The sequence below is a fragment of the Sulfolobales archaeon genome (genome assembly GCA_038881635.1).
Lineage (GTDB): Archaea > Thermoproteota > Thermoprotei_A > Sulfolobales > AG1 > WYEN01.
Window position 1 is genome coordinate 1 of record JAVZPJ010000011.1, and the last position, 41814, is coordinate 41814.

Below are 41814 nucleotides of genomic sequence, written 5' to 3' on the forward strand. Positions count from 1 at the left end.
CACAAAATAACAAAGAACTAGAAGCCCGGGTTGTGGTGTGGTGTGTGGTGCGGCGGCCGGGATTTGAACCCGGGATCGCCGGCTTGGGAGGCCGGCGTCCTAGACCAGGCTAGACGACCGCCGCCGTTTCTATTTTTCTATATCTGTCTAATAATTTTATTTTTGGGGGTTTTCTCTGTTGTGTTTTTATATTCTTGCTTTTCATAAGATGCTTATGGGTTGGATGTGGGGGTGTTTTGATTGGTTGGGAAGGCTAGGATTTTGATTATTGGTGGAGATGCTGTGGAGGCTTTAGAGATCTTCTACCCCTACTTCAGATTGAAGGAGGAGGGCTGGGATGTGGATGTGGCGGCACCTACTAGAAAGCCTCTTAGAACTGTTGTACATGATTTTGAAGAGGGTTGGGAGACTTATACTGAGAAGCCTGGCTATAGATTTCCGTGGGTTGTAAAATCTCTTTCAGAGATCAAGCCAGAAGAATATGACGGCCTTGTAATACCCGGCGGCAGAATGCCGGAGTATGTGAGAGTAGCAGCCTCTCAACATCTCGAGAAGATCCTGAAACACTTCTTCGAAAGCGGAAAACCAGTTGCCGTAATATGCCACGGCCCACAGATACTCGCCGCATTCGGACTCGTAAAAGGAAGGAGAATGACAAGCTACATAGCTGTAAAACCTGAGGTTGTGAACGGAGGAGCTGTCTGGGTTGACGAAGAAGTTGTCGTAGACGGTAATCTAGTAAGCTCGAGAGCATGGCCTGACAACCCTGCTTGGATGAGAGAATTTATAAAGCTTGTTAGAAAAAGAATCGAAGCCCAACCAAAGTGAAACATCTACACCCTAAAAATTTTTTAGAGAAACCACCATATTCTTATAACTCCACCTACCACTCATATACTCTGGGCATCAATTGAACACCAGCGAAAACCTAGTAGGCTTGTATCACAGAGACTTCACAAGACTAGCTCTACTGAGAGAACACATGGGATTCTGGCACTACTTCTTCGCATCCGCAGTCGAGAAGATCGGAGGAGGCATTGTAGATCTAATCCTCTCCAGCGAGAGAAGACTAGTAGGTCAAGGAGTATTCTACAAGATAGCAACACCAGAAATAATCCTAGGAGTCATATACTACCTGGTCATCGGAAGAGAATTCAGAGGAAAAGGCTTTGGAAGAATCCTGCTAGCAACTCTAGAAGAGATCTTATCATGGGAAGATGCCGAGATCTTCATCGCATCAACCACTCTAGATAACGAAGCTTCAAGAAGACTCTTCAGATCTCTAGACTACAAAGAATTCTCCTGGAAGGATCTATACAAACTACTAGGATCCGAAGAAACCGAGATACTTAGAAAAGCTTTATGCAGCTATGAAGATGATCTTATCATGATCAGATTTGAAAAAAGAGATATAAAAGATCTGAAGAAAGCTCTCAACAAGGAGAACACCTCCAGAAAAACCATAGAGAGAATCTGGAGAGAAATATGCTACACACCATGGCTCAGACTAAGAAGATCCTAGACACCCTAGAAAAACAAAACACACCAACCCAGGATCCAGCCTAGAAACCTCGACCTCTACCCCCTCCAAACCTCTTCAAAACCTGATCTGGGAAGAAGAGAGGAAGCAATATAAATGCCACCGAATAGAGCATGCTCGTGAAGATAAGCGGTGCCTCCAGATACACCTCCATCAGAACACCTCCAACAACTCTACCCACTCCAGCAGGAATCTGCCACGCAACACTAATCAGAGAAGCCCCCCTACCTCTATACCTGCTAGGTATCACACTCATCTCAAAAGCCTGATAGAGCGGATTTGCAACATTCATTAGAACTGTTCTCACAATATACAGTAGAGATGCTTCTAAATAACTTCTTGAGAAAGTCATCGCAAGCATCAATAGAATACTTGGCGATGCTATAATCATATAAGCTCTCAGAGGACCTCCAACCGCGATACTAAACCTAGGTGTTAAAAGCATTAGAAATCCCATTATAAGATTCTGTACCCCGAATACAAGCCCTAGATCTCCACTTGATGCATTGAATTTGAGAACAAAATAATAATCTATAATATGTATAGACATGCCAGCTCCAAAACTCACCACAGCATTCACAATCACAAGCTTAAAAAGCAATCCCAAAAGCATTCTCAAAGTAGCAGGCTTCTCCACAATACTCTCAGGATCATCAGAATACTTCCACCCTCCACCACCAGCAGATCTCTCTCTAATCATATAGAGAAGAGGTATAGAAGAAACCGGAAGAACCACTCCTAGAAATGCTATGACAATTCTATAAGCCTCCACAAGTCTGAACCCGTAGATCTCCTCCATAAGCAGAGGTATCCATCCTCCAAAAGATCCAAGACCTACTCCTACAGATGATACCGCTGAAATATATGGAAAAACCTGATCAAAACTTCTACCTCCAGCCACTCTAGTGACAAGCACAAGACCTGAAACATTTGAAAGCCCTAGAGCTAGCCCTCCCAGAAGAAAATAAGCATAGACCATGAAAATCTCTCCCAAAGACAGGAGAATAAGACTAAAACCCCATAGAAATAGAGAGAACATTAGAACCTTTCTAGCCTCAATAAAATCACTAAGCCATCCAGAAACCACTGTAGCAAGCAGAGAGAGCAGCAAACTCAAACCACTTAAAAACCCATAAGCTGAAGCTTGAACACCCAGCTGCCTGAGATACGGAGCATTAACACTCCACAGAAAACCAGATACCACGGAAGATATCAGACTCACAACTATTACAAGCCTCAGATCTCTGGAGACCGCCAATACACACTCAAACCTTTAGAATAAAATCTTCTAAGACTAATATCTTAAGACTAGCAAGAGAAGATCTCAATCCCTAGTGAAGAAAGAGATCACAAGAAAATCTGAAACCCGCCGGCAATACAATCTAGAATAATTTAAATTCCTCCACCACACCCCCAAACCCAGCTCCAAACCCTACTTCTAATCCTCTCATAAGAAGTCTAATAATGAGATAAGATCTGCACATATAATGCCGTGTATAATCCTGCTGCTAACTGGATCTTAACAAGTTTACTGATATCTATAACACTATATCTTCTCTCTTTCTCGAGGAATTCAAGAATCTCTTTAAACCTCATATCAACCTCCTCACCCACTCTCCTCAGCTCTCCTACTCCACTCTCCTCCTCAAGTATTCTCAGCAGTCTTCGCATCATTCCTACTAGGAGAAGCGAATAGAATCTTCTTATGTATAGGCTGTCGAAAACCTCAGCTATTGTCGCTCTCCTAGAAAGACCTGGATCTTTTAAAGCCCATCTTCTCTCAGCTTCAATAGCTTTAGGAGCTGTCTCTATAAAGTATTCTATTGATTCTATCAGCAGTCCTGCTTCTGAACATATATCCACACCTCTCTTTAACTCTTGAATTCTACTCCAGATATCTCTAATAAAACTGTAGATCTCTTCCCTCCATTTTATAGACTCGAGAACAGCATCTCTTCTTATAATATCCGACTCACTTACATCCTCGATCCTAGGATCGTATAGATATGGTACTTCTGTCACAAGCTCTACAACAGATGGATTCAACTCTCTAGCATAATCATAGCTACTACCACCATGTCTTATAACTTCAGCAGGATTCAATCCCTGGGATTCTAGAAAGTCGTAGTAGTCTTTCACAGAAACCATCATATATACAGCTCTCGAGAGAGTACGAGCCCATGGAACCTCAGGTTCTCCAAGACTTAATGGTATTCCAAGAGTTCTAGGGTAGAGCTGAAATATAGGATATAGCAGTGGTGCCTCAGCTGATATATAGTAGTATACTCCTCCAAAACCTGCGTTATGAAGACTATATATAAAATCAGGTCTATACCGATCTATTAGATTCATTAGAGCTCTAGTCCCCGGAGTAGGATTCTCAAATGAATACATCTTATACCTTATAGGAAAACTCCACTCAATCTGAACATTACCAGCAGGTCTGTAGTAGTTCTCAGCATAAGTCTCTATCGTAAAAGGCTTCTTAAACCAGCCTTCATTCATCCTCAGCCCATCAACATCTACAGCTTTAACAACAACCCATGTATAGTTATAAAGCTTTCTAAGCTCCTCATCAGATGCCAGAACCCTTGCTAAGTACTCGAGAGTAAGAGTTCCAATAGGCTCATTAGGATGTGGTGCTCCGAAGAGAAGCGCGGTTTTAGAACCTCTACCTATGATCAGAGCTCTAATCCTCTCACCACATCTACTACTTCCAGCATCTACCACTCTAACAACATCTCTATACTCTCTAGCTAGCATATCCGTGGAATCCTCAAGCTCTTTAAACGTCATAAAACCTCTGAAATCAGGCACACCCTCTAGAACTCTACCTATCACATCTAGAGCCTCATGAGACATGAGAATATCATCTAGATACTACTAAGCATCAGAGTTAAAAACCGATAACAGAGATCTTGAGAAGTAATGAATCAAGATCTTATAGTTATCTCTATAACAACCGATATATGTAGAAGACAGTTCCAGACCTGAAAGTTCTGAGATCTCGAGATATATTGCTTCTAGAGATAGAGAACATAACAAGATCTATAGATCTATAGGAGCTGATGAAGGTCATAGCCGGAGTTTAAGATATGAGACTTATATCAGAGCTGAACCCTTGTTTTTAACTGATCTATAGATAAAAACCTAGAACCTATACATATCACAATACCAGACTCTTAGCTCAAGAACTTTAATATCGTCAAGCACTAGCTACACACATGAAAGCTCTTTAATCTCCATACCAAGATCACAGGTGCTTCACAATACTCGATACAATCTTACTATGAATATCCTTATACAAGCTGGTTTGTTTTAGCAGTGAGATACTGCCATAAGCTTTTTCCAATGAAGTATCAAGTCTGAGTATACCTAGAACTCTAATATTTTCGTTTCTCAGCTCACTTAATAATCTCTCCTCAAGATCTTTATCACCAATGCTCATATTAAATATCAAACCTATAGGTTCTATCGAGAGTTCTCTGAGAACCTTTACCAAGTTTCGTGTAGGCTGAATTGAGAGAATACTTGTATTTGAAATAATTAACGGTCTGGTCAAATCCTTCATAAATTTGATGATATTTAGGTTAACATCTGTGAATGTTGGTGGAGGATCTACTATTAAGATATCAGTGTCTCTCCATATAGTTATTGATAGTATTTCTTTGAAAACTTCATCTAACTCTCTACCTCTGAGAGGTGTTGGGTTACCTTTAGTATAATACGCTAATGTAATAAGTCTTAAGCTGTCTATACGTGGAGGTATAATACCTTTCTCCTCAACAGGTTTAATAATCTCAATATCTACACCTAGTACTATGTGTAGTGTTGGATTTGTAAAATCCATATCTATTAATCCAACTCTATAACCATGCTCGCTTAGAGAGAGAGCTAGGAGAGATGCTATAGTAGTTTTACCAACACCTCCCTTAAAACCTAGAACAGGTATTATAGTTCTAATACTACTTAATCTCTCTCTAATCACATGTATTCTAGGATCTATCATGTTGCTCATGTCTCTATAACCTCAACAATCTCCTCTATATAAACACCTCTCCCACTAACTATTTCAAAATCTCTAGAATTACATTTAGGACACTTAACATAGGCGTGTATAGACTCAGGTATGAAGTGTATCATTTCAGAGATATCTTCACCTAGGTCTTCAGGATTTACACTCCACTCATAATTACAAAATCTACACCTAAGACTTATACCTATATCTCTTACCTTGACCTCAACTTCTCTAAAACCCTCAATCCTCAGCAATTCTTTCACATTAAATACTAGAATATCTTTATCTATATTCTGAAGTCTTCCTACAGCGATTGTCACCCCTACGATGGTTCTACCTCTATAATTGTTAACAATATATCTCACTATAGACTCTGCAATAGCCCATTCATGCATTGCTATAACATCCTCTCAGATTTTCTACTGCTATTTGATGTATATATAGAGTCTATTATCTTGATCACATCACTACATATCTCTGAGATCTTATTTTTAAGCGTATCCGAAAGCTCTTCTGAGAGAGTCTGAGTATCACTTATACCGATACCTATAACATATATCTTCTCGGGAGGCTCTAGATTATATACTTCAAGGATTCTTAGTACATCTGCAAGGCTTAAGGAGTGAGGAGCTTTTACATGACTTCCATAGAAATCTTTAGGATCTATAAGATGTACTCTACCAATATCATCTGGATTGTCAACGATAATACTATCTACTATGATCAACTCCTTAACACCACTAATAATATCTAGTAGAGATATCCAGGATCTCTCTAGTATCTCTACTTCAAAGCCTCTCTTCTCTAGATCTCCTCTTAGCAGTGATCCTATTACTAACCCTATTTTATCTTCAAGAAAAATACTATTACCTAGAAAAAGAATTTTTCTATCTCCTCTAGTTTTCATATTTGATGCCATCTAATCTCTAAGATACTTCTTTCCTAAGAGCTCTCCTCTCTCATTATAGAGTTCTACCACGATCTTTAACTCACCTGGTAATGCATGAGTTCCACATGCATGACATGGATCGTAGGCTCTGAAAGCCATCTCAACCATATTGAGGAGGCCTTCTCTAACATCTCCACCCTTAATTAATGCTCTCGCAGCTTTATCTATAGACATGTTTATTCTCGCAGCATTAAACTGTGTAGCTACTAGTAGATTAGCTTTTCTCAGAATACCTCTCTCATCACTCTCATAATGGTGTATGAGAACTCCTCTAGGAGCCTCAACAACACCAATACCTGTAGGACCTGGAGTCTTAGTCGGTATGTTAAGCACCTCTCTACTCTCAATATCCGGGTCTTCAGCAAGTTCTTTAATCCTCTCAGCAGCATATATAATCTCTACCACTCTAGCCCAGTGCATTGCCAGAGTGTAATGCGCTGGTTTCTCACCTAGAGTCTCATACATCTCCTCGAAAGCTTGCTGAGCCATTGGAGTTGCCATAGAATCTGAGACATTTAATCTCGCTAGAGGTGCTACACATAGTATTCCACTATCAGGTCCTTCGACGAAACCTTTCCATCCAATCGGCTTCAAGTATGGGAATTTTATATATGTCCACGGCTCTATATGCTCAGCTATGTAGTTGAGGTATTCGTGGACATCGAATTTAGCGTATTCTCTCCCCCTAGGATCTATTATTCTAAGCTTGCCGTCGTAGAAGTTTAATCTATTCTTATCATCTACCAAGCCCATATAGTAAGTCTCATGTCTATAAACATCGCTTGTTACAAGCTTATATATGCTTGGATCACCTAAGACAATACTCTTAAAGATCTTATGCGTTGTTATTGCAATTTCTATTGCTTCATTAACAGATTCTCTCAGCTCTTTAACCACCTCCGGCTCTAAAGGTTTCGATATACCACCAGGTCTACCAAAAGGTGGGTGGATTGTTTTACCCATAATCTTCTCATTTAACTTTCTAAACTTCCTCCTAACACTCACTATCTTATATCCTAGAGCTCCAACTTTCTTTAAAACACCAACTATATTCCTCTCTTCTTTAGGAGCTTCTGGACCTACTATGAAATCCGGTCCTGCAAGCACGTAGAAGTGCAAAGCATGGTCTTCAAGCATGAAGATATTATATGCAAGTTCTCTGATCTTCTTCGCTGCAATCGGAGGATCTACATGGAATAAATCATCTAACGCCTTAGTAGAAGCCATATGATGTGCTGTAGGACATACACCACATATTCTAGGAGTTATCACTGGCGCATCCTCAGCAGGTCTACCTTCTAAGAACTTCTCAAATCCTCTCAACTCTGGTACCTGTAGATAAGCTCTTATACAATCTCCTTTTTCATCAAGGATAGCTATAATTCTCCCATGACCTTCAAGTCTTGTTATAGGATCTATTACAATCTTCCTCATCCTAAAACTAGACACTCCTACCACCCCACTTCATTAAATTAAGTCTAAGTCTTGAAGCTGGTAGTGTGAATTTATAGACTAAACCCGCAGGATCTGGCAAACCTTCCTCAATTATTCTAGCTATCTCTCTCTCATCCTTAGAATCTATTATACTAGCAAGGAATGATATAACCTTACCACCGTAATCTATATGTGTCTCTAGAGGACCGTAGCATCCTATACATGGCATAGCAGCTTTAGGACATAAAGCAGTACATCCTCCTCTAGTAGAAGGCCCTAGACATGGGATACCTTGAGCAAGTAAGCATTTCCCAGGATCTATTCTCGTATTATATATTCTAGATATCTTCTTAACTAGAATCTTCTCTGGCTTAGTTGCATTTAGCGGACACTCATCGCAGAGAGCTCTCTGAGAAGCTCCTATAACCGAACCTTTTGGAGGTATCTTTCCACTGAGTAGCATCTTTAAAGCATTGAGAGTAGTCTCCGGTGTTGGAGGACAACCTGGTATATAATAGTCTACTTCAATAACAGCGTTCAAGGGTAAGAGTATTGGTAGAAACTCTGGAAGCTCTAGTTCTACACCTTCCTCAGCAACATATTTAACCATAGGCTTCCTATCTCTCTCATATACTGTTGGCACTTCAGAATAAACTCTCGATAATATCTCCTCACGAGAGTAAAGATTAGCTAAACCAGGTACTCCACCCCATGAAGCACATGCTCCATAAGCTATAACAATCTTCGCTTTTCTTCTAAGAAGTCTGGCCATCTCTACATGCTCGGATAGTCTTACACCACCATTTATTAAAGCTACATCCACTGATTTATCTGGAAGCTTCTCAACATCTTCCTTCTTAAAATCTACAGCTACAGGCCAGAATACTATATCTAAGATGTTAATCAGCGACGGCTCATCACTTACAGCATCAACCTGAGCCTCCTCACATCCACCACAGCTAGCCATCCAGTAGAAAGCTATACGTATCTTACCCTCACTCAATCTTTCCCACCTCTCTCACCACCTTAAGAGGTCCTAGTTTTCTAATCTTCTCAACCATATCCTGAGCTACTTCAATAAGTTTCTTAGCATCTGAAGCCGCTATCCACTCCAGCCTAAACCTCTCAGATTCCACACCCAACTGTTCTAAAAGTTTTCTCAGTAGAATTGCTCTTCTAAGAGCTTTATAGTTGCCCTCTATATAGTGGCAGTCTCCAGGTCTACAACCAGCAATAATAACACCATCAGCTCCATTAGCGAAAGCTTCTAATACAAGTTGAGGATCTACTCTACCAGAACACATAACTCTTATAATTCTTATATTAGGTGGATACTTCATCCTGCTAGTCCCAGCTAGGTCTGCCGCTGCATAAGCGCACCAATTACATGCAAACATCAAGATTTTAGGCTCGAATCTCTCACCCATACTCTCACCCTTTGAATGCTCTTACTTGAGCAATAAGCTGTACATCTTTAAATCCTCTCTGCTGCATAGCTCCAGAGGGGCATGCCGCAGCACAAGTACCACATCCAGCACATAGAAGGGGGTTGACTGAGGCTATAGTCCTACTATCTACTTGCTTAAGTGATATAGCGTTATAAGGACACATGCCTATGCATACTCTACATCCGCTACATAGATCCTCATTAACAGCTGCTATCTGAGCCTCGCCAGCTATTATATCTTTACTAAGAATCGATAACGCTCTTGAAGCTGCAGCACTTCCATGAATTATACTCTCAATAACACTCTTAGGACCAGTCACAGCTCCAGCTAAGAATATTCCTCTACTCGCAGCCTCTACCGGTCTGAGCTTTAGATGTGCTTCATTTACAAATCCTTCTTCTCCACAGCCTACCCTGATAACATCTAATACTTGTCTCAAATACTTTCCTGGAGCCATACCTACAACTAGCACGACTAAGTCTGAGGGTATCTCTAAGTACTCGTTAATAGTTATATCACGTACATAGACTCTAATATCTCCATCTTGAACTCTAACCTCTGGAGTCTCCCTATATCTAACAAATCTAACACCTTTCTCTAAAGCCTTCCAATAAATATCTTCATCATAGCCGTAGGTTCTTATATCCTTGTGAAGAATATATATTGAAGCATCTGGCATCTGCTCTAAGATCTTAATAGCAGCTGATAACATAGCTGAGCAACACATTCTAGAGCAGAATTCATAAGATCTAGGTGTAGTCTTTAGAGACCCGACACATGATATGAAAGTTATTCTCTTAGGCATGCTACCATCTACTACAAGCCTCCCCCTAGTAACCCCCTTCTCATCGAGAAGTCTATGTAGCTGGAATAATGTAATAACCTTACTACTTAACCCATAACCTAGCTCACCCTTCTCAGGATCATAAGGATCATATCCTGTAGCTAGGATTATAACTCCAACCTCAACCTCCTCGACACGCTCCTGTTCTGATAAATCTATGGCTTTAGCAGGGCATACTTTAACACACTCACCACAGAGAGTACATGCTTCTAGGTCGATCGCGTATATAGGTGGGTATGCTCCCTCAAAGGGTATGTAGATCGCTCTCCTCTTCATGATACCATACTCATACTCATTAGGTACTTCAACAGGACACACCTTAACACACTCACCACAGAGAGTACATTTTGAATTAACACGTCTCGGTTTAATCCTAATCCTAACCTTAAAACTCCCAGCTGAACCTTCAACAGATTCTATCTCAGAATTCACATAAACCCTTACACTTGGAGTCTTAGCCAGTTCATTAATAGCTGATTTTACGAGTTCATCACCTCTAACCCCTAGATATCTTATTAAGGGGATCCTAGCCGTGTGACCTCCTAGCGCATGTTTCCTCTCAACTAAGTACACATTAAATCCTGCTCTAGCTAGTTCAAGAGCGCTCCTAATTCCAGCAGCACCTCCTCCGATTACTAGTGCATTTCTAACTACACCGACCTTAGCCTCTTCCAAAGGCTCTAGTAAGGCTGCCTTAGCTACAGCCATTCTAATTAAATCCTTAGCTTTTTCTGTAGCCTCTCTCCTATCAGTATGAGCCCATGAACAATGCTCTCTAATATTAACCATCTCGAATAGATACGGATTTAATCCACCTCTCATAACTGCATTCCTAAATGTTACCTCGTGAAGAGCTGGAGAACATGCTGCGACAACCACTCTATTCAAATTATACTCTTTAATATCATTTACAATGAGCTCCTGCCCTGGTTCTGAGCACATGAACATGTAGTCTCTAGCTATAACAACATTTGGTAGTGTTGTAGAGTATTTAACAACTTCTTTAACATCAACAAGCCCAGCTATATTAGTCCCACAATGACATACATACACTCCTATTCTAGGCTCATCGGGCATAAGCCGCCACCTCCCTCCTGCTGATAGCATATGTAGCCGCTCTAACAGCTGCCGCACTACCCTGAGCTACAGAATCCGGGATATCTTTAGGTCCTGTAATCGTTCCAGCCATGTATATCCCTTCAATAGGGGTAGCTATAGGATCCTGAGGATCTAATGTTTTAGGTCTTCCACCCTCTACAAGTCCTAGATCAGCTAGGAATGCTGGAGTATTGGGTACTATTCCTAGAGCTAGAACTACCATGTCAGCTTCTATCTTCTCTATAGTACCTTTTAGAGTATCTTCGTAGGCTATTATTAGATTCTTAGTCTTCTCATCTTCAATAATTTTAGCAGGTCTCCCTCTAATGAATTTGATCTTAAATTCTTCAATAGCTCTCTCATAGAACTCCTGAAATCTTTTACCAAAAGCTCTTATATCCATATACAGAATTGCTATATCAACATCTGGTTCATGCTCTTTAGCTAGGATAGCCTGCTTTATCGACGCCATACAACAATATGCTGAGCAGTATGGGTTAATCCTATAATCTCTAGAGCCTACACACTGGATAAATACTATCCTCTTAGGATGCTTTTTATCAGATCTCCTTAATAACACACCTCCAGTAGGTCCTCTAGCATCTAGTAATCTCTCAAACTCGATATTAGTATAAACATTAGGATACCTACCGTAACCATAGAGTGAGAGTGCTGGATGCTTAGGATCTACAAATCTATATCCTGTAGCTACTATTACAGCATTAACATATAATTGTATAATCTTCTCTGTATCATTAAAGTTTACTGCTCCACTAGGGCATACCTTCTCGCAGAGTCTACATGATTTAAGCTTAAAATACAGACATATGCTGGGATCTATTATAGCTTTTAATGGGACAGCCTGGGGGAAGGGTATGTAGATAGCTTTCCTCATTGATAGACCTTCATTAAACTCGTCTGGAGCTCCTAGTTTATCCTTAGCAGGGCATTTCTCAACACAAGTACTACACCCAGTGCACTTAGTTTCATCAACATATCTGGGATACTTCTTAATGATAGCTTTAAACACTCCATTTTTCTCTCTTGTTAGACTAATAACCTCGGCATTAGATATAATCTTTATATTAGGATTCCTAGCAACCTCAGCCATTTTAGGAGTTAGAATACATGAAGCACAGTCTAGAGTTGGAAATGTCTTATCCAGCTGAGCCATCCTACCTCCTATGCTAGGCTTCCTCTCAACAAGATAGACCTTAAATCCCATCTCTGCAAGATCTATGGCAGCCTGGATTCCAGCTATACCTCCGCCAACAACTAAAATCTCACCACTACTCATCGAACAAACCCCCTCTCCTTAAGCATTTTAAGTCTTGCAAAGTATATGGCGAAGGGTCTATAAGCTAGATGCGACCATTTACCGAAAGGTACCATTAATACTAGAAAGCATGCAGCAAATATTATATGTAGTGCAAACATTACATAGGTTAGGAGCGGGTAATCTAGAGTTCTAAATATTCCAGTTAATACCCCGGATGCTACAGTTAAAGCTAGCAACCACGTGTAAATCCAGTCGCTAGTATGAGAGTACTTCCATACATGATACTTCTTCTCAAATCTCCCCTTAATTATATAGAATAACCCGATCAATAGTAAGATTATAGATATAATGCCTAGAATACTGAGAGGATGTTTAAATAGGAATGGCTCGTTAGTAAGAGTAAATCTTAGAAGAACAACGAATAATAGAAATGATAGAGCGTAGCCATAGAATATCATTAAATGAATGAAGTGATACTTTCTGAAAGAGCATTTTGAAAGTTTAACCTGGGTAAAGAAATGCTTTGGAATCTCAACCAGCTCCCTAAGCGCCATACTTAGAGGTATACCTTTAAGGCTTCCAACAGTAAACCTATACATTCTATAAATGTTTAATAGAAGGAATAAAGCTAGCAATGCAAATACTATTAATCCTGCAGTATCAACAACTACTACAGGAGCAAATGTTTCAAGCATTGTACGATCAGTAATAATAGGGCCTCTAAAAATCAAGCCGATAAGTAGTGTTATGGTAGCCACCACAAGTACTCCTATCAGCCAACCATACTTCGTTAAATGTAAAAATCTTGAAACACGACCTGTAAAATCATATTTAATTATAAGATATCTTCTAGCAGCTGCAAGTATCTCTGAAGGATCAGCTCCTTTAGGACATGAATCTGAGCAGTCGCCACAATGATAACAAAGCCAAGGCTCAAGAGATGCAACAAGCTTATCCTCAACACCTAGTTTAACATATTTAATAACTTTCCTGGGGAAAGGCTCTCCACCATACTCCTCAGAGAAAGGACACGTAACTGTGCATACACCACAATCAAAACACTTACGAATACCAGATGCTCCAAGCATTTCAAGTGTGTTCATAAGATCAGGTTTAATTCTAAGAATACTTATTTTTGTCATCAGTATATATTATTATCCAAAACTTATATTTTTTCTTTAATGTGCATTTGAATGAATATATGTATGGTTTCAAATAGTTCTTTATAAAACATTTTTATTATAGCTTATATATAATAAAGTGTTTTAAGAATTACTACTATTACTATGGCTGATATTATTAAGGCTACATCTAATATTTTAGTACTCAGAGGTATTTCAATAGGAGTCTGATAAATAGACTATCGAAAGACCTTGAGAGATAATTCTATCTTATACTTTTAACGAAGGCTACATACTTCTGGGAATGATCTTTGAGGAGATCTCTACGATGCGAGGTTTATATCAGGATTGAATCTTGTGAATAAGATATAATAGGGTTAATAGATTAGCAGATCAATTTCATTATCTCTTCACAGGTTTAAAATAAGAACAGTATACCTATATACTTATTTAAATAAAGAAAAATACTTTTTTAATGAGGGAAATCTATATAAATCCTCGCAAGTGCTATATATATTGGAGGGTGAGTATTATGTTAGGTTTTAATCCTCTCACAGAGTTTAAAATAGTGCTTATGCTTCTAGTGGTGATGCCGGCAGGATTATATTTCTCTAATTATAGCATGATTGGATCTAGCTAGAGGTGGTGGTATTGAGCTCGGCAAGTTTAACAACAGGGTTAATCCCGATCCTAGTTATTGGAATCTTTTTCACCGGTATCTATATTCTATCCTATAGATCTTCTCTTCTCAGAGCCGGGAAGAGTAGGGAGAGAGCTCAGCCTTATACATCAGGAGTCTTGTTCAACACCAATCAATTCACGCATGTGAGCGATATGATTGTGTTCTTATCCATGCTTCTCGCAATCGAATCTCTTATCATAGTTATATTCCTCGCAGGTGCTTCTCTCTGGCTTATGGCACTCTTCTCTGCATCTCTTCTCGTTGTAGTTCTCGGATATCTCATCTGGATTGAAGGAGGGTTCTGAAGATGGCGAGAGATAATCTTCGTATGATTAGGAAAAGTCCTTGGGTCTTCCACTTTAACTCGGGAGGCTGTAATGGCTGTGATATCGAGGTTGTAGCTGCTTTCACTCCTAAGTATGATGTGGAAAGACTTGGCATGACTCTAACTTCATCTCCTAAGCATGCTGACATCCTGGTTGTGACAGGTCCTGTCACTAGACAGGTAGCGGGGTCTCTAAAGATGATCTATGATCAGATGCCTGAGCCTAAGATTGTTATAGCTATTGGAACATGTGCTTGCAGTGGAGGGATCTTTCGAGGAGGATATAATGTTATAGGAGGTGTTGATAAGATTATCAAGAACGTCATATGCGTACCAGGCTGTCCTCCAAATCCTAGAGCTATCTATTCCGTGATCAAGAAATTATACGATAACAAGATCGGAGGCGATGAAGGTAATGGGAGCAGTAGATCTTAGAAGAGATAAGGATTCCTCTGTAGTCCTAGTATCTCCAGACTCCTTCCCCGAAGCTATTAAAGCTACTATACCAAGCTACCCACATCTGATAACTATAACAGCTGTTCACATTGACGGCGGTATTGAGTTGATATACTCTTTCGATAACCTGAGAGGAGAGATGAGAAATATAATAGTAAGACTTCCAGAGAAGGAAGCTTCTATCCAGAGCATAAGCTCCTATCTCAAGGGATCCTATATATACGAGATGGAGGTAAGAGACTTATTCGGAGTAAACTTCCTAGGACATCCAATACCTAGCGCCAGACTTCTCCTACCAGACAGCTACCCAACCAACGCACCACCACCACTCCTAAAAACAGTATCACTCGAACAACTCTCAAGAATACTAGATGAAGCACAAAGACAGGAACCCCCTACAATGCTCACACCTGTAACAGGATCCTCTAGATATAGTGTTGAAAGTCTAGTAATACTCCCATTCGGCCCCTACCACCCCGCTCTCAAAGAACCCGAGCACTTCGCTATAGCATTGGAAGGAGAGAGAATAGTAGAAGCCATGCCTAGAATAGGCTATGTTCATAGAGGTATAGAGAAGCTTGCTGAAAACAGAACATATCTACAAGTACTCTTCCTAGTCGAGAGAGTATGCGGTATATGTAGCTTCCATCATTCATGGACTTATACAATGGCTGTAGAAAAGCTACTAGGCATAACACCTAGCAAGAGAGCAGAGTATCTGAGAACACTAGTCGCAGAACTCGAGAGAATACACAGCCATACTCTCTGGATAGGACTTCTAGGCTACTGGAGCGGTTTCGACACAATGTTCATGTGGCTTTGGTCTGCTAGAGAGAGGATTATGAAGCTTCTAGAGATGATAGCCGGGAACAGAGTTAACAAGTCATTTATAACAATAGGAGGTGTGAGACGCGATGTATCAGATGAGAAGCTGAAGATAATATTGAGAGAGATAGCAGAATTCGAGAGAGAATTCAGAAAGATAACAGATGAGGTAATGTCTTACGACCCCCTCATAGAGAGAGTAAGAGGTATAGGCTCTTATAATGCGGAGACAGCAATCCTCTCAGGAGCTGTAGGTCCCGTGCTAAGAGCTGCTGGAATCCCCTACGATATTCGAAAGATAGAGCCCTATGGAGCTTATCCAGAGATCTCATTTAACGTGATCACAGGAAGCAGAGGAGATGTTCTATCTATCGCAGATGTAAGAGTTAGAGAAACATTTGAATCTATAGAGATAATTAGACAAGTCATAGAGAAAATACCCTCAGGAAATCCTGTTCCTCCCACATTCTTCACAGGCGGAGGCAGAGATGGAGAAGCTATCGCTAGAACAGAACCTCCTAGAGGAGAACTCTACTACTACATCAGAGGAAGAACTGGGATGAAAACCCCTTACAGAGTTAAGATCAGAACTCCTACACTTCCCAACCTCGTTCTAGCTTCAGAAGCTCTTAAAGGCTATACCTTATCAGATATTCCTCTAATACTCACTATGATAGATCCTTGTTTCAGCTGTGAGGATAGAGCTATAGTATATGTTGGAAGAAGAGATCCATTCATAGTTAAACTACATCGAACCCCTCCCAGAGAAATCAGCGGAGGATGCACCCTATGAGCTATCCACTTCCTCTAATACCTCTCATGGTTCTAGCCTCTATCATAGCATTCCTACTCCTAAGCTTCTTCTTCGAGTGGGTAGAGAGAAAAACTCTAGCGAGAATTCAGAAGAGAATCGGACCATACTTCACAGGCCCGGGAGGAGTTCTTCAACCATTAGTAGATTTTCTCAAGCTACTAAGCAAGAAAGAGCTGATCTCTGAAGGAACAGATATTCTTCTCTACAGGCTTTCAGCATTGATCGGTGTCATCATCCTAGCATATGGATTCCTCTACATACCATTCTTCTCCACAGACCCTCTCCTAAGCTTCGAAGGAGATCTACTGATGATAATACTCGTATTCATCCTAACCTCCTTCTCATATCTTATCGCGGGAACATCTGTTAGAACTCCATTCACTCTGGTAGGCACGAGCAGATTAATAGTCCAGTACTCTCTATACGAGCTTCTATACCTCTCATGCTTCGTCATAGTATTCTTCCAAGTAGGCTCTCCAACAATCTCAGAGATAGTCCGCTACCAGGAGCAGAGCATGCCTCTCATAATATTCCAGCCACTAGGATTCATCGTAGCAGTACTCTCTCTCCTAGCAAAACTCGAGAGACCTCCCTTCGACCTTCCACATGCTAAGCAAGAGATTGCCGCAGGCTGGATGAGCGAGCTCTCAGGCAGAACTCTTGCCTTCATAAGACTATCTAACAACATGGATCTAACTTTAAGCACACTACTCATCGTAGCCTTCTTCCTCGGAGGAGGATCCGGGCCTATGACCTCTACAACACCGATTCTATGGCCTGTATACTTCCTGATCAAAGCTCTAGCCGTTCTAATCCTACTCACACTCATAGAAGGAATTGCTGTGAGAGTTAGAAGCATGTATCTTCCCATGAGACTTGCTCTCCCACTCTCATCCCTACTAGTTGTTCAAGCGATACTAGTCATAGGCTGGAGGATGGGATTATGAGAAGAAGATATGGAAACATGGTTCTTGAAGCTATAAGAAGTCTTCTTAGAAAACCAGAGACTCTACCTTCGAAAGAGATCGAGAGAAAGATCTTCACAGAAGAGTCTAGAGGGATCCCGACTCTTATAGCAGATAAATGTATAGGATGTTCTCTATGTGCAATGACCTGCCCCTCTCAGGCTATAACAATGATACCTGGAGGAAAGAGATCTATAGGAGGTAGAGTTATCGAGATCAAGATCCCGAGCTTCGACTACTCTAAATGCATATACTGCGAGCTCTGCGCCCAGATCTGCAAACAGAACGCTATAGAGATCAGAAAAGATCAGGATCCTATAATAATCATGAAAAATGGTGAGAGCCGATGAATGATATCTCATCAGCTCTCGCAGTGTTGGGAGCTATGTTCATAATATACTCGCTAATTAGCATTAGATGGTCTGTATGCGTGATCTCGATCTTCTTAGGCTCTCTACTTCTAGGTACTTCAATAGCTATCAAAGTAGAACCCATGGCTGGACTAGCTGTGATCATTATATACAGTGGAGGGCTTACAGCTCTCACATATATAGCATCTATTCTGCTCAGTAGAAGAGAGATCGAGATAAAAACGATCATGAGATTAGTAGAAGTAGTAGCACTACCACTTCTCATATCAACTCTATTCTCAATCACTCTCCTAGTAAAAGATTTAGAGAGTAGGATAAGCATCACAACCCCGGTCTTCTCAATAGGTTCTCTTGATATAACCTCCCTCTCTATAGCTCTTGTAATGAGTGTTGGAGTCATAATCATCCTACTCGGAGGTGGTAGAAGATAGTGTTATTATCAGATCTCATAATATCATTCCTACTCGTGAGTGCTGGCATAGCTTCTATACTTATCTATAGAAGTCTCTTCAGATTTATCCTAGGAATCTTCTCAGCATCTCTAGGAGCAGTATATCTTCTCTCATCACTACAATTCTCATCTCCGGCTATAGTGATCATAGCAAGCATTCTAGGGATCTCTGAAGCAGTTCTAATATCATTTCTACTCTCTCTTGCTAGAAGCAGAAGAGTAGAAGATTTCGATGAGTTAAGAGAACACTCGGGGTGAGATCCTATGAACACTTCCTCAATCCTACTACTAGTTCTCTCAATGAACAGCTTCATAGCCTCTGCTCTGATACTTCTCTTCAGAAGGAGAATAATAGCTGAGATCCTGGCAAACGCTTCAGCATTTCTCTCTCTAGCGATCTCAGCATATCTCATGATATATGAAAGACTACCCATACAAGTATCAATACTTCCACACATCTCTCTATACATGGACAAGCTCTCCGCAGTATTCTCTCTAGTCATAGGTCTCATAGGATCTGCTGTCACCATGTACAGCATTGAATACATGAGAGAAGCTAGAGATTTCACAAGATACTACTCTCTAATATCTCTCTTCATAGGAGCCATGCTAAACCTGGTTCTAGCATCCGACATAGTATACCTGCTTCTCAACTGGGAGCTCGTAGGATTATGCAGCGCTCTTCTAATAGCATACTGGTGGGAGAAGAGAGAAGCTAGAAGAGCTGGGATGAAGGCTCTTATAATGACCAGAATAGGAGATATAGGTTTGATAGCTTTTGCATCAATCTCGATATACTATGGATTCTATAGTATTCCAGAAATCCTAGGATCTCAAGAGACAGCCTTAAAACTAGCTCCATTCCTACCACTCCTAGTACTCGCAGCAATAGGAAAATCAGCTCAATTCCCACTACACACATGGCTGCCAGATGCTATGGAGGGACCTACAACTGTTAGCGCACTTCTCCATGCAGCGACAATGGTTAAAGCTGGAGTATATCTAATGCTTCGATTCCACCCGATTCTCATAGAGAATCAGATGACTACAACCCTGCTCTTCATATTATCTCTCATAACAATCTATCTATCATCTCTCGCAGGACTTGTTTCAATGGATATAAAGAGAATTCTCGCTTACAGCACTATCAGCTCTCTATCTCTCATGTTCCTAGCCATATCAGTAGGCGAGCTCTACATAGCTCTTCTCTATCTATTCAACCACGCTCTATTCAAAGCCTTGCTATTCCTAACAAGCGGTAGTGTAGAACACTCTCTACATACAAGAGATATATCAAAGCTGAGAGGACTTTGGGCGAGAGGATTCAGAATCGAGACAATAGGCTTCCTAGCTGGAGCTCTCAGCGCTGCAGGACTTCCTCCTCTCTCCGCAGGACTTGTAAAAGAAGAACTTCTCATCGGAATATCATCTGAGATGACACTAGTAGAACGCTACCTAGTTACAAGCACTATATCATTTCTAATGTCTCTCTTCATAATGAGACCCTTCGTACTATCATTCATAAGCACTATAGAAAGAGAGAGCAGAGATGAGAAGATGAGAGAACCTATAATGAATGGTGTTAATCTGATCCTCCTTATAACGACCCTCACAGCATTCATCCCTACATATATTATCTCAGAGTATCTCGGGGTAGGATATTTAAAATCTGAGATTCATGTAGCTCCAATACTTGGAGTATTACTTGGAATAATATGCGCATTTCTAATACCAAGGATCAGATTAGAGATAAGTGATCTCATGAGGAGATTCGTGGAAACCTCTCTAGGACTTGATCTCATCTACAATAGATTGGGAGAGGTATTCTACGAAAGTTTATCTATTAAGAGTTCTAGAGTTAATAGTGGCAGAGCTTCTCAAGGTCTGAAAGGACTGATAATCATCATCATTATAATAACCTTGATCGTGGTGATCTCCTCATGAACATGGAGTCTCAGATTCTCATTCTCATACTCATATACACGATTCTATCCTACACCATATACTCCTTCTCAAGAAGATTCAGAGATACATCTATCACTCTACTTTCAATAATAACAGGAGTTTCAATAGCTTATCTCTCTATCGAATCTAGAGGTGTGGGAGGTCTAATAGGTTTAACAGGATCAATAACACTACTAGTGTCACTAGCAATAGCCGAGATCTATAAGATAGAGAAGAGAGCTATGCTCTCAATACTAGGAGTATACTTCCTATCAACCTCACTTCTCATCCTAACCACAGATAGCATTCTAAGACTTTTCATATACTGGGAGATAGTTGCAATGCTAATGATCGGAAGTCTAGCTCTCTACAGAAGTAGAGACGGCTATGAAGCCGCACTTAAGTACGCAGTCATATGCCTTCCAGGCTCTATAATAGGTCTCATAGGCTTGATACTAGCTGTCTCGGAAACAGGATCTTTAACCTTTCCATATATCCTCTCCGAAGCCAGCATCATTTCTAAAACTCTCATGGTGATAGGCTTTGGAACTGAGATAGCTTTATTCCCAATGTACATATGGCTTCCCAGTGTTTATCTAGGTATGCAACCTCTTCTTCTAGCGATCGAGGTTGTTTCAATACTCCCTGCAACATCTTATATTATAGGAGTTATAGCTTCTACAAATCCTGTGATAGCTGTGTCAACTTCAACTCTAGCTCTCCTAGGATCTCTTATAGGATCTCTCTCAGCCATTGTACAAAGAGATCTGAGAAGACTTCTAGCTTATAGCACTCTCGCACACACAGGATACATAGTTCTAGGAATCTCTGTAGGAACCACTCTGGCTACAAGCTACGCCATATTACACATGATCGCACATGGAATTCCTAAGGCATCACTACTAGCAGTAGCTTTCATCCTTCTAACAAGATCAGGTGCAGACGATCTGAAAAACTTATCAAGCTTAGGAGGAGAGTATAGATTCATATCAATAGGAGGAGCTCTAGCACTTCTAGGACTACCACCATTCCTCAGCTTCTGGAGCGAGCTCTATATATTCCTAGGAACATTCTATGCTGGAATCATGTGGAGCATGCTAGCCATAGTCTATGCAATCGTGATCATCCTCTCAACAGGTTATGCCTTCAGAATAGTATACGCATACTCTGGAGAATCAACTGAGAAAAAAGATGTGGGAAGAGATCTCTCAGGAATCCTAGTTCTAATACTCTTCCTACTCTCACTACTCTTATCACCTTTACAAAGCCTGATACTTCAATACTTTCTAGGATTCTCTCCATAGAAGTATTCTGAGTCATTCAAAACCTCAAAAAGTTTCTAGATCTCAGTATATTCTCTGAGTATCAAATTCATTGAACTGATAAATCTCTTAACAGGTGGAGATAGCTCTTCTCCGATATAGAATCTCTCACCTCCTATACCTATGATAGTGATCTTCTTAAGAGGAGCACTAGCTTTTAAAATCCTGAGAACCATAGAAATAGGAATTCTATGAGACCAAACAATCTTCTCATCCAGATCTTCTAAATCCATTAAGAAAACCCTTCCAGCATTCTCAACTCCAAGAGCTGCGGAGTCAAGAATTAAAAGTCTCTCAGGCTTCTTCCTCATAATTCTATCAAGACAGTTCTCAAGTCCTTCTTCGCATAGGATTATCTTCTCTTCCTCTGTAAGATCTCGTAGAATACTGCAGAGCTTTAGAGCTGCAGCATCATCAGATCTGAATCGAGTCCCAATACATATGATAAGAGATGTGCAAGTTCTAATCTCCTCCAGTATTAGATCTGCTAGTTCTTTCTCTGATAATTCTCTCAAGTTTCATCATATAACTATTTAAATCCTTGAATATTTAGAATATTTATGAAGACCGAGATACTCTAGATGTCATGACTTGGAATATTTAGATGTTATTAGCTTAGATCTGTATGAGAGTATCATGGTGTGAGAATGCTACAATCAGAATCTGAAGAGATCTATAGATCTCTAGCTCTCTCACAGAGATCTTATAATGAAGATCTGGAGAATATATTCTCTAAATCCAAGATCTCCCAGAGATCCTAGGAGGAGAAATATCCTGAACACAGAGAGATCTATCATACTCGGAGTAGATTCAGGAGCTACGAAGATAGAAGTAGCTGTAGTAGATCTCGAGGGCAGACTTCTAAACCTGATCCGAGAAGAATCCTCTGGAAATCCTGCTTCAATAGGTTTTGAGAGATTTACAGAGAATATATCAAGAGCTCTAGAGAAGACCCTAGAAAGATTCCAAGGATATCGTGTGATAGGCTTAGGCATAGGACTGGCAGGATTTCTAGAAGGCTTCTGGAATGAGAGTATAAGGAAGATACTCTCAAGAATCCTAGGAGAAGATCTCAGAATAATAATAGTTGAAGACATCCACGCATCACACATCTCCGCACATCTATTCGGAGACGGAGTAATAGGTGTTCTAGGTACCGGGAGTAATTTCTATGGAGTATGCAGAGGTAGAAGCTGGAGAGTTGGAGGGTGGGGTCATCTTGTGGATGATAGAGGAGGAGCCTATAGTATTGGAGTTCAAGCTCTTTCGAAAATCTTCAGATCTATTGATGGTAGAGCTGATCACACGATTCTACTAGAGTACGCATTAAAACACTATAATGCTTCAAATATTCATGAGCTGATCTACAGAATATACTCTTCTCCAGATCCTAAGAGTCTGATAGCTTCATTCGCACCTAAGGTATTCAAAGCATTTCTAGAAGAAGATCCTGCTGCTGTAGAGATTATAAGAAGTGAGGTGAGAGAGATCTCTCTAGCTATAGCAACCATCATGAAGAAGATCCAATGCCTCAACATCCCTACAGCTCTGACAGGATCTGTTTATAAAGAGAATAGATCTCTGCTTAAGAAACTCGTAGAAGAAGATCTGAGTATGAGATTCAATATATCAATAGATATAAAGGATCAGATCATAAGAGAATCATGTGCATCTGCACTGATAATTCTGAGAGAGATAACCAGAAGATCCTTCGAAGAAAAACTAGAGAATATAATCAGATCATGCGCTCAAAATCCTGTCTCTTGAGATCCTGCTGAGAAATCCTAAGAAGAATGCAATAGATCAGCAGTGCGATAATATGTGAAACTTCTCATCTGATAAGGATCAGGAGCTTGAGCATGCTTCTTCATAGATCTCGAGAGAGATATTAAACTCTATAACTGCGACTCCTCTTACATCGAGGATTATCAAGATATTTTAATAGGATGCATATGTATTATTAGCGTAGAAGAAGATTGAAGCATGAGAGATTTATCTGGAGAATTCTCGCTATAGAGATCTATATCCCTTCAGTACTTCTAGCAGTATCAAGAGGTATCATAATAACAGCTCTCCCCATATATCTTCTCATACATGGATACCCGTATACCATGGTTAGCATGGTGATATCATCTGTTAACATAGGTGCTCTCGCAATAGACTTTCTAGCTGGATTTCTCCTCTACATCTTAGGATTCAGAAGACTTAACACACTCGCGATAACCCTGATACTACTCTCAATATTCGGAATCCTAATACTCAATGAAAACTACCACCTACTACTAGTACTCCTCGCATTCTTCGGCGTTGGTAGAAGTCTGTGGTCTATGTCTAGGAAGTATTTTATAAGTGCTCACATACCTTATGAATTTAGAGGAAGAGCTTCATCATTTATAGGAGCTTCTGAGAGGATCGGATTATTCGTAGGACCTCTAATAGTTAGCATAGTACTCGCACTAGCTGATGTCTTTCATGCATTGATAATCTCCACGATCATAGCCTTACTAGTTCTACTACTAGATCTTCTACCTAGAAAAGAGCTTGAGAATAGCCGGAGCAGTACCAACCCTATAGAAAAATATGATCCCATAGATCCTCAATATAGATCTATCATAGAAGAGATCTCATCACTACTGGGATTTAGATTTATAATGCTATACACAGCCTTATTCATGATACAAGGCATCAGATCTGTTAGACAACTCATGCTACCATCAATAGGACTAGATCTCGTAGGATTAGAATCATCCTTAGTAAGCCTAGTTATAGGAGTTGCAGGAGCATTCGACGTATTAATGGCATACCCGGCAGGATATATAATGGATAGGAAGGGGAGAATCTACGCAGTATCCACGAGCTTCACCATAATCTCACTCTCCTACATAATACTCTCGCTATCTAGAAGTCCTGCAGAATTCATTTTCGGAGCATTAATACTGGGAGTAGGCAACGGGCTTGGTGCCGGGAGCATGATAACTATGGGTACAGACATATATAATATAATTAGAAGAGAGAAGCAAGCAGTAATATTCTTAACACTCTGGCAGTTAATAGGAGATCTAGGCACTGTTATAATGCCTATTCTAATAGGCTTCATAGCATCATCACAAGGTCTTGTAATAGCATGTCTCATAAGCTCAATACTTTCAATAGTATCAGTAGTATTAATGAACCTCTTCGGAAGAGATATATCCTCACTACCAAACTAGTGATCCTATCTATAGATTCTACAGATCCTCGATATATAGTATTCATATGAAGACATTCTCTCATTCTGAGAGATCCTTCTAGGTATAAAATATATGAGAAGGCCGAGATCAAATAATAAGATAAGATATGATTAATAGATTGAATCGAAAGATTTTAAACATAGACTTCTAAGACCTTATCTGATAACTTCTCAGAGATCTTATTCTCTCTAGAAATATTCTAACCTTATCTCCTTCTCTTCTCATAAAATCTCTCCATTCATCTTCCGAGAAAGCTTTATTCCAAGGCTTTCCTACAACTCTGATCTTGTTTCTCTCAATAAACGCTATATCTCCTCTTCCATACACACAATATTTACATGCTACACATGGTATTTCCGGACATGTTAAAGCATTCCCTCTATAAGTGGTTTCAATACCAGCTTCTAACCACTCTTTCATTTCGGCTATCCTAGATATATCTGGCATAGTATGATCTGTTGATGCATAGAGTGCTACATTGCTTCTTCTCCTAAGCTCATTTAATCTATCGAATAACTCTTCTGCAAGTTTTCTCGGGTTGGATAATTCGATCTCTCTATAACTTTTCTCAACTCTATCAATCCACCAGCTTCTAGTATAGCTCCATATTCTTACACCTTTCTCTCTCAATAAGTCTGAGAGTTCTAACCATAGATTCACATAATCTGGATGATAGAAGTCTCCCACTACATGAAGCCTCAGTAGAACCTCTCCTCTATAGAATTCTTTCTCAAGAAACTCTCTAGAGTAGAATTCTATCTCATCAATCACTTTCTTAACAAATTCTCTTGGCTTGTAAAGAGCTATTCTGATAGCTCTATTCATTGCATCTATAGAACTGATATCCTCAGAAGGAGGCTTGTCAATACCATAACAATTCTGAAGACACCACACACTAGCACCAGGACATGTTCCGTAGAGAAAAGCCTTAAGACCAAAACCTCGTGGGATTCCTCTAGGTAGATTTATATGAAGAACTTTACCCATCTTACTATTACCTAAGACTATGATACCTTCTCTAAGCAACGCGACACCTCATGATCTTATAAGTGGTGATATTTCAGCTGAGGTTCTCCGGATCTCTACACCTCTATTATCAGAAAGTCTTAGAACACCTGATGCTTCAAGTCTTCTAAGCGCTTCACTCCAGTATATCCCCAGAGATGAAGGATGTAGCCCATACCATTCCATGAAGAGATCGTTTAAATCATTAAAGCTTACGATCCTACCAGAAAGATCTGGTTTCTCTCTCAACATTCTCATTATAAGACTAGTCAGATCCTCAACTCTCTTCCAAGGATATATATACCAATCCCACTCTCTTTCTTTTAATTCCTCAACATAATAATCAGGTTTTATTCTTGCCATAGATGTCACAATAGTTATAGCGGCGGTTTTAATTTCTCTAGGTTTCCATTCTCTCTCTACATACTCTCTAGCAAGAATCATACTTAATCCTGTATCTACTATGTCGTCAACTAGAAGAACCCTTCTACCACCCATATCATCCAGAATACTATGCCTAAACCTGATTCTAGCATTATCACGTCTATCAGCTTCAATCCAGTGAACAACTTGAATACTTAGAAGTTCTCCAACACCTAGAAAATCACATAGAAGTCTTGCAGGAACATATCCTCCTCTAGCTATTGCAACTATAGTTGTAGGAGTCCAGCCAGAGGATCTTATAAGGTCTGCAAGTTTAAAGACCCAACTAACAATCTCCTCCCATGAGATTAACCTAATTCTAAGCCTGGGTCTAGGCATGATCTAAATCCCCTCTTAGATGATTTTAACAATACTTAAAAATAATAAGAGAGAGTGTTTTATCTTGAATACCTAGATCTTTAATATATTAATATTAAAAAGATCCTATTAAATGCTAATGAAATAGACCTTAACTATAGAAGTAGGCACCTTCTCTAAATCTCTTCTCCCACTATAAACCTGATTTTAGTTTCCTTACAAGCCTCAGAATTCTTATGTTATGAATAACATTTCTTATTACTATAGCACATGCTTGGCAGAAAAATTTTTGAAACTTCTCCAAGAGATCATAATGTTTCTAGGCTTTGAGCTTCGATACACATGCGATCTGCTGAAGGATCTTTTTATCATGCTAAAGATCTTCAGTCTATCTAACTCTAAGTGCATACAATGCTGAGAATATTGAGAGAAGAGCTATTTCATAAGCCTCTAGCTGAGCTATGGAGGACCATTTTATGAAAACTCCTAATAGTCCTAGTATGAATAGGATTGCTATAGAGATTGCAAGTATGCGATCTCTTCTCATAACTCCTATACCGTATATGAGAGCTCCTAGGAATGTTTGAATGAAGAACCATGTTGAGATGAAAACATGAGGTCTAGTGCCTTCAGGGAACACTCCTATGAGAGATAGGAATACTCCTCCTATGGAGAGATAGGATCCTCCTACATATTCTAGTGCGGTTCTTGATCTTAGGATCATGTGAAGAGCTAGTAGGATTACGAGAATACCTGATATTATAAGACCTGTATTAAAGATCCAGGGATTCACAGCTTGAGAACCTCCCAGATCGCTGAAAGCATTCTTGTTAAAATCAAACCAGCTGTTATAGGATATGGATATGAGAACTGATATCAGGAAAACTAGAGATGCAAGAACACCTGAGAATCTTAGGATAGACATTATCCGAGAACCCGTGAAAACCACCGTTTAAGATCTTCCTATGAAAAGTTAAAAATAAGAAGATCTTGGGATCTCTACCTATAATATCTTCTCCACAACTCTTATAGTTATCACCGCAAATCCTTCTCTCCTCTCAATAGATTCTATCCTTAGTCCAACCTCCTCCACATGCTTAGGTATATAATCTATGCAACTCTCATCATCTGTATAGATCCTTATAACACCTCCTTCACCTACTCTGAACAGGATCTTGACAAGCTCTACAAAAGGTTTAGGACATAACTGACCTCTTGTATCTAAAACCTCTTCCCTCACATCATCACTCAATAGAATTCCACCGCCTTCTCATTTATACTCTCTAGAAACTGATAAACCTATTCTACGAGACCTCATAGTATTCGAATTCTCTAAGGTAGGTCTTCGAAGCTATGAATCTCCTCAGATTAGAAGGCGCCAGAACCCTGGGTCCTTCTCTTGAGATAATTCTTCCAATTCTCACTGGATTTTCTCCATATCCTCTCAACTCCTCCTCGATCTCTTCAATAACTCTTTCACTCGCTACAAAGATTACAGCTCCATTAGTTCCAGCCGTGGCATTAGGCATTATATAGCTTCTCGTGGCAAACTCGCTGAGCTCAGGAGATATGAGTGGTATTCTCTCTAATCTTATAGATGCTCCAGAGAGTTCTGCAAGCTCCTTGATAACATACACTCCTGGTCCTGTCACATCTGTCGTAGCCGCTATATGTCTGCTAGGATCGAATTCTTCACCTATCTGAGGTAGTTTCCCCTCAATGATCCTGGCTATATGGATATTAGGTCTGCTCATGAGATCTATCACATATCTCTTGATCTCTAGAATCTTTTCAATAGTAATCCCATAGCTTCTTCTAAGCTCCTCAGCAATATCTCTATCATACATAGCCATAAGATAAACGTTTATAGGAGCCAGCTCTCCGAAAGGTCTTGAAGCTAGGATAATCATTCCAGGAGAGATCCTGTCATAGAACATTGGAGGTGTTCTATCAGTCTCCGCAAAAACCGTGGCACCCATGAGAAGAGCTCCCGAGCTAGGCTGCGAAGCTCTAAGGATCCTGGCGCCAATACTCTCAGCAAGACTTCTCATGTTATCTTCAATGATATTCTTAAGCTTCTCTGATGGAGCATCTGCCACAGGTATGATCGTGGTATTCCTCCAAGCTCCTAGAATATATAGATCGTTGAGAGAATTCCCTAGAGCTACCGCTGTCTGTCTAAGACTTCCAGGACTTTCTGCGGGGTCTATAATCTGAATCGTGTCATTATTACCTAGGACAAGTCTATCTCTATCTCCTTCTACTCTTACGAAGTCGAAGAGCATGAACTGAGCCTTGGGATCTGCTGAAACTATTGAATGCCCTTTACCAATAACTATTCTTCCAACAGATCTCGCGATCTTCTCGTAGACTCCTCCTACTATCCTCGAAACAAGCTCGGGATCTCCGGCATTCCTCTGATATATCTGAACTAGAACTACAGCTCTCTCTGGAGAGAATCTTATCAGCCTCTCCTGATCAACCTCCTCCTCGCTTCTATATATCTCTCTATGAACTCTAAGTCCTTCAACAGATCCTTTGAATATATCAGCATCTCTTCGAGGAAGTATGCTCAATCCCTCAATCTCTAGAGGTTCTTTAATTCTTCTGAGAGCTGGATAGAGTACCGAGACTAGATCTATTTTAACAGCACATCCCGTAGCCAGCGTCAGAGGATTTACACCGAGAGACCTGTATTCTTCTACTCTCTCTAGAAACTCTCTAGAGAGATCATCATAACTCAATTGATCCTACCTCTTCCTAATAGATATCCTAAATTCACCAACACCCAGCTTCTCAACAGATACTATCTCTAAACCTCTCTCCCTAGCTAGGTTCAATATATTCTCAACACTAGCTGGATTATCAACGAAAATTTCTAGAACAGATCCTCTCTCAATACTCTCAAGAGCTTTCAAAGCAAGTATCTGAGGATAAGGACACATATATCCTCGAGCATCAATCATGTAAAATCCTTCTCTAATTCTCAAAATCTCAGATCTTTTTTCACCCATCTTCTCATCCACCATTACTAAAATATATTTAACAGCTAAACTTATAAATATTCCATATATTTACATGTATATCATATTTATGTAAGCATATTTATTAACCTGAAAAAATACATTGACAAATACTTATAATGACAAATTCTCCGTAGTGTCATTGGTGACATCCTTAAGCAGGGAATTAGATAGACTGAATCTCGAAGCTTTTAGATCTCTCTTAGAAGAAGTCAAGAGAAATCCTAAGCCTGCCTCGAAGATTAATAGGTGGGATGCTAGAGTGAGAGAACTTGGCGAGGGTTCTAACTTCAGATCATATGCTAGAGATCATAATCTCCTGATCTCAGAACCTTCAGAACTTAGAAGACATGGTAAAAGTCCTAACGCTGTTGAATTTGTGATCTCAGCTTCTAGAGATAGAACAGGTGATCTCGATCAAAATATCAAGCTTTTGAAAGAATATCTAGGCGGTAGAGAAATAGTATTAGACGTGTTAAATCCTGGAAGTGATGAGATCGAGGATCCTAGGATTACTGTTGCGAAAGTTGAGAGAATTCTGAAGCACGCTGACCCTAGGAAGATCTATCTCAACCCTGACTGTGGACCTGGAATATTCTCAAAAGCACCTTCTAACACTCCTAGAAGTGCTTTTAGAAAATCGAGACCCATGAGAGTTGTGCCGAAGAACTGAGAAGAGCTTGTGAGGGATTAAATTGAGAGATCTAGATATTCTATACGTGGAACCCGAGGATCTTCTCAGGGGCGTCAGAGAAAAAAGATATATACCAATCGATGTGAGAACCTTCACATATTATACTAGATCTCATGTGCCTTCATCTGTATGGCTCTATGTCTGGGATCTAACAGAACACGAGAAAGGACATCCTTCAAAACCTAAGGATATATCAGAGATAGCGGTAATTCTAGGGAGAAACGGCGTATCTAGAGAAGATCAAGTGGTCATAGTATACGATGAAGAGAGTATAGGATTAGCATCATATCTCTACTGGTATCTATATTATTTGGGTCAGAACAATGTGAAGATGCTAAGAGGAGGATTTGAAGAATGGATGAAGAGAGGAATGCCAGTAGAGAAAGGAATTCTAAAACCCACACCATCCGAGTATAAACCTCTTCCGAGAGAGAATGTAAGAGCTTTCATAGATGATGTGATAAGGATCTCCAGAAGAGAAAGAAGAGGATTACTTCTAGACGTGAGAACATACGAAGAATATACAGGAGCTCTTAAAACCACGAGAAGAGCTGGAAGAATACCGGGTTCAGTATGGGTTCCTCTAGAGAGTTTTCTCAGAATGCTGAGAGGAGATGAGAAAGCTTTTGAAGAGGTTTTAAGCATTCTAAGAAGTTCTAGAGGAGAGCTTGAAGGTGATATCATAACATATTGTACTGTTGGAGTGAGATCTTCAGTAGCATGGGTGGCTCTGAAAATTCTCGGAGGATTAGAGAGAGTAAAGCTTTATCCTGAATCATTCTACGAATACTCTTTAAGAGAAGATCTAGATATAGAGATCTAGATCATATAATAAGGATCAGCCTCCTGCAAATGGTGGCATAACCAGGATCTCATCTCCGTCTCTAAGGATCTGTCCTTTGCTAGGAAATCTATAGTTTACAAAGAACACTGGTTTTATCCTTGTTTCTCCGAGCTCTTCTAATATCATTCTCTCTAGATCCTCTATAGTGGTATTGTCATCTACCTCTATAACGCGTTCTCTACCCATTTTCTCAGCATAGATCGATATGAATTTTATAATTATTCTCTTCATCAAATTCTCCCTAAAGAATTTATTAGTTACTAAAGTAAATAATAATTCGAATTCTAAGGTGGGAGAATGCCTCCAGGAGGTTACATGGGCAGAGTTTTGAGAGTAGATCTCTGGAGTGAGAAAATCCGCGTAGAACAGCTCCCACCCGAGAATATCCTGCGTAGATGGCTTGGTGGTAGAGGTCTCGGAGTATACTATATGCTTAAAGAAGTTAATCCGAAAGTAGATCCTCTAAGTCCTGAGAATAAAGCTATCGTAGCTACAGGACCTATCACAGGCGTTACCGGGATACCTACTGCTGGAAGATGGTGTTCTGTCACTAAATCACCTCTAACAAATACTATTCATGATTCTCAGAGTGGAGGTAGGTTTGGTCCTGAGCTTAAATTCGCAGGCTTCGACCTAGTGATTATAGAGGGGAAGGCTGAGAAGCCATTATACCTCTGGATTCATGATGGAAAAGCTGAGCTTAGAGATGCAAAGAATCTATGGGGTAAGGATACTCATGCAACAACAGATTCAATAATTGAAGAGATGACTCCCGTGATCGGGAGAGATGAAGCTAGACATATAAGTGTAGCCACCATAGGTCCTGCAGGAGAGAGACTTGTAAGATTCGCGGCAATAATAAATGAGAGAGGTAGAGCAGCTGGTAGAGGTGGTCATGGTGCTGTTTGGGGTAGCAAGAATTTCAAGGCCATAGCTGTGAGAGGTCATATGAAACCTCCCATAGGTAATGAGAGCAGGTATAGAGAGGTTGTAGCGAAATCCGCAGAACTTATCAAGAAATCTCCTGTCACAAGCGAGGGACTTCCCAAGTACGGCACCGCAGTACTGGTAAACATAATCAATGCTCATGGAATATTCCCCACGAGAAACTTCCAGACAGGAGTATTCCCAACAGCGGATAAGATTAGTGGGGAGACTATAGCTAGAGAGATCATGGATTGGGAGAAGCATAAAGAGGTGATATGCTGGGGATGTCCTATTGGATGTGCTAGATATACTAGAGTTAAGAGCGGCAGGTTCTCAGGCGAGGGCGACGGACCTGAGTATGAGAGTGTATGGGCTTTAGGAGCTCAGACGGGAACAGATGATCTTGCTGCTGTAGCTAAGGCTAACTATCTCTCGAACGAGCTAGGCGTGGATACCATATCAGCTGGTAGCACTATAGGTGCTTTCTTCGAGCTTGTTGAGAAGGGTAAGATACCTAAGGAGAAGCTTAGAGGATTAGATGCTAGATGGGGTAGTGGAGAGGCTCTGGTAGATCTTATATGGAGAACCGCATACAGATCTGGTGTTGGAGATGATCTTGCTGAAGGCTCTATGAGAATGGCAAGCAAATACGGTGCTCCGGAGGTTGCCATGGTTGTAAGAGGTCAAGAGCTTCCAGCATATGATCCTAGAGGAGTTCAAGGTCACGCACTAGCGTATGCCACCAGCAACAGAGGTGGATGTCATCTGAGAGCTTATATGATATCTCCAGAGATTCTAGGAGTACCCATGCAACTAGATAGATTCTCTACAGAAGGTAAGGGTAAGATCTTGAAGGAGATGCAAGACGTGTTCGCAACAATAGATAGCATGGTTGTATGTAAGTTCGTCACATTCGCATACTACTCTGATGTTCTCGCTGAACAGGTATCCGCGGTAACAGGATGGGATATGAGTGTAGAAGAGTTTACAAAGATCGGTGAGAGGATCTATAATGCTGAGAGAGCTTTCAACGTGCTAGCATTCGGAGACGGAGAAGAATATGATACACTACCTAAGAGACTTCTCGAAGAACCAATGCCTGAAGGACCTTCAAAAGGTCATGTAGCGAGAATTAAGGAGATGCTCCCAGAATACTATACTGCGAGAGGATGGGTTAAAGGTAGACCTACTAGAGCTAAACTCGAGGAACTCGATCTAAAATGGCTCGCAGACAAACTAGAGGAGGAAGGACTGCTACCCGCATAGAGAAAACCACTATATACTAAATCTTTTTTCTCTCCTATCAATCTTCAAACTTACGATCTCAATTAGAAGCTCTCATCAGTGATGAAACTCTTGACGGTAGTGTTCTCTCCGTTAATCTTCTCCACCTGGCATTCCTCTGGGTCCGTGCTTTAGATAGTACTCGGGATCTCTCTCGAATTCTTTCTTACATGCAGAAGAGCAGAAGTAATAGATCTTACCCTTATAAACTGTTTTATACATGGTTCTACTGATATCAACCTCCATCCCACACACAGGATCTACAGCCTTCAACTTCTAACCCTTAAAATGGTATCCGAGCTCGATAATAAATAGGCTAATGCTCTTCTGAGAGGGGTTTAAAGAGTGTTTTTCTCATACTTCTACTTCTGAAGATCCCTATTCGACTCAGGATTAGAGCATTTGATCTCGATTCTCTCAGGCGGTATGAAGATCATGATCTCATTCAAGGATCTAATCATATCATAATCAGATGATAACGCTAGCACCATCCCCCCAGTATAGCAGTATAAAACTCTGCCAAGTGGTGTGACACCTTCTTCAACATCCTCGCATCGAATCACATTCGCCGCATTCTTCTTATCTCTCCATATCTCTACAGCCTTCGGAGGTATTATAATAAAACAACTGCTATCAGGATCTACAACTCCTCTCACAACAAGATCTCCTAGATCTGTTACGGCTATCATGTTATCATCTATCCTTCTAAAACCTCTAACAGGTAGAACATTGTATCCTAAAGCTTTAGAGAGAAATATAGAGCTTCTACAACTCTCTTCAGAGAAAGGTCCTTGATATGAGATCAAGCCTTTTTCTAAAACCAAGATCTTCTCTTTAAACACCAGCGCATCCTCCACATAGTTTGAGGCTATGAGAGTAGTGATCTTAAGTTTTCTAAGAAGAGTTTTAATCTCGATCCTTACCCTAAGTCTCGTCTCAGGATCTATATTCGAGAAAGGCTCGTCCATTAGAAGAAGACGAGAACCGAGAGCAAGAGCTCTTGCTATAGCAGTTCTCTGTCTAAGACCCTGACTAAGTTCTCTAGGTCTAGCTCTCATATAATTCTCTAGCTCGAGTATTTCTATAGCCTCTCTAACTCTCTCATCAAGTTCTCTCCCTCTCAAACCTTTCTTCTTAAGACCTAGAGCTATGTTATCATAGACACTCAGATGATCGAATAAAATACTATCAGAGGGTATGTAGGCTATATTCCTATCCCATGGAGGAACTATGATCTCTTGATTCCTCTCCCCTGTTTTTCTAAGCACAACTCTACCACCAATCAAGATCTCACCTTCTTCAGGGTTTATAAGACCTGCTACTATCTTGAGCGTAGTAGTCTTACCACTTCCATTAGCTCCTAGAAGCAGCCCGATCTCGCCCTCACCAAGGCTGAAACTCACACCATCTAGAACAACTCTATTCTTAAAACTCTTTCTAACACCTCTAACCTCCAGCAACTCTGCCAACCTCTCTGGTTATACTATATGAGAAAGCTATGATGGCGAGTGCTGAGAGGAGATATATTGTGAGAACTGTTGATAGGATCCTGAGATCTCCATAGTTATTAGCGTAGAAAAGCATTATTGGAAGAGTTTCAGTTCTCAATCTTATACCTCCTCCCAGTATGTATGAAGCGCCGAATTCTCCTAATACTCTTGTAAATATCACGACAGCTGATAACATGAACTGTTTACCGAGCATAGGTATTATAAGACGGAATAAAGCCTCTAATCTTCTGAAACCCAGTGTGAGAGCTGTCTCCCAGTATCCAGGGTTTATAGTCTGAAGTATCATCATGCTACTTCCAACACTCAGAGGTAGTGCTACTATTGTCTGAGCCAGCAGGATACCCTTAGGATCATTCACGATCTGCAGATATCTGTTGACGAGTTCTCCTAGAGGAGTCTGAGTGAAGAATATGAGAAGTATCAAGCCTATAGCTGCTGGAGATAGAGCGTTTGGAAGCATTATAAGCACCAGAGAATACTCTTGCAAACCACTCCTCCTCTCAACCAGATGATACCCTATTAACAATCCTAGTAGGAGAGCTACAGAAGTTGATATAGCTGATGTATAGAGTGATAGGTAGATGCTGAGCCTAACCTCCTCTCTGTAGACCACATCCAAGGTGAAGAATTGAAAACTCCATATCATGTAGGAGATTATCAGAACTAATCCTAGGATTAGAACTAGATAGAACACTATCCCCTGAGCTTCTATAAAACTTGAAAACCGCATCTAACCGATTCCTCCGCACATGCCTGCCTTATCAGAGGGTATGCTAGTATATGGAGTGATTCTTCTTAGAGTATACGCGTCAATTATAAATCCATTCTCTACAGCCCACTCCCTGTTACTCCTCAGATAATCTGCTAGAAAATCTACGAACATCCTAGCTATCTCAGGATTACTCGTTGTATTTAGAACAGCTGCAACCTGGCAGGCGCTGTAGAGAAGATCTTCTTGTTTAAGCCATATGATCTTCAGACTACCAGGATACCAGTAGTAGAAGCTGTTCCAGCCAAGTCCGGCATCCACGGCTTTTAGAGAGAGCTGTCTAGCTACGTAAGACTGGTCTGGGAGTATTATCAGTCTATCCTTTAGAGAGTCGTATAAGCCTAGCTTCTTCAAGATCTCTATAGATACATTGCCAGCTGGAGTAGTCTCTGGATCTGATATAGCAACTCTAAGTCCTGGCTTCACAAGATCATATACGCTCGTCACATTCCCTGGATTATCTAAGGGTACTAGAACCGCTATAACCTGCCAGCCTAGAGGACGGATTGTGTCTCTGTATATCAGGCCTAGGTCTAGAGCTCTCTTGGCGAAATCCGAATCAGCGAAGAGCATGACATCACCTTGTCTGCTGATCATAACTCTATTAATAAGAGATCCTGTGCCTCCATAGACTACCTGAATCTCTATAGCATAACCTTTCTCAGCTGACCAGTTCTTGAAGATAGGGATCACGTGTTCTAAGAATTTTGAGAAGACAGGCGCAGAATAAACTAGAAGATTGTAAGACCTTGTCATATTGATCTCAGTAGTAGTGTTTATAGGAGTACTAATAGAATGCTCCCCGCTAGAGAGATTTCTCATATAAAGATATGCTAGTGTTATAGATAGCACTAGCACTAGCACCACTATAACGGATATAATTCTGATCATACTCATCCTACTCAAACCTTGAGAAGATCTCCAGGATCTCATGGGCATATGTATATCTCTACTGTTTACATTCATTAAAGACAACCCATATATATGAGAGAATGTCTTCTTATAAATACGAGCTTATAATTATGTAAATAAGTTTATTTACATTTTAACACATAAAAGATCTGAGAATACAGAGCAGTTTCTAGAACAGAGTATCAAGCTTAAAAACCGTGATGATAGAGTAAGCACGAGCTTTTATCTTTAATTAGATTTTATAGATAGTGATATAATTGGTTGAAGTAGGAGAAAAAGCACCTGAATTCAGTCTACTAGACACAGATCTTAAATTGAGATCTCTGTCAGAGTTCCTATCAAAGAGAAGATTTGTAGTCCTACTATTCTTCCCAGGAGCTTTCACCTCGGTATGTACTAAAGAACTTTGCACATTCAGAGATAAGATGGCGAGTTTTAATAGATTAGATGCTGAGGTTATAGCAGTCAGTGTTGACAGTCCATTCTCTCTGAAGGCTTTCAAAGATTTAAACAAGCTTAACTTCACTCTTCTAAGCGATTTCAATCGAGAGGTTATAGAGAAGTACGACGTTGTTCTTCCAGATCTTCTCGGGCTTGGATTGAGAAGGCTTGCTAAGAGAGCTGTCTTCATTCTAGATCCCGAGGGGTTTGTAAGATATAAGTGGGTTGCTGAAGATCCTAGACTAGAGCCTGAGTATGATGAGGTAGAAAGGATTCTAGAAGAGCTTAAGAAGAGATCCTGACAAGATTATATTTCTCGTGTTCTTCAAAAGATCTTTTTAAATCCTATATCTCAGGAATAATACTAGCATGATCATATTTATCTAAAGCATGTACAGATTTAAAAGCCTGAATATCTTCACACATAAAAATGGGAGTATATTGGAGTGGTCTACCGAGATCCCCAAAGAAATCTATGCAAAGCTATACGTGCCCTGGAGAAGAGTTAGAGTTGAGGTATCTATCATATCTAGACTTCTCAAGAAGAATAATGCGAGAAAAGTTATCGAATTCGGATGCGGTGTTGGAAGACATGGGTATCTCCTCTCTAAAGAAGGTTTTGAAATCCTCTTAACAGATGTGAGAGATTGGAGGATTGGAATGGCTAGAAAACTTCCTTTCAAGTACTATGATATTCTCAGAGGAGGTTTCATAGATCTCTTCGAGGGAGGGTATTCTATGGCTACCATGATATTATTCGATAGAGAGAAGATGATCAAGGCTCTTAGAAATATATGGGAGAATCTAAGGATTGGAGGAGTCTTCATATTTGATTATAATTTCTCAACATATGAAGAACCTGAGAAAGTCGATGTAAGATTTGACGGCGAGATCTACTCAGCTCTTCTGAGGAAGAGTATTTATAGAAAGATTGATGGTGGGTTTTTCTATGAGTACAGAGTTGAAGTGGTTAACAGCAGGGGAGAGCTTGTAGGTGTTGAAGATGCTTCATATCCTATCTATGGGAGAGAAGAGATCTTCAGAATTCTAGATAAGACTGATTTCGAGATTGATGAGGTGGTCTGGGCTAGCTGGGATCCTAGGAAGTACATGTATAAGATTCTTTCTTCAGAGGATGATGCTGATAGCATGTTCATCTCAGCTAAGAAGAGGAATAGATGAAAAGATCTTAGAATCATAATTATATCAGAGGGATACATGTATATATGAATCGTCTTCTGAGAACTTGTAGAAAGATCTGATGCAAATATCTGTGTAGAGTTCTAGGAGCTTTTATAGGGTATTACAATTCTTCTACCATTGAAGGATAGCTCCACCACGTTAACACCATAGATCTTTTCAATGAGTTCTCTCCTGAGAACATCACCGGGATCTCCTGATGCTACTATTAAACCTTCTGAGAGCATTATAATCTTATCAGCATAAAGCGATGCAAGATAGAGATCGTGTATAGCTATTAAAGCTATTAGATCTCTCTCTCTACACATTCTTCTAACAAGATCTAGAGTCTCCATTCTATATCTTATATCTAGAAATGCTGATGGCTCGTCTAGAAGTAGTATCCTAGGTTCTTGCACTAGAGCTCTTGCTATGAGTACTCTCTGAAACTCTCCACTACTAAGCTCGTTAAGCTTTCTATTAAGTAGATGTCTTATATTAACCTCTCTAGAGATCCTGTCTATAACCTCTATATCTCTCTCACTAGGCTTTAGATCTAGAGCTTTCTGATGCGGGTATCTAGCTGTCTCTAGAAATTCTAGCACTGTTGAAGGTATAGAACTTGATATGTGAGGATCCACATACGCCGTGATCCTACTAAGCTCTCTAAGACTATATCTCTCTAGAGCTTTCCCATCGATATAGACAGCACCTCTCCTAGGCTTCACAATAGATGCTATTGTTTTGAGAAGAGTTGTCTTTCCAGAGCCGTTAGGTCCTATTATAAATACAGCCTCCCCAGACCTAGCTTCTAGAGATACGTTTCTGAGAGCCTGGATAGATTTATACCAGATCTCAATACCGTCTACAATGATTCTCATGATCTCATCCTTCTAATAACAATATAAGCTAGAAAAGGAGATCCTATCAAAGCTGTTATGAAGCCTGTAGGAATAGAACCTATCATAAGAACCACACCTATGACTCTAGATAGAACATCTGCTAGAAGAACTAGAAGACCTCCTACGAGGATTGATATAACAATAGTATACTTATGATCAGATCCCACGAGAGCTCTAGCTATATGAGGCGAGGCTATACCTATGAAACCTATCACACCAACAATAGCAATAGTAGTTGCAGTAGCTAGCGCGGCTACTAGAGATGCTACCACCCTAGTCGTAGAAGGGTTAAAACCCACGCTCATAGAATACTCATCCCCATATAGATAGGCGTTAAGATGCTTGAAGAGAATCATAGATGCTATAAAGCATATAGCGAGCGAGTACGCCAGATAGCCTACATCTCTCCACGAAACCGCTTCAAAGAATCCTGTGAGAAGATATATGAAAGGAGATCTCGTCATACTCTGAAGAATGTAGAGGAGAATGCTAGAGAGAGATGCAAAGAATGATGAAACGGCAACACCTGCGAGAACCATTGAAAGAGCTCCTCCTCCAGCGAATCTACTGAGGATCAAGGTCATGATATAGCCTGAGAAAGCTCCTAGAAAAGCTATAGAAATCATATAATACTTGTTATAGGCAAGACCTGAGTCTAGCTGTAATGCTATTATAAGTCCTAGAGCTAGGAATGATAATGAAGATGTTGATAATCCGAATATATATGGATCTGCGAGAGGATTTCTAGATACAGCTTGAATAAGAAGTCCTGAGAGTGCTAGAGATGCTCCTACTAGTAGAGCTGTTAAACTTCTCACAAGTCTTAGATCTAGTATTGATGACAAGATCCTATTCTCATCTGAGGATCTGCTGATTAAGAGATTCATGATATCTCTAAAATTCACTCCAGAGGATCCTATGGAGATCGATATGAGAAGAGATATGAAGATCAAGATCGTGAGGAGCAGAATGTATATAAAAAATCTAACTATTTTAGATCTCACGATCTCTAGAGTCATCACGATTAAACCACTCCTACTAAAATGATTCTAGCGATGAGCAGGATCTTTATAACATCAGCACTCTCAAATCTTCCGAAAATCTCTGGATGAAGTATCTTAGCAAGAATATTTAGAGCGTCAACAAGCCTGGGGCTAGGTCTCTGGAATGTGTCTGCAACCACACCTGTTATAACGTATACATCTCCATTCTTCCAAGCAGTTGTTCTAGTTATCGGAGAATTCGCCAAGCTATTCTTTATATCGTTCACTGTCTCAGCACCTCCATGGGCTAGCACTATGATAACCTGAGGATCTGCTTGAAGCACGTCTTCATAGCTTAACTGAACCCAGCCTCTGAATCTATCAGCTATGTTAGATCCTCCCGCAGTTCTTATAAGCCATCCCATGAAAGTATCTCCTCCACCCGTCCACAAACCCCATGTTGGAGGTCCTATGAGTATTAGAACTCTCACCCTACTCGCATTAGCACTTGCTATCTTAGCCTGAACACTCGATATATTAGCCTGGATCCTTTCTATGAGATTTGCTGCGGCATCTCTTACTCCTGCTATTATTCCGATCGCTCTTATATCCTCATACAGATCATACTGATCTCTTGCCAGGTCGCATCTTAGAAAGAATGTTTTCACACCTACGCTCTCAAGCTTTGGAGCGAAACTAGTCTCCTGAGGAGTCACTCCTCTGCACATGAACACTATATCAGGTTTCAACCCTATTATCTTTTCAACATCAAGAGTCCAAGGACCTCCAACTACGGCTATCCTACCAGCCTTAACAAGCTCTAGAACCTCTGGAGGATAGTTAGAATAGCTATCAACACCAACGATCTTGTCGACCAACCCTAGAAAACCTAGGATCTCTGTAATACTTGGAGCTGTAGAGACAATCCTTGTCGGAGGCTTATCGATAACAACCTCTCTACCTAGAGCATCTGTGATCCTCAAAGGCCACTCAGATACGTAGGTCTGAACTATGGTCGTGGTCTGAACCTGATAGAGAGGAGTTGTCACTATCTCTGTTCTAGTCTCTGTAACTATTTGAGTCCTGTATATGGGGGTGTAGAGCGTGGTATACTGTGGAGATTGTGTAGCTCCTAGATAAGGTCCTACTAGGATTCCTGCTAGCAGAGCTACTATCACTAGGATTGTCACAAGGATCAGATCTCTAGATCTCATATATGGACTACCAATCCATATAATATTTTCCAAAGCTTATATTTCCAGTCTTTTCCTATTACTTCGGATATAATAAGAAACCCGGACAAGTACCCTTCCTTTCAGTCCTTTCTTATTGCTTCACGGGCTCATGATAGATCCCATGATTCTTCTCCAGTCCCATACATAGAGCTTTCAGTCTTTTCTTATTGTTTCGAAGAAGAGATTATCATAGTATGAATTACGCCTGAAAAGACTATCTTAACTTTCAGTCTTTTCTTATTGCTTCA

44 protein-coding genes and 1 tRNA gene are annotated in these 41814 nt (G+C 40.3%); 18 read left to right on the top strand and 27 right to left on the bottom strand.

Annotated elements, in window-relative coordinates; genetic code table 11:
- Window positions 1–45: 45 nt before the first annotated feature.
- Window positions 46–124 (bottom strand) — tRNA-Gly (locus tag QXS89_06465).
- Between the two features lie 116 nt (window positions 125–240).
- Here QXS89_06465 and QXS89_06470 point away from each other — a divergent pair.
- Both QXS89_06470 and QXS89_06475 read left to right on the top strand, forming a co-directional pair.
- Window positions 241–828, top strand: coding sequence for a DJ-1/PfpI family protein (locus QXS89_06470; GenBank protein ID MEM3831821.1), 588 nt, complete (start codon window positions 241–243; stop codon window positions 826–828).
- Window positions 829–910: 82 nt separating this feature from the next.
- Window positions 911–1522, top strand: a complete 612-nt coding sequence (locus QXS89_06475) for a GNAT family N-acetyltransferase (protein MEM3831822.1) — start codon at window positions 911–913, stop codon at window positions 1520–1522.
- 40 nt (window positions 1523–1562) lie between these two features.
- On the opposite strand, the gene QXS89_06480 is transcribed toward QXS89_06475, so the two are convergent.
- The 11 genes from QXS89_06480 to QXS89_06530 all read right to left on the bottom strand — a co-directional run bounded on the left by QXS89_06480 (window position 1563) and on the right by QXS89_06530 (window position 13752).
- Window positions 1563–2798, bottom strand: a complete 1236-nt coding sequence (locus tag QXS89_06480) for an MFS transporter (GenBank protein ID MEM3831823.1) — start codon at window positions 2796–2798, stop codon at window positions 1563–1565.
- A gap of 200 nt (window positions 2799–2998) precedes the next feature.
- Entirely contained in the window at window positions 2999–4402 is a 1404-nt protein-coding gene (locus QXS89_06485; GenBank protein ID MEM3831824.1) for a M14 family zinc carboxypeptidase, read from the bottom strand.
- A gap of 391 nt (window positions 4403–4793) precedes the next feature.
- Window positions 4794–5558, bottom strand: a complete 765-nt coding sequence (locus QXS89_06490; GenBank protein MEM3831825.1) for a P-loop NTPase — start codon at window positions 5556–5558, stop codon at window positions 4794–4796.
- Complete coding sequence (gene hypA / locus QXS89_06495; GenBank protein MEM3831826.1) at window positions 5555–5953, bottom strand: hydrogenase nickel incorporation protein HypA; 399 nt, start codon at window positions 5951–5953, stop codon at window positions 5555–5557. Before hypA ends, QXS89_06490 begins: the two co-directional genes overlap by 4 nt.
- Window positions 5954–5955: 2 nt before the next feature.
- Window positions 5956–6477, bottom strand: a complete 522-nt coding sequence (locus tag QXS89_06500) for a hydrogenase maturation protease (protein MEM3831827.1) — start codon at window positions 6475–6477, stop codon at window positions 5956–5958.
- The gene (locus QXS89_06505; GenBank protein MEM3831828.1) at window positions 6478–7956 is read right to left on the bottom strand and encodes a Ni/Fe hydrogenase subunit alpha; all 1479 of its coding nucleotides are present in this window, start codon (window positions 7954–7956) and stop codon (window positions 6478–6480) included.
- Window positions 7949–8944 carry a hypothetical protein gene (locus QXS89_06510; protein MEM3831829.1) on the bottom strand — a complete coding sequence of 332 codons (996 nt, stop codon included), beginning with the start codon at window positions 8942–8944 and terminating at the stop codon, window positions 7949–7951. Before QXS89_06510 ends, QXS89_06505 begins: the two co-directional genes overlap by 8 nt.
- Complete coding sequence (locus QXS89_06515) at window positions 8937–9368, bottom strand: hydrogenase iron-sulfur subunit (GenBank protein MEM3831830.1); 432 nt, start codon at window positions 9366–9368, stop codon at window positions 8937–8939. The genes QXS89_06510 and QXS89_06515 overlap by 8 nt, the downstream gene beginning before the upstream one ends.
- A gap of 4 nt (window positions 9369–9372) precedes the next feature.
- A complete protein-coding gene (locus QXS89_06520; protein MEM3831831.1) occupies window positions 9373–11310 on the bottom strand; it encodes a CoB--CoM heterodisulfide reductase iron-sulfur subunit A family protein in 1938 nt (645 codons plus the stop codon).
- Window positions 11300–12628: a CoB--CoM heterodisulfide reductase iron-sulfur subunit A family protein gene (locus QXS89_06525; GenBank protein ID MEM3831832.1), complete on the bottom strand. Its 1329-nt coding sequence runs from the start codon at window positions 12626–12628 to the stop codon at window positions 11300–11302. The genes QXS89_06520 and QXS89_06525 overlap by 11 nt, the downstream gene beginning before the upstream one ends.
- Complete coding sequence (locus tag QXS89_06530) at window positions 12625–13752, bottom strand: 4Fe-4S dicluster domain-containing protein (GenBank protein MEM3831833.1); 1128 nt, start codon at window positions 13750–13752, stop codon at window positions 12625–12627. The genes QXS89_06525 and QXS89_06530 overlap by 4 nt, the downstream gene beginning before the upstream one ends.
- Window positions 13753–14382: 630 nt before the next feature.
- Between QXS89_06530 and QXS89_06535 the strand changes: the two genes are divergently transcribed.
- From QXS89_06535 to QXS89_06575, 9 genes are read left to right on the top strand one after another with little or no spacing between them, the layout of a single operon-like run.
- Complete coding sequence (locus tag QXS89_06535; GenBank protein ID MEM3831834.1) at window positions 14383–14718, top strand: hypothetical protein; 336 nt, start codon at window positions 14383–14385, stop codon at window positions 14716–14718.
- Between the two features lie 2 nt (window positions 14719–14720).
- Window positions 14721–15173, top strand: coding sequence for an NADH-quinone oxidoreductase subunit B family protein (locus QXS89_06540; protein MEM3831835.1), 453 nt, complete (start codon window positions 14721–14723; stop codon window positions 15171–15173).
- A complete protein-coding gene (locus tag QXS89_06545) occupies window positions 15145–16812 on the top strand; it encodes an NADH-quinone oxidoreductase subunit C (protein MEM3831836.1) in 1668 nt (555 codons plus the stop codon). Before QXS89_06540 ends, QXS89_06545 begins: the two co-directional genes overlap by 29 nt.
- Entirely contained in the window at window positions 16809–17780 is a 972-nt protein-coding gene (locus QXS89_06550) for a complex I subunit 1 family protein (GenBank protein MEM3831837.1), read from the top strand. The genes QXS89_06545 and QXS89_06550 overlap by 4 nt, the downstream gene beginning before the upstream one ends.
- A complete protein-coding gene (locus QXS89_06555; GenBank protein MEM3831838.1) occupies window positions 17777–18148 on the top strand; it encodes a 4Fe-4S binding protein in 372 nt (123 codons plus the stop codon). The genes QXS89_06550 and QXS89_06555 overlap by 4 nt, the downstream gene beginning before the upstream one ends.
- Window positions 18145–18600, top strand: coding sequence for a hypothetical protein (locus QXS89_06560; GenBank protein MEM3831839.1), 456 nt, complete (start codon window positions 18145–18147; stop codon window positions 18598–18600). Before QXS89_06555 ends, QXS89_06560 begins: the two co-directional genes overlap by 4 nt.
- Window positions 18600–18878 (top strand): hypothetical protein, encoded by a 279-nt coding sequence (locus tag QXS89_06565; GenBank protein MEM3831840.1) that lies wholly within the window; start codon window positions 18600–18602, stop codon window positions 18876–18878. Before QXS89_06560 ends, QXS89_06565 begins: the two co-directional genes overlap by 1 nt.
- Before the next feature lie 6 nt (window positions 18879–18884).
- Window positions 18885–20564: an NADH-quinone oxidoreductase subunit L gene (locus tag QXS89_06570; GenBank protein ID MEM3831841.1), complete on the top strand. Its 1680-nt coding sequence runs from the start codon at window positions 18885–18887 to the stop codon at window positions 20562–20564.
- Window positions 20561–21868, top strand: coding sequence for a proton-conducting transporter membrane subunit (locus tag QXS89_06575; GenBank protein ID MEM3831842.1), 1308 nt, complete (start codon window positions 20561–20563; stop codon window positions 21866–21868). Before QXS89_06570 ends, QXS89_06575 begins: the two co-directional genes overlap by 4 nt.
- Before the next feature lie 35 nt (window positions 21869–21903).
- Here QXS89_06575 and QXS89_06580 read toward each other — a convergent pair whose 3' ends face one another.
- Window positions 21904–22401, bottom strand: coding sequence for a hydrogenase maturation protease (locus tag QXS89_06580; GenBank protein ID MEM3831843.1), 498 nt, complete (start codon window positions 22399–22401; stop codon window positions 21904–21906).
- 193 nt (window positions 22402–22594) lie between these two features.
- On the opposite strand from QXS89_06580, the gene QXS89_06585 reads away from it, so the two are divergent.
- Window positions 22595–23653: a BadF/BadG/BcrA/BcrD ATPase family protein gene (locus tag QXS89_06585; GenBank protein ID MEM3831844.1), complete on the top strand. Its 1059-nt coding sequence runs from the start codon at window positions 22595–22597 to the stop codon at window positions 23651–23653.
- Window positions 23654–23862: 209 nt separating this feature from the next.
- On the top strand, window positions 23863–25095 hold the full coding sequence (locus tag QXS89_06590; GenBank protein MEM3831845.1) for an MFS transporter: 1233 nt from the start codon (window positions 23863–23865) through the stop codon (window positions 25093–25095).
- 168 nt (window positions 25096–25263) lie between these two features.
- Here the strand turns inward: QXS89_06590 and QXS89_06595 are convergent, their stop codons facing one another.
- The 6 genes from QXS89_06595 to QXS89_06620 form a co-directional block, all read right to left on the bottom strand.
- On the bottom strand, window positions 25264–26142 hold the full coding sequence (locus QXS89_06595; protein MEM3831846.1) for a hypothetical protein: 879 nt from the start codon (window positions 26140–26142) through the stop codon (window positions 25264–25266).
- Between the two features lie 9 nt (window positions 26143–26151).
- Window positions 26152–26883, bottom strand: coding sequence for a phosphoribosyltransferase (locus QXS89_06600; protein ID MEM3831847.1), 732 nt, complete (start codon window positions 26881–26883; stop codon window positions 26152–26154).
- 367 nt (window positions 26884–27250) lie between these two features.
- Complete coding sequence (locus QXS89_06605) at window positions 27251–27787, bottom strand: DUF998 domain-containing protein (GenBank protein MEM3831848.1); 537 nt, start codon at window positions 27785–27787, stop codon at window positions 27251–27253.
- Window positions 27788–27865: 78 nt separating this feature from the next.
- Window positions 27866–28114 carry a sulfurtransferase TusA family protein gene (locus QXS89_06610; protein MEM3831849.1) on the bottom strand — a complete coding sequence of 83 codons (249 nt, stop codon included), beginning with the start codon at window positions 28112–28114 and terminating at the stop codon, window positions 27866–27868.
- 52 nt (window positions 28115–28166) lie between these two features.
- A complete protein-coding gene (locus QXS89_06615; GenBank protein ID MEM3831850.1) occupies window positions 28167–29606 on the bottom strand; it encodes a SelD-related putative sulfur metabolism protein in 1440 nt (479 codons plus the stop codon).
- A 6-nt stretch (window positions 29607–29612) separates the two neighbouring features.
- Window positions 29613–29876, bottom strand: a complete 264-nt coding sequence (locus tag QXS89_06620; protein ID MEM3831851.1) for a sulfurtransferase TusA family protein — start codon at window positions 29874–29876, stop codon at window positions 29613–29615.
- A 154-nt stretch (window positions 29877–30030) separates the two neighbouring features.
- Here QXS89_06620 and QXS89_06625 point away from each other — a divergent pair, with 154 nt between their 5' ends.
- Entirely contained in the window at window positions 30031–30558 is a 528-nt protein-coding gene (locus QXS89_06625) for a hypothetical protein (GenBank protein MEM3831852.1), read from the top strand.
- Window positions 30559–30580: 22 nt separating this feature from the next.
- On the top strand, window positions 30581–31402 hold the full coding sequence (locus QXS89_06630) for a rhodanese-like domain-containing protein (GenBank protein MEM3831853.1): 822 nt from the start codon (window positions 30581–30583) through the stop codon (window positions 31400–31402).
- A gap of 15 nt (window positions 31403–31417) precedes the next feature.
- On the opposite strand, the gene QXS89_06635 is transcribed toward QXS89_06630, so the two are convergent.
- Entirely contained in the window at window positions 31418–31654 is a 237-nt protein-coding gene (locus QXS89_06635; protein MEM3831854.1) for a MoaD/ThiS family protein, read from the bottom strand.
- A gap of 66 nt (window positions 31655–31720) precedes the next feature.
- Here QXS89_06635 and QXS89_06640 point away from each other — a divergent pair, with 66 nt between their 5' ends.
- The gene (locus tag QXS89_06640) at window positions 31721–33616 is read left to right on the top strand and encodes an aldehyde ferredoxin oxidoreductase family protein (protein ID MEM3831855.1); all 1896 of its coding nucleotides are present in this window, start codon (window positions 31721–31723) and stop codon (window positions 33614–33616) included.
- Between the two features lie 111 nt (window positions 33617–33727).
- Here the strand turns inward: QXS89_06640 and QXS89_06645 are convergent, their stop codons facing one another.
- The 4 genes from QXS89_06645 to QXS89_06660 form a co-directional block, all read right to left on the bottom strand.
- Window positions 33728–33907 carry a YHS domain-containing protein gene (locus tag QXS89_06645; protein ID MEM3831856.1) on the bottom strand — a complete coding sequence of 60 codons (180 nt, stop codon included), beginning with the start codon at window positions 33905–33907 and terminating at the stop codon, window positions 33728–33730.
- 89 nt (window positions 33908–33996) lie between these two features.
- Entirely contained in the window at window positions 33997–35103 is a 1107-nt protein-coding gene (locus QXS89_06650; protein ID MEM3831857.1) for an ATP-binding cassette domain-containing protein, read from the bottom strand.
- A complete protein-coding gene (locus tag QXS89_06655; GenBank protein ID MEM3831858.1) occupies window positions 35081–35875 on the bottom strand; it encodes an ABC transporter permease subunit in 795 nt (264 codons plus the stop codon). The genes QXS89_06650 and QXS89_06655 overlap by 23 nt, the downstream gene beginning before the upstream one ends.
- On the bottom strand, window positions 35876–36880 hold the full coding sequence (locus QXS89_06660; GenBank protein ID MEM3831859.1) for a substrate-binding domain-containing protein: 1005 nt from the start codon (window positions 36878–36880) through the stop codon (window positions 35876–35878).
- 203 nt (window positions 36881–37083) lie between these two features.
- Here QXS89_06660 and QXS89_06665 point away from each other — a divergent pair, with 203 nt between their 5' ends.
- On the top strand, window positions 37084–37569 hold the full coding sequence (locus tag QXS89_06665) for a peroxiredoxin (protein MEM3831860.1): 486 nt from the start codon (window positions 37084–37086) through the stop codon (window positions 37567–37569).
- A 139-nt stretch (window positions 37570–37708) separates the two neighbouring features.
- Window positions 37709–38449 carry a hypothetical protein gene (locus tag QXS89_06670; protein ID MEM3831861.1) on the top strand — a complete coding sequence of 247 codons (741 nt, stop codon included), beginning with the start codon at window positions 37709–37711 and terminating at the stop codon, window positions 38447–38449.
- Between the two features lie 101 nt (window positions 38450–38550).
- Here QXS89_06670 and QXS89_06675 read toward each other — a convergent pair whose 3' ends face one another.
- Genes QXS89_06675 through QXS89_06685 form a run of 3 tightly spaced genes read right to left on the bottom strand, consistent with a single transcriptional unit; the run spans window position 38551 to window position 41545 of the window.
- The gene (locus QXS89_06675) at window positions 38551–39327 is read right to left on the bottom strand and encodes an ABC transporter ATP-binding protein (protein ID MEM3831862.1); all 777 of its coding nucleotides are present in this window, start codon (window positions 39325–39327) and stop codon (window positions 38551–38553) included.
- A complete protein-coding gene (locus QXS89_06680; GenBank protein ID MEM3831863.1) occupies window positions 39324–40367 on the bottom strand; it encodes an iron ABC transporter permease in 1044 nt (347 codons plus the stop codon). Before QXS89_06680 ends, QXS89_06675 begins: the two co-directional genes overlap by 4 nt.
- A gap of 5 nt (window positions 40368–40372) precedes the next feature.
- Window positions 40373–41545, bottom strand: a complete 1173-nt coding sequence (locus QXS89_06685; protein ID MEM3831864.1) for an ABC transporter substrate-binding protein — start codon at window positions 41543–41545, stop codon at window positions 40373–40375.
- Between the last annotated feature and the right edge of the window lie 269 nt (window positions 41546–41814).

Excerpts from the sequence above, each read along its gene's own strand:
- QXS89_06485 (MEM3831824.1), bottom strand. The coding sequence starts at position 4,402 with ATGTCTCATGAGGCTCTAGATGTGATAGGTAGAGTTCTAGAGGGTGTG.
- QXS89_06490 (MEM3831825.1), bottom strand. The coding sequence starts at position 5,558 with ATGAGCAACATGATAGATCCTAGAATACATGTGATTAGAGAGAGATTA.
- hypA (MEM3831826.1), bottom strand. The coding sequence starts at position 5,953 with ATGCATGAATGGGCTATTGCAGAGTCTATAGTGAGATATATTGTTAAC.
- QXS89_06500 (MEM3831827.1), bottom strand. The coding sequence starts at position 6,477 with ATGGCATCAAATATGAAAACTAGAGGAGATAGAAAAATTCTTTTTCTA.
- QXS89_06515 (MEM3831830.1), bottom strand. The coding sequence starts at position 9,368 with ATGGGTGAGAGATTCGAGCCTAAAATCTTGATGTTTGCATGTAATTGG.
- QXS89_06520 (MEM3831831.1), bottom strand. The coding sequence starts at position 11,310 with ATGCCCGATGAGCCTAGAATAGGAGTGTATGTATGTCATTGTGGGACT.
- QXS89_06525 (MEM3831832.1), bottom strand. The coding sequence starts at position 12,628 with ATGAGTAGTGGTGAGATTTTAGTTGTTGGCGGAGGTATAGCTGGAATC.
- QXS89_06530 (MEM3831833.1), bottom strand. The coding sequence starts at position 13,752 with ATGACAAAAATAAGTATTCTTAGAATTAAACCTGATCTTATGAACACA.
- QXS89_06540 (MEM3831835.1), top strand. The coding sequence starts at position 14,721 with ATGGCGAGAGATAATCTTCGTATGATTAGGAAAAGTCCTTGGGTCTTC.
- QXS89_06545 (MEM3831836.1), top strand. The coding sequence starts at position 15,145 with ATGAAGGTAATGGGAGCAGTAGATCTTAGAAGAGATAAGGATTCCTCT.
- QXS89_06550 (MEM3831837.1), top strand. The coding sequence starts at position 16,809 with ATGAGCTATCCACTTCCTCTAATACCTCTCATGGTTCTAGCCTCTATC.
- QXS89_06555 (MEM3831838.1), top strand. The coding sequence starts at position 17,777 with ATGAGAAGAAGATATGGAAACATGGTTCTTGAAGCTATAAGAAGTCTT.
- QXS89_06560 (MEM3831839.1), top strand. The coding sequence starts at position 18,145 with ATGAATGATATCTCATCAGCTCTCGCAGTGTTGGGAGCTATGTTCATA.
- QXS89_06570 (MEM3831841.1), top strand. The coding sequence starts at position 18,885 with ATGAACACTTCCTCAATCCTACTACTAGTTCTCTCAATGAACAGCTTC.
- QXS89_06575 (MEM3831842.1), top strand. The coding sequence starts at position 20,561 with ATGAACATGGAGTCTCAGATTCTCATTCTCATACTCATATACACGATT.
- QXS89_06585 (MEM3831844.1), top strand. The coding sequence starts at position 22,595 with ATGAAGATCTGGAGAATATATTCTCTAAATCCAAGATCTCCCAGAGAT.
- QXS89_06600 (MEM3831847.1), bottom strand. The coding sequence starts at position 26,883 with ATGCCTAGACCCAGGCTTAGAATTAGGTTAATCTCATGGGAGGAGATT.
- QXS89_06605 (MEM3831848.1), bottom strand. The coding sequence starts at position 27,787 with ATGTCTATCCTAAGATTCTCAGGTGTTCTTGCATCTCTAGTTTTCCTG.
- QXS89_06620 (MEM3831851.1), bottom strand. The coding sequence starts at position 29,876 with ATGGGTGAAAAAAGATCTGAGATTTTGAGAATTAGAGAAGGATTTTAC.
- QXS89_06635 (MEM3831854.1), bottom strand. The coding sequence starts at position 31,654 with ATGAAGAGAATAATTATAAAATTCATATCGATCTATGCTGAGAAAATG.
- QXS89_06640 (MEM3831855.1), top strand. The coding sequence starts at position 31,721 with ATGCCTCCAGGAGGTTACATGGGCAGAGTTTTGAGAGTAGATCTCTGG.
- QXS89_06655 (MEM3831858.1), bottom strand. The coding sequence starts at position 35,875 with ATGCGGTTTTCAAGTTTTATAGAAGCTCAGGGGATAGTGTTCTATCTA.
- QXS89_06660 (MEM3831859.1), bottom strand. The coding sequence starts at position 36,880 with ATGAATGTAAACAGTAGAGATATACATATGCCCATGAGATCCTGGAGA.
- QXS89_06675 (MEM3831862.1), bottom strand. The coding sequence starts at position 39,327 with ATGAGAATCATTGTAGACGGTATTGAGATCTGGTATAAATCTATCCAG.
- QXS89_06680 (MEM3831863.1), bottom strand. The coding sequence starts at position 40,367 with ATGACTCTAGAGATCGTGAGATCTAAAATAGTTAGATTTTTTATATAC.
- QXS89_06685 (MEM3831864.1), bottom strand. The coding sequence starts at position 41,545 with ATGAGATCTAGAGATCTGATCCTTGTGACAATCCTAGTGATAGTAGCT.